The 44,171-nt window shown below is 40.2% G+C and carries 40 protein-coding genes and 1 tRNA gene (1 of these 41 only partly in view); 20 read left to right on the plus strand and 21 right to left on the minus strand.

Features of this window, described 5'->3' with window-relative positions:
- A protein-coding gene (gene secA / locus VB620_RS10320; RefSeq protein ID WP_323196059.1) for a preprotein translocase subunit SecA crosses the window boundary here: on the plus strand, window positions 1–1,859 show its 3' portion. It extends 934 nt beyond the left edge of the window; only the last 1,859 of its 2,793 coding nucleotides appear in the window; the start codon falls outside the window, past its left edge; it ends in the stop codon at window positions 1,857–1,859.
- Between the two features lie 77 nt (window positions 1,860–1,936).
- Here secA and VB620_RS10325 read toward each other — a convergent pair whose 3' ends face one another.
- Together VB620_RS10325 and VB620_RS10330 are read right to left on the minus strand one after the other, a co-directional pair.
- The gene (locus VB620_RS10325; protein WP_323196060.1) at window positions 1,937–2,260 is read right to left on the minus strand and encodes a type II toxin-antitoxin system PemK/MazF family toxin; all 324 of its coding nucleotides are present in this window, start codon (window positions 2,258–2,260) and stop codon (window positions 1,937–1,939) included.
- Window positions 2,254–2,514: an AbrB/MazE/SpoVT family DNA-binding domain-containing protein gene (locus tag VB620_RS10330; protein WP_323196061.1), complete on the minus strand. Its 261-nt coding sequence runs from the start codon at window positions 2,512–2,514 to the stop codon at window positions 2,254–2,256. Before VB620_RS10330 ends, VB620_RS10325 begins: the two co-directional genes overlap by 7 nt.
- Window positions 2,515–3,021: 507 nt before the next feature.
- On the opposite strand from VB620_RS10330, the gene VB620_RS10335 reads away from it, so the two are divergent.
- On the plus strand, window positions 3,022–4,695 hold the full coding sequence (locus VB620_RS10335; RefSeq protein WP_323196062.1) for an adenylate/guanylate cyclase domain-containing protein: 1,674 nt from the start codon (window positions 3,022–3,024) through the stop codon (window positions 4,693–4,695).
- Window positions 4,696–4,964: 269 nt separating this feature from the next.
- The gene (locus tag VB620_RS10340; RefSeq protein ID WP_323196063.1) at window positions 4,965–6,584 is read left to right on the plus strand and encodes an Hsp70 family protein; all 1,620 of its coding nucleotides are present in this window, start codon (window positions 4,965–4,967) and stop codon (window positions 6,582–6,584) included.
- Between the two features lie 96 nt (window positions 6,585–6,680).
- Here VB620_RS10340 and VB620_RS10345 read toward each other — a convergent pair whose 3' ends face one another.
- Entirely contained in the window at window positions 6,681–7,604 is a 924-nt protein-coding gene (locus tag VB620_RS10345; RefSeq protein WP_323196064.1) for a S66 peptidase family protein, read from the minus strand.
- Between the two features lie 370 nt (window positions 7,605–7,974).
- Between VB620_RS10345 and VB620_RS10350 the strand changes: the two genes are divergently transcribed.
- Together VB620_RS10350 and VB620_RS10355 are read left to right on the plus strand one after the other, a co-directional pair.
- Complete coding sequence (locus VB620_RS10350) at window positions 7,975–9,342, plus strand: ATP-binding protein (protein ID WP_323196065.1); 1,368 nt, start codon at window positions 7,975–7,977, stop codon at window positions 9,340–9,342.
- An 82-nt stretch (window positions 9,343–9,424) separates the two neighbouring features.
- The gene (locus tag VB620_RS10355) at window positions 9,425–9,880 is read left to right on the plus strand and encodes a DUF2141 domain-containing protein (RefSeq protein ID WP_323196066.1); all 456 of its coding nucleotides are present in this window, start codon (window positions 9,425–9,427) and stop codon (window positions 9,878–9,880) included.
- Here VB620_RS10355 and VB620_RS10360 read toward each other — a convergent pair.
- The 3 genes from VB620_RS10360 to VB620_RS10370 form a co-directional block, all read right to left on the minus strand.
- Window positions 9,875–11,071: a peptidoglycan-binding protein gene (locus VB620_RS10360; RefSeq protein ID WP_407674192.1), complete on the minus strand. Its 1,197-nt coding sequence runs from the start codon at window positions 11,069–11,071 to the stop codon at window positions 9,875–9,877. The two genes, VB620_RS10355 and VB620_RS10360, sit on opposite strands and share 6 nt — an antisense overlap.
- Before the next feature lie 609 nt (window positions 11,072–11,680).
- Window positions 11,681–12,694, minus strand: coding sequence for a DMT family transporter (locus tag VB620_RS10365; protein ID WP_323196068.1), 1,014 nt, complete (start codon window positions 12,692–12,694; stop codon window positions 11,681–11,683).
- Window positions 12,695–12,914: 220 nt separating this feature from the next.
- Window positions 12,915–13,118: a hypothetical protein gene (locus VB620_RS10370; RefSeq protein WP_323196069.1), complete on the minus strand. Its 204-nt coding sequence runs from the start codon at window positions 13,116–13,118 to the stop codon at window positions 12,915–12,917.
- Window positions 13,119–13,301: 183 nt separating this feature from the next.
- Between VB620_RS10370 and VB620_RS10375 the strand changes: the two genes are divergently transcribed.
- Window positions 13,302–13,427 carry a hypothetical protein gene (locus VB620_RS10375; RefSeq protein ID WP_323196070.1) on the plus strand — a complete coding sequence of 42 codons (126 nt, stop codon included), beginning with the start codon at window positions 13,302–13,304 and terminating at the stop codon, window positions 13,425–13,427.
- 18 nt (window positions 13,428–13,445) lie between these two features.
- Here the strand turns inward: VB620_RS10375 and VB620_RS10380 are convergent, their stop codons facing one another.
- Window positions 13,446–15,095: a Ppx/GppA phosphatase family protein gene (locus tag VB620_RS10380; protein ID WP_323196071.1), complete on the minus strand. Its 1,650-nt coding sequence runs from the start codon at window positions 15,093–15,095 to the stop codon at window positions 13,446–13,448.
- A 341-nt stretch (window positions 15,096–15,436) separates the two neighbouring features.
- Here VB620_RS10380 and VB620_RS10385 point away from each other — a divergent pair, with 341 nt between their 5' ends.
- The 10 genes from VB620_RS10385 to VB620_RS10430 all read left to right on the plus strand — a co-directional run bounded on the left by VB620_RS10385 (window position 15,437) and on the right by VB620_RS10430 (window position 23,961).
- Window positions 15,437–16,321, plus strand: a complete 885-nt coding sequence (locus tag VB620_RS10385) for a 4-hydroxybenzoate solanesyltransferase (RefSeq protein WP_323196072.1) — start codon at window positions 15,437–15,439, stop codon at window positions 16,319–16,321.
- 314 nt (window positions 16,322–16,635) lie between these two features.
- On the plus strand, window positions 16,636–17,214 hold the full coding sequence (locus tag VB620_RS10390; protein ID WP_323196098.1) for a hypothetical protein: 579 nt from the start codon (window positions 16,636–16,638) through the stop codon (window positions 17,212–17,214).
- A 257-nt stretch (window positions 17,215–17,471) separates the two neighbouring features.
- Window positions 17,472–17,675 carry a hypothetical protein gene (locus tag VB620_RS10395; protein WP_323196099.1) on the plus strand — a complete coding sequence of 68 codons (204 nt, stop codon included), beginning with the start codon at window positions 17,472–17,474 and terminating at the stop codon, window positions 17,673–17,675.
- Window positions 17,676–17,906: 231 nt separating this feature from the next.
- Window positions 17,907–19,145 (plus strand): GNAT family N-acetyltransferase, encoded by a 1,239-nt coding sequence (locus VB620_RS10400; RefSeq protein ID WP_323196073.1) that lies wholly within the window; start codon window positions 17,907–17,909, stop codon window positions 19,143–19,145.
- Between the two features lies 1 nt (window position 19,146).
- Window positions 19,147–19,614, plus strand: a complete 468-nt coding sequence (gene ruvX / locus VB620_RS10405) for a Holliday junction resolvase RuvX (RefSeq protein WP_323196074.1) — start codon at window positions 19,147–19,149, stop codon at window positions 19,612–19,614.
- 148 nt (window positions 19,615–19,762) lie between these two features.
- Window positions 19,763–20,335 carry a DUF3727 domain-containing protein gene (locus VB620_RS10410; protein WP_323196075.1) on the plus strand — a complete coding sequence of 191 codons (573 nt, stop codon included), beginning with the start codon at window positions 19,763–19,765 and terminating at the stop codon, window positions 20,333–20,335.
- A gap of 87 nt (window positions 20,336–20,422) precedes the next feature.
- Entirely contained in the window at window positions 20,423–20,962 is a 540-nt protein-coding gene (locus VB620_RS10415) for a YqeG family HAD IIIA-type phosphatase (RefSeq protein WP_323196076.1), read from the plus strand.
- Window positions 20,963–21,278: 316 nt separating this feature from the next.
- Window positions 21,279–22,388: a glutamate 5-kinase gene (gene proB / locus VB620_RS10420; RefSeq protein ID WP_323196077.1), complete on the plus strand. Its 1,110-nt coding sequence runs from the start codon at window positions 21,279–21,281 to the stop codon at window positions 22,386–22,388.
- Window positions 22,389–22,480: 92 nt separating this feature from the next.
- Window positions 22,481–22,565 (plus strand) — tRNA-Ser (locus VB620_RS10425).
- A gap of 214 nt (window positions 22,566–22,779) precedes the next feature.
- On the plus strand, window positions 22,780–23,961 hold the full coding sequence (locus tag VB620_RS10430) for a CapA family protein (protein WP_323196078.1): 1,182 nt from the start codon (window positions 22,780–22,782) through the stop codon (window positions 23,959–23,961).
- An 84-nt stretch (window positions 23,962–24,045) separates the two neighbouring features.
- Here the strand turns inward: VB620_RS10430 and VB620_RS10435 are convergent, their stop codons facing one another.
- Window positions 24,046–25,062, minus strand: coding sequence for a ribose-phosphate pyrophosphokinase (locus VB620_RS10435; RefSeq protein WP_323196079.1), 1,017 nt, complete (start codon window positions 25,060–25,062; stop codon window positions 24,046–24,048).
- A gap of 290 nt (window positions 25,063–25,352) precedes the next feature.
- Here VB620_RS10435 and VB620_RS10440 point away from each other — a divergent pair, with 290 nt between their 5' ends.
- Window positions 25,353–27,017: a serine/threonine-protein kinase gene (locus VB620_RS10440; protein WP_323196080.1), complete on the plus strand. Its 1,665-nt coding sequence runs from the start codon at window positions 25,353–25,355 to the stop codon at window positions 27,015–27,017.
- Between the two features lie 332 nt (window positions 27,018–27,349).
- Entirely contained in the window at window positions 27,350–28,138 is a 789-nt protein-coding gene (gene crtW, locus VB620_RS10445; RefSeq protein WP_323196081.1) for a beta-carotene ketolase CrtW, read from the plus strand.
- 202 nt (window positions 28,139–28,340) lie between these two features.
- Here crtW and VB620_RS10450 read toward each other — a convergent pair whose 3' ends face one another.
- The 5 genes from VB620_RS10450 to VB620_RS10470 all read right to left on the minus strand — a co-directional run bounded on the left by VB620_RS10450 (window position 28,341) and on the right by VB620_RS10470 (window position 31,807).
- Entirely contained in the window at window positions 28,341–28,712 is a 372-nt protein-coding gene (locus tag VB620_RS10450; protein ID WP_323196082.1) for an aspartyl protease, read from the minus strand.
- Window positions 28,709–29,026: a hypothetical protein gene (locus tag VB620_RS10455; protein WP_323196083.1), complete on the minus strand. Its 318-nt coding sequence runs from the start codon at window positions 29,024–29,026 to the stop codon at window positions 28,709–28,711. The genes VB620_RS10450 and VB620_RS10455 overlap by 4 nt, the downstream gene beginning before the upstream one ends.
- Window positions 29,027–29,203: 177 nt before the next feature.
- Window positions 29,204–29,881 (minus strand): DUF2834 domain-containing protein, encoded by a 678-nt coding sequence (locus VB620_RS10460; protein ID WP_323196084.1) that lies wholly within the window; start codon window positions 29,879–29,881, stop codon window positions 29,204–29,206.
- A 12-nt stretch (window positions 29,882–29,893) separates the two neighbouring features.
- On the minus strand, window positions 29,894–30,991 hold the full coding sequence (gene hrcA, locus VB620_RS10465) for a heat-inducible transcriptional repressor HrcA (protein ID WP_323196085.1): 1,098 nt from the start codon (window positions 30,989–30,991) through the stop codon (window positions 29,894–29,896).
- A gap of 456 nt (window positions 30,992–31,447) precedes the next feature.
- A complete protein-coding gene (locus VB620_RS10470) occupies window positions 31,448–31,807 on the minus strand; it encodes a rhodanese-like domain-containing protein (RefSeq protein ID WP_323196100.1) in 360 nt (119 codons plus the stop codon).
- Window positions 31,808–31,978: 171 nt separating this feature from the next.
- Between VB620_RS10470 and VB620_RS10475 the strand changes: the two genes are divergently transcribed.
- Both VB620_RS10475 and cysE read left to right on the plus strand, forming a co-directional pair.
- Window positions 31,979–33,658 (plus strand): DUF3352 domain-containing protein, encoded by a 1,680-nt coding sequence (locus VB620_RS10475; RefSeq protein WP_323196086.1) that lies wholly within the window; start codon window positions 31,979–31,981, stop codon window positions 33,656–33,658.
- A gap of 126 nt (window positions 33,659–33,784) precedes the next feature.
- Window positions 33,785–34,549, plus strand: a complete 765-nt coding sequence (cysE, locus tag VB620_RS10480; protein WP_323196087.1) for a serine O-acetyltransferase — start codon at window positions 33,785–33,787, stop codon at window positions 34,547–34,549.
- A gap of 60 nt (window positions 34,550–34,609) precedes the next feature.
- Here the strand turns inward: cysE and VB620_RS10485 are convergent, their stop codons facing one another.
- The 8 genes from VB620_RS10485 to VB620_RS10520 all read right to left on the minus strand — a co-directional run.
- Window positions 34,610–35,128, minus strand: a complete 519-nt coding sequence (locus VB620_RS10485) for an SET domain-containing protein-lysine N-methyltransferase (RefSeq protein ID WP_323196088.1) — start codon at window positions 35,126–35,128, stop codon at window positions 34,610–34,612.
- Window positions 35,129–35,193: 65 nt separating this feature from the next.
- Window positions 35,194–35,778, minus strand: coding sequence for an Npun_F5749 family FMN-dependent PPOX-type flavoprotein (locus VB620_RS10490; protein ID WP_323196089.1), 585 nt, complete (start codon window positions 35,776–35,778; stop codon window positions 35,194–35,196).
- Between the two features lie 8 nt (window positions 35,779–35,786).
- Entirely contained in the window at window positions 35,787–37,949 is a 2,163-nt protein-coding gene (locus tag VB620_RS10495) for a DEAD/DEAH box helicase (RefSeq protein ID WP_323196090.1), read from the minus strand.
- A gap of 500 nt (window positions 37,950–38,449) precedes the next feature.
- Window positions 38,450–39,664: a M20 metallopeptidase family protein gene (locus tag VB620_RS10500; protein WP_323196091.1), complete on the minus strand. Its 1,215-nt coding sequence runs from the start codon at window positions 39,662–39,664 to the stop codon at window positions 38,450–38,452.
- 261 nt (window positions 39,665–39,925) lie between these two features.
- Entirely contained in the window at window positions 39,926–40,048 is a 123-nt protein-coding gene (locus tag VB620_RS10505; protein WP_323196092.1) for a hypothetical protein, read from the minus strand.
- A gap of 66 nt (window positions 40,049–40,114) precedes the next feature.
- On the minus strand, window positions 40,115–40,900 hold the full coding sequence (locus VB620_RS10510) for a coiled-coil domain-containing protein (RefSeq protein WP_323196093.1): 786 nt from the start codon (window positions 40,898–40,900) through the stop codon (window positions 40,115–40,117).
- A complete protein-coding gene (locus tag VB620_RS10515) occupies window positions 40,897–43,164 on the minus strand; it encodes a hypothetical protein (RefSeq protein WP_323196094.1) in 2,268 nt (755 codons plus the stop codon). The genes VB620_RS10510 and VB620_RS10515 overlap by 4 nt, the downstream gene beginning before the upstream one ends.
- Before the next feature lie 4 nt (window positions 43,165–43,168).
- Window positions 43,169–44,171 (minus strand): hypothetical protein (locus tag VB620_RS10520; protein ID WP_323196095.1); only part of this gene is annotated, 1,003 nt, incomplete at its 5' end.

The raw sequence follows: 44,171 nt of genomic DNA on the forward strand, positions 1-44,171 counted from the left end.
TTGTCGATGAGTTTACAGGGCGGGTGCTACCAGGTAGACGTTGGAGTGATGGTCTACACCAAGCAATTGAAGCTAAAGAACACGTAGATATTCAGCCAGAAACTCAAACTTTGGCGACAATTACCTATCAAAATTTGTTCTTGCTTTATCCTAAACTCGGTGGGATGACGGGAACGGCTAAGACTGAAGAGCCAGAATTTGAAAAAATCTACAAATTAGAAGTTACGGTAATTCCCACAAATCGCATCAGACAACGCCAAGATTGGCCGGATATGGTGTTTAAAACTGAGCCTGGGAAATGGCGGGCGATCGCCGGAGAATGTGCCGAAATGCACCAACTGGGTAGACCAGTCCTAGTAGGAACCACTAGTGTAGAAAAATCAGAATATCTCAGTCAGCTACTCAAGGAAATGGAGATTCCCCACGAACTCCTCAACGCTCGACCAGAAAACGTGGAACGGGAAGCGGAAATCGTCGCCCAAGCAGGGCGTAGAGGCTCTGTAACCATTGCCACCAACATGGCTGGTCGGGGTACAGATATTATTCTCGGTGGTAACTCCGAATACATGGCACGTCTGAAGCTGCGGGAATACTTTATGCCGCGAATTGTGATGCCAGAAAATGAAGATGTCTTTGGTGTACAAAGAGCTGCTGGTTTGCCCACAGGACACGGTAGTGGTCAAGGTTTTGTTCCTGGGAAAAAAGTCAAAACTTGGCGAGCTTCACCGGAAATTTTCCCCACCGAACTCACAAAAAAAGCCGAACAGTTATTAAAAGAAGCTGTGGAAATCGCTGTCAAAGAGTATGGTGAGCGCAGTTTACCGGAACTCGAAGCCGAGGATAAGGTAGCTGTAGCAGCTGAAAAAGCTCCTACCGATGACCCGGTAATTCAAAAGTTGCGGGCGGCTTACAACCTCGTGAAGCAGGAATATGAAGAATTTACGGAAACAGAACACAATCAAGTGATTGAATTAGGCGGTTTGCACGTCATTGGTACAGAACGCCACGAATCACGGCGGATTGATAACCAATTGCGGGGACGAGCCGGACGACAAGGAGACCCTGGTTCGACAAGATTCTTCCTCAGTTTAGAAGATAACTTACTGCGAATCTTTGGAGGCGATCGCGTCGCCGGATTAATGAATGCTTTCCAAGTAGAGGAAGATATGCCCATTGAATCCGGAATGCTGACTCGCAGTTTGGAAGGCGCACAGAAAAAAGTTGAAACTTACTACTACGACATCCGGAAACAAGTGTTTGAGTTCGACGAGGTAATGAATAACCAACGTCGTGCTATCTACGCCGAACGCCGCCGAGTTTTAGAAGGTCAAGACTTAAAAGAACAGGTGATCAAGTACGCAGAAAAAACGATGGATGAAATCGTTGATTTCTACATCAATCCAGACTTACCCTCCGAAGAGTGGGAGTTAGCAAAGTTAGTAGACAAAGTAAAAGAATTTGTCTATCTGCTAGCGGATATGGAACCAAGTCAATTAGAGGATATGACTGTTAGTGAGATTAAGGCATTTCTCCACGAACAAGTAAGAATTGCCTACGACCTCAAAGAAGCCCAAATTGACCAAATTCAGCCAGGACTCATGCGACAGGCGGAAAGATTCTTTATCTTGCAGCGCATTGATACCCTCTGGCGGGAACATTTGCAACAAATGGATGCTTTACGCGAGTCTGTAAATCTACGGGGTTATGGTCAGAAAGATCCGTTGATTGAGTACAAGAGTGAGGGTTATGAACTCTTCTTGGATATGATGGTCAACATCCGCCGTGATGTGGTTTATTCGTTGTTTATGTTCCAGCCTCAGCCGTCGGTTCCTACGGTGCAGACTTCTGAGATGGTGTAAGAAAGTTTTTTCACGCAGAGACGCAGAGGCGCAGAGAGTTTTTTCTGCGTCTTTGTTTTTTGGAGAGTTGAGATTAATTATTCTGCAAACATTTCAGCTAGGATATCAAGGACTGTTTTTTGTGCTTCTGCACTAATTTGACCAAGCAATTTGACTAATCGAGTTTTATCCACTGTGCGAATTTGATCAAGTATAATTTGTCTATTTTGTCCTTGAAATTGACAAGTTACCCTTGTTGGATATGTTTGTCCTTTTGTAGTCATTGGTGCAACAATGACGGTGGCAATATGGTGGTTAATCTCGTTTGGGGAAATTACTAAACAGGGGCGTGTTTTTTGAATTTCACTCCCGATAGTAGGATCAAGGTTAACTAGGAAAACATCAAAGCGATTGACTACCATTCCCATTCAAGCTGATCCCATTCTGTTGTATTGAGATCATCTAAGAGGATATCATCGTGGTTTTCTGCCATTGCTGCAAATTCTTTGTCCCAATTCGCTCTTGCTTGTGCAACTGGGCGAATAATCAGATGATTTCCATCAACTTCAATTTCTACTTCTGAGTTAATACCGCTTTGTTCTAATAGGGTTTTGGGTATACGAAGTCCTTGGGAATTGCCGATTTTTACTATTCGGGTTTTAATGGCTTTACCCATTTTATTTTATGGAGAATAGGCTAGTATCTACATTGTAATTACATACAGAAAAATAGTCAAGTCTAAAGCCTCAAGCAACGGTGCAAACTCCTGAGATTCACGCAGAGGCTTAGAGAGGTACTTTCTTCATCTTTTTTTATTTATTATTAATAGTTTTTAATCGCCGATAGACGCAGATAAATTATTATTGAGGATGAGTAAATTTGTGAGCATAATATTTAGTAATACTATTTAGATAGAAATGAGCTAAAATACGCGATAGCGGTTTTTACTATAGGATTTTCAGCAAACTTACCTCAGTATATTTTAAGCGATCGCGTCGCAATTACAGCCCAAATACCATACTTGGGAAATCCAGCTATATTTAAATCATATTTGTGATATTTTAGACAAGCATTTGTCTTAATGTTATCAAAATTTTGATCAGGATATGCTCAGGGGTTCAGTCTGGGTATCCTTAATGTTAAAGATGCTTGTGTTCGCAAGTTGCAGGAGCAGTACATACCCATGAATGAAATCACATTACGGCTACAACAGGGAGAGACAGAAAGAATCTTAACAGTGAATCAAGATGAATTCATAATTGGCCGTTTGCCAGAATGTGATTTGTACTTACCTCATGGAGGAGTTTCCCGGAGACACGCCAGACTGCTCAAAAGTGCGAATGATATCTGGACTATTGAAGATTTAGGCAGTAAAAACGGAACTAAAGTCAACCAAAGTCAGATTAATCAGATTCAAGAGTTGCATCACGGTGATCTAATTTTGGTGGGAAATGTGAACTTAGAAGTGCTGTTTGCCAATTCTGATGAAAATGCTATGAATCAGGAAACTCTAGCAGTGTTTGGTTCTCAGTCAAAAACTATTTTTCGTAATGTCAAACAACTCCAACAGCAATGGATTAAAGCTGACAGTCAAGATGGTCAAACCAGCAATAAAGATCAAGCTATTGCTCGCCTCAAAGACTTAGTAAATATAGCAAAAAATCTTTGTGCAGCAGCATCCATTCAAGAAATTTTCTCTCAAGTAGAACAAGTAGTTTTTCGTTACCTCGATAGTATTGACCGCTTGGCATTATTAATTGATGTCAATGGCGGCGGTCATCTAGAATTAATAAATGCTGCTTCTAGAGATATCGACCAACAGAAATATTTAGCACGTGATGGCGACTGGATTAGTCACACTATCTGCCAAAAGGTATTTGAAGAAAAAGTTGCCATTCAAACTGCTGATACCAGTAAAGATGAACGCTTTTCTGATGAACAGAGTATTTTAGTTAAAGGTATCCGGAGCGCAATGGCTGTACCTTTGTGGGATGAAAATAAAGTTGTCGGAGTTCTTTATGCTGATGCTCATCTTTCTTCTTCTCATTGGGAAAATGAAGGAGAGGAAGAACTCAGCTTTTTTTCCGCTTTAGCTAACCTTGTGGCTTCTAGTGTGCAACGTTGGTTATTGGTAGAGAAATTAAAAACTGAAGAGGTGATTCGTCATCGACTAGAACGCTATCATTCTCCAGCCGTGGTACAGCAATTAATTGCTGTAGGTGGTTTACCTGATGGTCGTTTACCTCCCGCAGAAAGTGAAATCAGTGTTTTGTTTGCAGATTTAGTAGGCTTTACGGCTATTTCGGAACGATTAAAACCCACGGCGATCGCTCAATTATTGAATAATTTATTTGAGGAAATGTTGCAAGAAGTGTTTGCCTATGGTGGCACTTTAGATAAATATATTGGTGATTGCATCATGGCATTTTTTGGCGCGCCAGAACCCCAAACTGATCATGCCGATCTCGCTACTGCTGCGGCTAAGGGAATGTTGGCTCGTCTAGAACGTCTCAACGTCACTGGTTTTTGGCAAGAACCTCTACAGTTACGCATTGCGATTAACAGTGGTAAAGCTGTTGTGGGTGATGTTGGTAGTTTTCAACGGGTGGACTATACGGCATTAGGATCAGCAATTAATCTTGCAGCTCGCATGGAAGCGGTTTGTCCCCCCAGTGAATGCATTATCACTGAAGCTACTTATTTGATGCTTTCACAATCCTCAGATTTTCACGAAATGGGGGATTATCGTTTCAAAGGTATTGAACGATTAGTCAAGGTTTATCAGACAAAATCAATCAATAACAATATTGCTGCACGGAACACTTCGACAAGCTCAGTAAATCGCAGTGAAATCTGAAAAGCAAGAGTTCATTTTTGCAAATCTCCAAAACGCCTATTTTGATTCATCCAGATAGCAGATTAATTTTCGATAATTTTCAGACAAAATAATCATTAGTGGCAGCTAGACATAAAAAATAGGCGATCGCTTGCTTTCTGCGTGGCTTATGGGAAAATAATCTTACTGCAAAAAATACTTTGCGCCTAACGGACTGCTTTCTTTGTTTCGCTGGTGCGCCTGACTTACTTCCTAATTCCCTTCGCTAATGGGCGAAATAATGAAACAATATGGCGAATTTTCAAATCAGCGCTGGCGCGATCGCTATAGATTTTGGTACTAGCAACACAGTGATTGCTCGTTGGAATCCTGTAACCCAGGAACCAGAAACCCTAAGTATCCCCGCTATATCAGTTCAGCAAAGCGGAAATCCCCCCATAATTCCCAGCCTAGTCTATATACAAGAGGCAACCCAAGGTAAAGTTTTAGTAGGTCAGGAAGTACGCGATCGCGGTTTTGACCTCAAAAATGACGCACGATTTTTCCGCAGCTTCAAACGGGGAATAGGTGCGGATATTCCAGGCTTTTTACCAGAAATAGATGGAGAACTTGTCAACTTTGAGCAAGTCGGAAAATTATTCCTCACACAGATAATTGAAAAACTAGCACCCATGCAGGGAGGTGTAGATTCTCTAGTATTAACAGTCCCGGTGGATAGCTTTGAAGCATATCGTCACTGGTTAGGGCAAGTTTGTCAAGCCCTGCCGGTGGAAAGGGTGCAGATGATCGATGAACCTACCGCAGCAGCGTTGGGTTACGGTCTAGCAGATCAAGAAATTCTCTTGGTGATTGACTTTGGTGGTGGTACATTAGACCTTTCCCTAGTACGCTTAGATCAAAGTGTACAAACTAAAAAGCCTGTGGGTTTTCTCCTTAAGTGGGGGAATAAATCCCTGGCTGAAAATTCCCGCCAAAAACCCAAAACAGCCCGTGTACTGGCTAAAGCTGGGCTGAATCTCGGTGGTACTGATATTGATAATTGGTTAATAGATTACTTTGCCAAAACTCAAGGAATAGCGGTAACTCCTTTGACGACAAGATTAGCTGAACGAGTCAAAATTCAACTATCAACCCAAAAACAAGCTAGTGAAGTTTATTTTGACGATGAGAACTTTGAAAGCTATGAACTACAACTAAACCGCGAAGTTTTTGATCATATCCTGGAAGAACAGAGATTTTTTACCCAGTTAGATGATGCGATGACAAGTCTATTACAGCAAGCTCGACGACAGGGTGTAGAAGTTGCAGATATTAACGCTGTGTTGTTGGTGGGTGGGACTGTGCAATTACCCGCAGTGCAGACATGGGTGAAACGGTATTTTCAGCCAGAACAAATCCGGTGTGAACGTCCTTTTGAGGCGATCGCCCAAGGTGCGTTACAGCTAGCCCAAGGGATGGAAATTAAGGACTTTCTCTATCATAGTTATGGTGTCCGCTATTGGGATCGTCGTCACCAGCGTCACAGTTGGCATTCTATTATTAAAACTGGACAGGCTTACCCGATGAGTCAGTCAGTAGAATTAGTTTTAGGCGCATCGTTAGAAAATCAACCCAGCATTGAATTAATTATTGGGGAATTGGGTTCTGAAGCAGCTAGCACCGAAGTTTATTTTGATGGCGATCGCCTAATTACTCGCCGCATTGCAGAAGGCGTAACCAGCGTTAAACCCCTCAATGATCAAGCCGGTGCGAGAACTATCGCCCAACTGACACCACCCGGATATCCGGGGAGCGATCGCATTAAAGTTTTGTTTCAAGTAGATGAACAACGTTTTTTGCGAATTACAGTTGAGGATTTGTTAACCAATGACACCCTATTAGAAAATCAACTCGTCGCCCAGTTGAGTTAGATCGGGGAGTGTGGGAGGTGTGGGGAGTGTGGGAAGTGTGGGAGGTGTGGGGAGTGTGGGGAGTAAAGAATTTTGGATTGCAGTCTAATCCAAAATCTAAAATCTAAAATCTAAAATTGATTGACTAATGATTAATTTACCTTGATCTGCGTCTAAAGTTGCGAATACACCCACTGGTAAAGCAGCATTAGGACTTTCATGACCAAAGGGTAAATTAGATACAATAGGAATACCTAAATCACCCAGGCGATCGCGTAGGACTTCTTCCACACTGAAGCTAGTTACATTTGGCCGTGGTTCACATTCAGTAAAGCTACCCAAAGCAATACCCCGGACTTTTGACAGCAAACCACTTAAACGCCACTGGGTTAGCATTCTGTCAATGCGATAGGGTGCTTCTCCAACATCCTCCCAAGCCAAAATTACATTATCCATTTCTGGGATTATGGATGTAGCTAAAAGATGTGTTGCTACTGTCAGATTACCTGGTAATAACAAACCATTAGCAATTCCACCGCCCCACCCACAACCCACGAGAGGAGAGATAGGGCGACCTTCTACAAAATCGAATAATCGTTGAATTGACCAATCTGTTTCGTTAGCTAAAGTGGTCAGTACAGGAGCATGAACACTGGAAATACCTGCGTTATAAAGACTCCATAACAAAGCTGTAATATCAGAAAACCCTATCAGCCATTTTGGTGGTGCTGAGTTGAGAGTATTCCAAGTCCAATTTTCTAAAATCCGGGTACTACCAAATCCGCCTCTGGTGCAGAGGATACCTCGACAATTTGGATCTTCCCAAGCTGTGGCTAGTTGCTGGCGACGGAGTTCATCTGTTTGAGCTAAGTAACCCCATTTATCAGCTAAGTTTGGCATAATATCAACTGTATAACCACGCGATCGCCAAATTTCTACACTCCTTTCAAAAGCCTCAAATTCTCGCAAAGCACCGCTAGGCGCAATTACTCGTAATAAATCACCAGGTTTTAGGGATGGGGGTAATATCTTAGATACCATAAATAATTTACTAGGATTTTAAAGTAGAGATACAGCAAAAGCAACAAATTAATTAGTTAGAAGTTAGATCAAAAAAAGAACTCATAACTAATATAAATTCTCTGTCAGTATAATGCATACTTGACTTTTTTGGGATTTAGTGAATACTTAACCTGGATGATATTTATTTAAAAGGTTTATAGTCACAAATTTTCATCCCGATTCCCCAAGCTACTTGAGAAAAATAATACATATATAGACTTCTCAATTAATTTGGGGAATAATAAGAATGATAAGATTGCTGAAAATAGCAATTTACTCAACAACTGTTTTATAGTTGTTCGGAACCAGGATCAGAATAGTATCACCTAAAGGCCAAAGGATTGCGATTATGCTGGCTATGCGTAGGATGACAAATGCCAAAGAGCTAAATCTGAGATTAGAGTCAACCTTGCAAGAGTTACCCCTGTGGAAGATTCAGATTTCTATAGAACGCCCAGTACGTGAATTGGCTAAACTTTTTGAAAAAGAGCCTTTACTACCAGGAGTCGTTTTAACGAAAAATAATTCCTACGAGGGCATGATATCGCGTCCGAAATTTTTTGAACACATGAGTCGTCCCTATAGTTTTGGGCTGTTTTCCAAGCGACCTGTCCAAAATCTTTATAATTTTCTCCGTCCAGAGTTATTTGTATTAATGGAGAATACACTCATTGTGGACGCTACTCATAAAGCCTTAGAGCGATCGCCGGAACTTGTCTATGAGCCAGTTATTGTCGCCACTGAATCGGGAAATTATGGGTTAATTGACTTTCATCAATTACTATTAGCTAACTCGCAGATTCACGCCTTAACACTATCTCAATTAAAGTATGTAGAGGAACAATCAAGAATAGCTAAGGCAGGTTTTCATGACCTTCAACACAACTATAGCCGATTGCTACAGAATGACAAAATGGCTGCTTTAGGTCAGTTAGTTGCTGGGGTAGCACATGAAATTAACAACCCAGTTAACTTTATTACGGGTAATCTGGTTTATGCAAAAGACTATAGTGAAAAACTACTGAACCTGATCAGTCTCTACCAAAAATCATATCCTGAACCAGTGACAGAGATTCAAACTGAAGCTGATAAAATTGAATTGGATTTTTTAAATACAGACTTTCCTCATCTCCTCAATTCTATGCAAATGGGTTGCGATCGCATTCAGCAGATCGTACTATCGTTAAAAAACTTTTCCCGCCTTGATGAAGCTGATAAAAAAATAGTTGATATCCATCAAGGTATTGATAGTACCCTGCTAATTTTAGAAAGTCGCCTATTTAAAAAGCATAAACCCGTTGAAAATATTACTATATTGAAAGAATACGGCAATATTCCTTTAGTGGAGTGCTACCCTGGTTTACTGAATCAGGTATTTATGAATATTTTAAATAATGCCATAGATGCTTTAGAAGAGTTGATACTTCAGAGAAAAATAACTTATGACCCGGTAATTAAAATTTCTACTCAACTCATTGGTGGTAACTGGATAGAAATTCACATTACTGATAATGGTACTGGCATACCAGAAAATGTCAAAAACCAATTATTTGATCCATTTTTCACCACTAAACCCGTTGGTAAAGGCACTGGTTTAGGACTATCCATCAGTTATCAAATAGTGGTAGAAAGACATGGTGGCCAACTTAACTGTGTATCTACATTTGGAGAAGGAACTGAGTTCATTATAAAAATACCAGTCGCCAAGAGTAAGTAATATCAGCTTCCGTAGAATAAATTACTATTTAGATGTATGTCATGATAAATTAATATCAAACTTTTGATATCAGTGACAAATTATGATTAAGATATTAGGACTTAGTGTGCTGCTATTTGCAGCTATGGGAAATTTTACCTCGACATCAATCGCTAGAGCCAGTTTTCAGGGTAAACTCACCGTGGAAATTGATGGATTTCCCAACAAAAAGGGACAGGCCTGTGTCAGCATATTCGCTAATAGTCAAGGATTTCCCAGCAAGAGCGATCGCGTCATCAAAAAGCAGTGTACCCAGATTACCGACACATTCCTAACGGTTACTTTTCATAACCTACAAGCCGGTAGTTATGCTGTTGCGGTTATCCATGATCAAAACCAAGACCAAATCCTCAATCGTAATAACCTCGGTATGCCCATAGAAGGTTTTGGGTTTTCTAGAAACCCACAAGTTCGCACCAGTCCTCCTAAATTTAAGGATGCAGCTTTTGTATTAGCGGGCCCAAATACAGTCATCCCAATCCAGTTGAAATATTTATAACTTCCTCTGTTTTGACTGTTGATTATTATCTTCTGGGAGACTTTGTTTATTAGGTGGAAGCCGCATTTGATTCATCTGAGTCAGAGCATATTTGGCAGTAGTTTGCACATCAACATCTGGATCTTCCGCAGCATGGGCTAACATCTGACTCATTTGAGTCATCATGTCATAAACCCGAGTCAGGTCACGGATAGCATTTTGCCTTACTTGTGGACTTTCATCTTGCAATGAAATAGCCAAAGCACGATTCATTGGTCTGAGGGCGCGAGCGTTAATTTCTGCCAAAGCTGCCAAAATCAAACTCCGTTGTTGTGAATCAGCATTAATCATCAAGTCTACCAGTGGCTGAATAGCCCGTGAGTCCCCCTGCTGACCCAAACGCCAAATAGCTTTACGCCGCTTTGAGCGATCATTACTGCGCAAGTCCTGAATAAGTTGATCCACAACACTAAGTTTACTCAAACGCGAAGTTGTGTCTGGTGGTAATACTGCTGTGGGAAGTGATGTTTTTGGTGTTTGAGGACTAACTACAGATACTTGATTTTCTTGGGGTCTAGACACATTTTCAGACTCTGGCTTTCTAGGGTCTGGCTCACCACGTCTCGAAGTTGTGGCTTCTTTGCTTGGGGATTCTGACCGATTTTTGAGTTGAGCAAACAATCGCAGCAAAAACAGCAGTGCGCCAAGACTACCTAAAATTCCCAAACCCAATACTGACCACCAAATAAACTCCTGCCGACTTGATTTGGGCTGGTCAGTTGTGGCGATAGTTGAACTAGATTGCACCTGATTAGTTGTGGAAATAGAGGAAGCAGATGCGGCTAAAACCGGATTTTTTCCTAGCCAAGCTGTTTGCAAAATGTCTCTAGTTGCCATATCCGCAACACCATCTGTTCTTCTTAAATCTCGAAATTTCTGAAATTTAACTACAGCATCTTGGGTATCTTTCCCATACATTCCATCTATATCACCGTTGTAGTATCCTAAATCTTTTAATTTGCTTTGCAGTCCCTTGACATCTTGTCCTTGACTACCTGGTATGAGAACAGTCTCTACCGGAGATATTGTCGAACTTGCTTGTGAAATTTCTAGGGACATTAGGTTGGATGTTGCTATACTTGCCCGATGTGGGTAAAAACCCAGACAAGTAAAACAGGTAAAAATCAGAATTGAGGAATGGCATGGCCTCATATTGTCAGTTTCAGCCTGAATTTACTATTGAAGTGATCGATTCCAGAATAACTTTAAGATGTCTAAATTTGAAATTGTACAGTAACAAAAAAAATAATAAACTTGCAAGTTTATTGTTCAGAAGATAGTTTTCAAACTGTGAACAGTTACACTACCGGAAGTAGTGGTTGCTGAAGACACGTGGTTTTTATCTCCAAATTATTTGGGTTCTCAGATACATCCCGTTTGCCAAAAAAGGCGGAGTTTTGTTTCTTCTAACCCCATCAACTACAAGGATAGTCTTTGAGTTTCCCGGATTATACGGGTTGTTTTAAGTTCTTTGCTGACCGAGTAATTGTACCACATTTTACCGACAAAATGGGTTGAAAGCCTTGTCCACTTCGGCAAGTGTCACAGTGAGTTTGCCGAACTGCTTAGTGCATCGCTTAGAGGACGGCTTTTTGATAAATCTGTTGGGCTAGATAGTGTAAGACTTGCTATGCCAGCAACTGTTGTTTGAACCCAGAATCTCCGAACTTCAGAGCGGGGAGTATGTCAAGGACACTCAAGTTTCTGATAGCTGACTGTACCTTTTCCGGATTTTGAGAGCAGAAAATGTTTGGAGTTTATCTAGTGAACTTCCGCCTTTAATCGTTGTGAGGGCTGTGTATCTTCTGCTTCCACACTCACTGACTGATTTCTTCCTGCCAAGCGATCGCGCTGGTTAATCAGGTAGATGCTAATTAAAGTTAGTCCTACTCCCACCCACTGTAAAGGGCTGAGAACTTCCGAGAGAAAGAGATAGCCAAATAATAGGGCAAACACGGGAGTGAGAAAGGTGAGAGAACTGAGACTGGTTAAACTACCGCTAGAAGCAAAGTAGAAAAATAAAGCGTAGGCGATCGCACTGCCAAAAACTGTCGCATAACCCAACGCTATCCATTCAGATGCCACAAGATGCTGCCACTGTTCAGATTCTGTTACAGATGAAATCCCCCACAACGGCAGTCCTCCCAAAACCATGTGCCATCCTGTGGCCATTACTGGGTCTGCATATCTACACACAAACCGAATCATTACGGTTCCCGCAGCCATTGAAAGTGCAGCTAATAGCATTAACCATTCACCACTGGCAAACAAATCTTGCCAATTGCCAAAAGTAACACTGATGTTGGCATCAAAAAACTGCAAAATCCAGGCATCTGGTAAACCAATTAAACTAATGCCAACTACTCCCAGTCCTAATCCCAGCCATCCCCACAAACCAATATGTTCTTGGAATAGCCACAAGGACAACAAAGCCACCGCCAAAGGTTGAGAGTCAATCATTACAGACCCTAAACCAGCACTAGTTCTGACTAAGCCCTCTGCCAAAAAACCTTGAAATAAAGCGCCATCTATCAAGGCGAATAAAATAATCCACAGCCATGCTGACCAACCCTGGGGCTGGGGTTTACCCATAAGTACTGCGGCAATTAAAATTAACACCCCAGCAGGTAGCAATCGCACACCTGCCATAAATAGGGGCGTAGTATGGGGTATGACTCCTTTCATCGCTACCATTGCGGTTCCCCACAGGAAAAAAGGGGCGATTAACAATAACGGAGCGAAAGAAAATTGAGATGCACTGAGTTTCAGTTGCATGGGTTTACTGATGCCCTTGTTTAACAAATGCAAAAATTAGTTTACCCAATTTTACCGAATTATGACTTTTTGTGAAGGGTATCAGATTATTGACCCTGGGCAGTAACAAAGAGAAAATGAAACCTCTTTAATTTCTGATGTGTGCAGATTTATCTAGTTTAGGTTCTAGTTGCAGATGAATAACGTTATTTTATGGGGAATTTTGAATTGTTGGATTTGATTATTTTGCTTCAATCCCGACATCAATTGGCTGAGAATATTCTTCATCTGTGCCAAGTTCACGACGTTCTACAAGTTCCGTCTTCATTGTGAACAGGAGTTCATCGTATCTCTCAATTTCTGCATATATTTTTTGATCATAGTCTTCGATTTCAGCTTGTGGATAAGCTAGCACTTCTTCGACATTTGGTTTATTTTTATACATACCAGCAATTTTCAGTTAGGGCTGTTCCAGAGGCTTAATTGCCCACTAAACTCTTTTGGCTTGCTGCCAATGCAGTAGCGGAAACTCATCTTAACCTCTGTGACATGGTAATTGTCAAATTAAGTAAGTAAATCGGCGAAAAAATTGAATGTTTATCCAGGAGTCACAAAGGAATGAACCACGTTGGCGATCGCCTCTCTATTTGGGAGAAGGAACGAAGGACACGTAAAGTCTTCTCTTCGAGAGGCTTTTCTGCGACACGCGATCGCCAACGGCATTACGCTTACCGAAGCGAGAGTTTTTGCATAAGTTCCATTTTGTGGGAAACTATATCCTGGTAACTGGAGAAGCTTTTAAGTTAATCCCCAATTTGACTTTAAATTCATCCTCAAACACTGGTTTTTTATAATCTAAACTCCAGAGTTCTAAGGCGCAGTCATCATCTGGTTGTGAGGGGAAAAGCAACATTTGCAATTGCTGATTATCAGGATTATATTCACACTCTACATGAGCGATCGCCCCAATTTGTCGCCGATCTAATGCTACTGCTAATCTCAACAGCGCACTCAATTGGCTGACGATTTGTCGGTGGCTTTTACTCAGCAAATTCCGGTAATTTTCGTGTTTTTTCTTGGGCTGAGATTTACGGTGATAACGGGCTAAATTAGCAATGATTTCAATTTCATTTTCGGTGTAGCCAAGTAATTCACCATTGCGAATTAGATAGTAGGAATGCTTATGATGAGCGGAATGGCTGATGTAATGGCCGCAATTGTGTAGGATAGCCGCCGCCCATAGCAGTTGTCGCTCATTTATCCCCCAGTTATGTAATTTCCCTTGGGTTTGATCAAATAAACTTAAGGCAAATAAAGCCACGCGATCGCTATGTTCTAAATCAATATGGTACTTGTCAGCCTGTTTCAATACACTGCGTTGACGTACTGAACCTTGATAGCGCAGTCTATCTTCAATCAAACCGTGTGCCAGCATCCAATCAACAATCACCCCTTCCCGCAGGGCGCGTCCGCACACTGTCACTGATTCCACACCTAACAAACTCATGGCTTCCTGTAAAATTACAGCGCCCGCCAATATTACTTCTGACCGCTTATCTGGCATACCGGGTATATTAGAAATCTCTGAGTTAGTCATTTTCCGCAAGCGATACACCCAGTTTTGCAAGTCCTTCAGACTGAATTCGTAGCCATTCAGAGTAGAAGGTGCAACTTCTAAATTTTCCCGTGCATGAATCATGGCTAGGGTTTCAATCGTACCGGAGGTTCCCACTAACCGGGGAGTTTCTCCCAATTGGATATTTCCTAGCACATCTTCAACAGAACGTTCCAGCATTCCCCGTGTATAGGCTTGCAGGTACTGAAACTCAGTATCACTGATGGGGTCGTTGTTGATAAACTCGCTGGTTAGTCGGACTGCGCCAACTTTCGTACTAGTGAGACTCCGGGCTTCCTGACTGTCACCCAAAATTAATTCTGTGGAACCACCACCAATATCAACCACAATGTGGGGTTTGTTGTCAAATTCCATTCCCGAAAGTACACCCAGATAGATGCGTCGGGCTTCTTCTTGACCGGAAATTAAATCAACGCTTAAACCTAATTCGTCTTCTACTCTTTGCAGAAAATCGTGACCATTGGGCGATTCTCGCACAGCACTGGTGGCTACGGCAATGATGGTTTCAGCATTAGCTGTTTTAGCCACTTCTTGAAAGCGTCTGAGGGCGGTAATCGCCTTATCAATAATTTCTGGTTTTAGTTCCCCAGTCGCCAGATCACGATTACCTAATCTGACTGTTTCTTTTTCTTTGGCAATAATCCGAAAGGATGGTAGCGTGGGATCGATTTTGACTACTACCATGTGCAGGGAATTAGTTCCCATATCAATGGCAGCAATAATCCGGTTTTGCTGAACTGGTTGTGTAGTAACACTTTCCCAGCTAGCTGAAACTAAATTCAGCATCTAGTTTTCTCTCTTTGAAGGAAGGACTGTAAACAGTTCGTGCGTCGGAGTATCTAGCACTGGTAGATGCTTAATTAACGTCTTTTAGTCTGACTACGTGCAGAGGCTATCTGCTTTCAGAATATTTACTTACCTAACACCGATAAATTCGGCGAATCACTGGTAAAAGTGCGGCTTTACTAGTAAAAATACTAGTTTAGAGCAAATTTTTGATGACCAGTTTTTAACTTAAGATCGGCGATCGCCAGTTAAAGGTTGTACTTTTACAAATATCAAATAACGTTATTCTATAGATATAAAGATGTGTAAATTCATCGATCTACGATTATTACTTGATTTTTATGCTGAATTTTGACGAAGGCAAACACGAACCTGTATTCCTGACTATTATCCGACTTTTGCGGTGGCATAAACCAGAAGGAAGGCTAATTTTAATGATTCCAGCGCTGTGGGCTGTATTTTTAGCAGCTTCTGGCAAACCACCTTTACCTTTAGTCGGTATAATTGTGTTAGGTACTTTAGCAACAAGTGCTGCTGGCTGTGTAGTTAACGATTTGTGGGATCGAAACATTGATCCAGAAGTAGAAAGAACACGCGATCGCCCTCTCGCAGCTCGCACCCTCTCCATAAAAGTCGGAATTGTCGTGGCGATTGTTTCCCTAGTATGTGCCGCCGCCCTCGCTTTTTATCTTAACCCATTAAGTTTCTGGTTATCTGTGGCAGCTGTACCAGTAATTTTACTGTATCCCGGTGCAAAGCGGGTATTTCCAGTACCGCAGCTAGTGCTTTCCATAGCTTGGGGTTTTGCGGTTTTAATTAGTTGGAGTGCAGTTACAGCAAGCATATCTCCCGCCACTTGGATATTGTGGGGCGCAACTATTGTGTGGACTTTGGGATTTGATACAGTTTATGCCATGAGCGATCGGGAAGATGATCGAAGCATTGGCGTGAATTCCAGCGCCTTATTTTTTGGTAATTATGCCCCGCTAGCTATCGGCATTTGCTTCGTCAGTACAGTGATTTTACTGGCTTACTTAGGTATATTAACACAGCTTACCTTGTCTTTTTGGATTAGCCTAGCAATTGCTACTCTGGGCTGGACTTGGCAGTATTTACGTTTAACAAAGCAAAATCTACCCCACCAGGAGTATGGCATCATGTTCCGCCAGAATGTCTGGATTGGTTTTATTTTACTGGCAGGGATGATTGCTGGCTCTTTATTCTAAGAATGACGCAAACGATACCTCAGAAAAAAGCGACCTAGCCCACTCAGCCAGATTGTCCCTGAAATTTAAAAGTCGTTCATCTACCCCAAATCATAGTGGGGAAAATGTACATTTACTTGATATTTATTATGCAATAGTTATCTATTTTTTTACGTAAATAAACTGGGGAAGTGATGTTTTCCAGATCCCCTTCTTTTACAAGAATTTTATAATTTCCTGTTGTTTACGGTGATTACGCAAAGTTTTGCTCAATCCCTCGGTTAGCAGTGTTTATGAGTTGGGTATATGTCTATATCATAGATTTACCCAATTCAATGAAGCGATTAAATCTTGTCGAAATACCCATGATAGCCTTACTTTCCCTACTTAGTTTTGGTATTCTGGGAGGAAGTTTTTTTCTGAAAACAGCTTTTAAGAATAGCGACGAAATTCAAATAATCACTGATACATCTCACTATCAACAACTTCGTCAGGAACTATGGTCTAATAACGAATATATTCAACATTTTCCTCAGCAAATACCTGATGACGCAGAAAACATTCGGATCGCCTATTACTCTGGAGTTCCACCACAAGGAACTTTTGTTCAACTCAGGCTCAAACATTCACCCGAAAAAATCCAAACATTACTTTCACAATATCAAAATATGGCGAAACACGAGTATAAAGGTGGTAATACCAACGACCATGTTAACCTAGAAAATGGTGTGCCGACGACGTTCTTTTACACCAGTAATGATGCTGAAGAATCATTTCCAGCTACATATAAAATATTAGTATTAGATGCCGAAGACAGAGGTAAACCCGGCTTCAAGTGGCATCATGGATATAGCTACGGAGTAGCCATTGATATCTCAGCCTCAGAAATTGTCTATTGGGCGGAAAAATGGTAATAAAAATGCCTAATTAACCATTTTCTCTGACTCCTAAACCTAAACTGTGTTGCAAATCAGCGATCGCATCTTCCCAGTGTTCTTCAAAACGATATCTCAACATAAACTCCGCATTATCGCGCCTACTAAAGCAATTTTATACAACCCATTGATAAAAACATTAAACTTCATTGCGAATTAAGAAGTTAAGCAAAACAATGTGATAGGTTCTGATGATGTGAAGACAGATTATGAAAGACAAGGAGAATACAGTGGCAATGGAATCAAATATTTTACCGGGCGCATCTGTAGGTAATGAAGACTTCAGCGAATATGTTGCCCACCTACAACTTCACATGACTCTACAAGCCCGTAATCTGGTTCCAACCTTAAAGCAGAAACTCGTGGAAGATAGCCGAGAGCAAATGCTGCACCAAACTCAAGCCAACTTTGAGAAATTAATTTCCCGACAAGGGGTCTAAGATATATAAATTTTCATCAAAATTCTCATAAAATGAAAGCAGATATGTTGCGTCAACACCAAAGTTGTGATCATCAGGTCTGCTTTTTTTAGTGGATTTAAAACAGTATTTGAGTATCTAGTTACAAAAATCACCCTTTGGGAACAAGACTCAGGAGCGAAAAGCCGTTAAAATTATTGCAACATTTCCTCTATCCCAGTAAGTTAAGGCTAAATCATAGCTGGAATTAAAATGACTTCATTACTCCCTCGCAACCTCAGTGTTGTCATCCGGCCGGCCCAATACCGGGATCTGGACGGAATTGAACAAATAACTAAAGACTCATTTTCTACCCTCACACCCAAAGAAACTGAACTGGCTATCAGCCAGATGCAATGGTTACGCCGTTGGTATGGATTTTTAAAATTTTTGAGTTGGTTTCCTAACCCTCTTAAATATCGCTTCTGTGCTTACGTAGCAGAGCAAGGGCGATCGCTTTTAGGAATAATTCAAGTTTCCCCTTTCAACCGCACACGCAGTACATGGCGAATTGATCAGGTGATGCTCGCCAAATCATTGGAAAAGCAAGCTGTCGGCTCACAACTTTTGCGCCATTGCTTTGAGTCCATTTTAGAAGCTCGAACTTGGCTATTAGAAGTTAGTGTAAATGATAAAGACGGGCTAGCACTGTATCGCCAAAATGGATTTCAGCGTCTAGCAGAAATGACCTACTGGGAAATTGAACCAGAATTACTAGCAGAATTGGCGCAAGCAGAACCTGACTTACCCAACCTTCTGCCTGTAAGTAATGCTGATGCTCAGTTACTCTATCAGCTAGACACAGCATCAATGCCTCCTTTGGTGCGTCAAGTTTTTGATCGCAATATTCGTGACTTTAAAACCAGTTTATTTGGCGTTTTAACCGATGCTGTCAAACAGTGGTTAACCAAAACCGAAGTAGTCAGTGGCTACGTGTTTGAACCCCAACGGAAAGCAGCCATCGGCTATTTTCAAGTCAACCTTGACCGCAAAGGTGAAACTCCTCATATCGCCACCCTGACAGTTCACCCCGCTTATACCTGGCTGTACCCAGAGTTGCTTTCTCAACTAGCCCGAATTACCCAAGATTTTCCCCAGCAAGGTTTACAACTAGCATCCTCAGACTATCAAGCAGAACGAGAAGAGTATTTAGAGCGCATTGGGGCAAAACGGATAGAACATACCTTATTCATGTCTCGCTCCGTATGGCATAAACTACGGGAGTCTAAATTTGTCTCCTTAGAAGGCATTCAGTGGACTGGAGTGCTGCAAGGTTTGCAACCAGTTCGTAAACCCATACCCGGAGGGATGTCATGGGTTAAACCAACTCCTCAACCACCTTCAGACAGACCAGCGCCAACTAAATCAGAACCTGTGGCCTTTAAATGCGAAAATTTGAGTATGGAGGCATTACAGATGCCTGAGTCCACAGACAAAACACAGGAGAATTAGTTTGACATTTCCAGAGCAGCCACAACCGTTAATTTCAGCCTTGGGATTAGATTTTGGTCGCAAGCGGATTGGTGTCGCTGGTTGTGATGGCACGGGTTTGATTGCTACTGGACTCACCACTATTGAGCGGACATCTTTTGAACGAGATGTGGCGCAAATCCGTAATTTAGTGGATGAGCGTCAGGTACAAGTTCTGGTGATGGGTTTGCCTTACTCAATGGATGGGACTATTGGATTTCAAGCTCGTCAAGTCCAGAAATTTACTAAAAAACTGGCCAAGGCGCTGCAATTACCTGTGGAATATGTCGATGAGCGACTAACTTCTTTTCAAGCAGAGCAACTGTTAATTGCAGAAAATCGCTCTCCGTCACAGCATAAAGGTTTGATTGACAGGAAAGCCGCCTGTTTAATTTTGCAACAATGGTTAGATACTAGGCGAGCCAACTTCCATAAATCGGTGCTAGCCTGAGAGTAATGATGGTTTTGACATGATATTCTGAATTGGGTCAGTAAAACTTGTATTTAGTTCTGAAGCTATTTGTTTGACTTACTTGGTCAGTAAACAGCCCAGAAATTTGTACATCTGCTGGTATATTATAATTTTTTACACCTCGGCTATGTTTTCCTCTCCGTTTCCTGAAGAAAATGATCATGCTCATGCAAGTTCCATCACCCTTAGCGATGATGCAGGGCGCACTCTCGAATGTTATGTTGAACGTTCGTTCTCGGTAGATGGACAAGAATATGTTTTACTGCTTCCTGTAGACTCCCCTATAGAAATTTTTGCCTGGGAAGGTGAAGATGATGAAGAGGAGGCGGTTTTGGTAGAGGATGATGCTGTAATTAACCAAATTTTTGGCACTGCTCAAGCTGTCTTAGCTGAACAAAATCTGATAGTTAAGCATACTGCTTATGCTCTGACTGTGGCTGGTGATTTACCACCGGTGGATGAGTCGGATATTTTTACTTTGGAAATCGAAGACGAAGAGGCTGATTTGGAGCCTGAACAATTACAGCTACTGGCTAATTTCTATGATGAAGAGCAAGAGTACGCAATTTATACGCCACTAGATCCTCTGCTGTTTTTTGCCCGGATTAACAACACAGGTAAGGCTGAATTACTTTCCCCAGAAGAAATTAAAAAGGTACAGCCTCTGTTAGAGGAATATCTGTTTAACGAAGTCGAATAATTGCCCAATTTCTCTGCATTTTTCAGGGAGAATTTGGGAGGCTGGGGATAATAAAATACTGTTTAATGACTGCTATTTGGCAATCTTATGATCTGGAATAAGCTCTTACAGCCTGATTTGATTTTAGAAGGTTCTGTATTAAACCTGACACCCGAAATTATTCAACAATCCGGGCTAAAGGGGCTGGTGTTAGATGTGGATGAAACTCTAGTACCGTTTACAGTGGGAGCAGCTTCACCAGAACTACAACAATGGATACAGGAAGTCCGAGCTTGTACAGAGTTATGTTTGGTGAGTAATAATCTCAGTGAGGCGCGAATTGGGGGGATTGCGCGATCGCTCAATTTGCCCTATTACCTGGGCGCAGCCAAGCCATCACGACGGAAAATTAGAGCCGCACTCCTGGGGATGAATCTACCTCCAGAGCAAGTAGGAATGGTGGGCGATCGCTTATTTACAGATGTAATCGCAGGTAATCGTCTCGGAATGTTCACGGTTTTGGTAGAACCCATCGTTCATCCTGATGCAGCTTTCCGCTCTCATCCCATCCGTAATTTTGAAGTCTGGTTATCAGAATTATTGGGAGCATCAATTAGTCCTAAATCCACAAAGATTTACAAAAATTGATCAATTGATACAAAAGTAAATCTAAAAAAATGATTAAGAACTGACAGTAAAATTTAAATATCGGGGATTATTGATACTAATAATATGGGGTCAACAAAATAAAGACCCTAGCGTATAATAGATAAAAATAAACCCATAAAGCGTCGGTCTTCACCTATAGAAGGATCGGCGCTTTAGAAGTTTTACCCAAAATTATTCATAACTAATGACCGAAGACCCAGGGATAAAGAGGCAGGGGGGCAGGGAGCAGGGAGCAGGGGGGAGAAGACGGTAACTTCCCAAGGACAAATGACAAATGACAAATGACAAATGACAAATGACCAAGACAATTGTTGTCAAAATTGGCACTTCTAGCCTTACCCAACCAGAAACTTCACAGCTAGCACTTTCCACCATTGCGACCTTAGCAGAAACGCTGTGCAATTTAAGGCAGCAAGGACATCGAGTGATTTTAGTTTCTTCCGGTGCAGTGGGTGTGGGTTGTGCCAGGTTGGGTTTAAAGGAACGTCCCAATGCGATCGCTCTCAAACAAGCAGTAGCCGCAGTGGGACAAGGACGGTTAATGCGGATATACGATGATTTATTTAGCACCTTAGATCAGCCCATTGCTCAAGTCTTGCTCACTCGTAGCGACTTGGTAGAGCGTAGCCGCTATCTCAACGCTTACAACACCTTTCACGAACTATTGGCACTAGGTGTCATTCCTGTCGTCAATGAAAATGACACAGTAGTAGTGGACGAACTAAACTTTGGGGATAATGACACCCTTTCTGCTTTGGTGGCAAGTTTAGTGGAAGCAGATTGGTTATTTATACTCACCGATGTTGATAAGTTATATTCCGCCGATCCCCGTTCCGTACCCGATGCACAGCCGATATCTTTAGTCGCTAACCTGCAAGAATTGACAGAATTACAGGTAAAAACAGGCTCTAAAGGTTCTCAATGGGGTACTGGAGGCATGGCCACGAAAATTTCCGCCGCCAGAATTGCTGTTGCAGCTGGAGTGCGTACCGTGATTACTCAAGGTAGATTTCCTCGCAATATCGAGAAAATTATCCAAGGGGAACCCCTGGGGACTCATTTTCAGCCCCAGCCAGAACCAACTTCCGCCCGCAAACGTTGGATAGCTTATGGTTTAGTACCTACAGGGAAATTATACTTAGATACAGGTGCGATCGCAGCTATATCCGAGGCAGGAAAATCATTATTACCAGCTGGCATTAAATCAGTAATCGGAGAGTTTGAAGCTCAAGAAGCGGTGCAGTTGTGCGACAACCAAGGAACCGAAATTGCCAGAGGATTGGTTAACTACAGCAGCGAGGAATTACAAAAGATTCGCGGCTGCCATTCTCGAGAAATTTTCACCATTTTGGGCTATGTCAGTGCAGAAACTGTAGTTCATCGGGATAATTTAGTTTTAACTTAACCATGAAATTGCCGTAGATGCTATAATATCCTTTCGTATATAATCAACTTTATGCCAAACTATTGGCAGTAAAGAAAATTGAATACATACAGGGAGAGGTGTCCGAGTGGTTGATGGTGACGCACTCGAAATGCGTTTTGGGGAAACCCAACGGGGGTTCGAATCCCCCCCTCTCCGTTTTTTATCTCTGGTTGTATTTGTCTGGGTTCGGGTTTATGTAGTTAAATTTGTTCCCAGATTTTTTTAATATAGCAATCGCCAAGGAGGTTAGGACACAAACGGATCATAAAACCATTGTAATTAAAGAGTTTCAAGGCTTCTCCCTGCTCCATACTATACTTACAATACTGAGATTTGGGCTAAACTAATGCCATTGTGTGTGGAGTAGACAATGGCTAATCAAAGATTAGTGCAATTACTGTCACTGAGTTTTATTAGTGGCTGTTTTTGTATAGGTATTGGGATGGGAGTTTCGATTCGCCGGGGACAATGGCAAGTATCAGAAACAACTACTGTAGCTAGTGAAGCTGAGTTATATTTTGTGACTGAATCAGAACCTACGGTACTTCCAGAGACAGAAAAAACTGTTTTAAACACTGTGAGTATTAAAGCCGTTGGCGATATTATCCCCGGAACTAACTTCCCTGATTATAGATTGCCCCAGTCCCCAGATCAATTGTTACCCAAGGCTGTGAGAGGCTATTTGCAAGGTGCTGATATTGTCCTGGGTAACTTAGAAACCACCTTGACTAACCATCCCCAGACAGCAAAAAATATCAGTCGGGGACAAGTTTTTGCTTTTCGCTCTCCACCTAGCTACAGAAGTTTATTTGCTGAGGTGGGATTTAATGTGTTTCATATAGCAAACAACCATGCAATGGATTTTGGCGGGGTGGGTTTTGCTGATACAGTTAAAAATTTGACGGATGTTGGGATTGCGACATTAGGTCATAAAGATCAAATTTTGTATTTAGAAGCTAATGATATAGCGATCGCCATGATCGGATTTGCTCCTTATGAAATGTATAATTCTATTCATAATTTAGCAGCAGCCCAAGCACTAGTAACTGAAGCTCAAAAAAATGCTGATATTGTCATTGTATCTATGCACGCTGGAGCCGAAGGAACAGCAGCCTTACACGTCAAAAATAACACCGAGTTTTTCTATGGCGAAAACCGGGGTAATTCTATCCAGTTTGCGCGGAAAGTCATAGATGCAGGAGCCGACTTAGTACTAGGACATGGACCTCATGTTCCCAGAGCCATAGAAATGTATCAGGGTAAATTAATCGCTTATTCCTTGGGTAACTTTCTGGGATATCGGACTTTATCGACAAAAGCTCAGACTGCATACTCAATGATTTTAGAAGTAAAACTAAATTCCCAGGGAGATTTAGTCGGCGGTCGAATTATTCCCGTACATTTAAATCAACAGGGAATACCAGAAATTGACCAGTATTTTCGGACTGTGGGATTATTGCGCTATTTAAATCAAAATGATCACCTTGTGGAGCCGATAGAAATTAACCAGCGAGGAGAAATTATCTTGGTCAAGCAAAATTCAGATAATTAATAGCAACCATAAAAAAACCCACCTTTAAGCTCCCGTTAGAGATACGCCAGAGGTGGGGATTTTCTAGATTATAGCCAAGTTGTTTTAACGGAACATACTACTTACTGAAGTATCTTCGTGAATGCGCCAAATGGTTTCCCCTAAGACATTAGCCACGGAGAGTACCACTAATTCGGGAAAGTGATTACCTTCGGCTATGGGAATTGTATTGGTAACAATGACTTCCTCAAACAAGCCACCAGACAAACGATCCTTTGCAGGGGGCGAAAAGACAGCATGAGTGGCACAGGCGTATACTTGACTTGCTCCTTGTTTACGGAGCAACCGTGCGCCTTCGCTAATTGTGCCACCAGTATCGATCATATCATCCACCAAAATGGCTGTTTTGCCCTTAACATCACCGATGACATTCATCACTTCAGCCACATTATGAGCTTGACGACGTTTATCGATAATTGCCAGGGGCGCATCATTCAGCTTTTTCGCAAATGCTCTAGCTCTTGCTACACCGCCGACATCAGGAGAAACAACCACAATATCGGATAGTTGTTTACTAGCCAAATAATCAAAAATTACTGGTGAACCGTAAACATGATCAAAAGGTATATCAAAATAACCTTGAATTTGCGCCGAGTGCAAATCCATTGCTAAAACACGACTAGCTCCTGCTTTAGTAATTAGATTAGCGACTAATTTAGCAGTAATTGATTCTCGTCCTGCCGTTTTGCGGTCAGCGCGAGCGTAGCCATAATAGGGAACAACTGCGGTTATCTGTCGTGCAGAGGCGCGACGACAAGCATCAACCATAATCAGCAATTCCATCAAGTTGTCGTTAACAGGTTGACAGGTTGGCTGGATTAAATAAACATCACAACCCCGAATTGATTCTTGGATTTGAACGTATAGCTCTCCATCCGCGAACCGTTTGCGAATCATTGGCCCCAAGTCCATCCCCAGATAACGGGCGACTTCTTGAGACAGTGGAACATTGGCAGAACCAGAAAATAGCCGCAGGCGATGGTTTTCAGGCAATCCTGTGGCTACTGGTTGCACCTTTAAACTTGCAGAACTTAGCACAGCAGATCCTCGATGTGCATTCATGGCAATATTATCATTAGATATTTAGTAGGTTTAACTGGAATAGCCTAAAAAACTCACATATGTTTTTTAAAGCTTTCATAAAAATTTAAACATTTCTCAATATAATTATCTCTATTATATTGTAGTGCTTTTGGTGAAAAAACTATTCTTGGGAAAGAGAAATTCGCAAAACTCGTGGATAGATTTTTCCAAAAAATTTAAAGATTGATTTAATACTCTGTGATCATATCTGTAAAATTATCAACTAGCATAAATTGCTTCTGTCCTCGCTGCTATTACTTTAATTCATCATGCAAGCACCCATTACAGTTGGTTCTATTCTGCAAAATCGTTATTGGATTGTGGAAACTCTCGCAGAAGGAGAATTTGACAGAACCTATTTGGCAGAAGATCAGCGACGTTTTAACGAGCTGTGTATTATCAAAGAATTGATTTCAGTCCCTGGCTCTGATGCTGGGGAAAAAGCACAAGCAGTTTTCCAGGAAGAGGCTGAGATTTTATATCAAATTAACCATCCACAAGTGCCGGAATTTCGGGAAAGATTTCAGGAGGATCAACGTTTATTTTTAGTAGAGGATTACATTCCAGGTCAGAGTTACCGGACTTTGCTGAGTCAGCGCCTGGGGGTTGGTGAAACTTTCACTGAGCCAGAGGTATTGCAGCTAATTCGGTGGTTGCTGCCAGTTTTAGACCATATTCATAGTCAAGGGATTATTCATCGGGATATCTCGCCGGATAATATTATTTTGCCAGATGGCGATCGCCCACCAGTATTAATTAACTTCGCCATTGGCAAAGAACTCACAACCCGGTTACAGTTTCCAGATAGCACAACCCCAGTCGCTACGGTGAATAATTTAGGTTTTGCTCCCAGTGAACAGATAGAATCAGGGTTGGCTTACCCTCATAGTGATTTGTATGCGCTGGCTGTGACAGCTATAGTTTTGTTGACTGGTAAGGAACCCAGTGATTTATTTAATTCGTCTCAACTGAGTTGGAATTGGCAACAATGGGTGAAGGTAAATCCACAATTTGCCCAAGTTATTAATCGAATGTTAAATCATCTTCCTGGCGATCGCTTTGCCAGTGCAACTGATGTCATGAAAGCACTAGAGACACCAGAAAAACGCCGTATTCCCACTCCCGAAGTATCCCAACTGCAAACCATCGCTATCAGTCATCCCCCGGAACCAGTCACCACCCCAGTTTCATCGGACCAATCTGAGCCAGTAATCCCACTTAGTCAGTCTCGCTCTATTTTAGACAATCCATTAGCGCTGGGGGCTATTAGTGCAGCCGTGATTATATTAACTGGCGTTGGTTCTTGGATATTGGTGAGTTTCATTCGCACTAATTCTATTGAATCACCACAGGTAATTCCACCCCAAACTTTCCCCTCACCGATTGTAACTGGAGAGGAAACACCCACACCAGAACCTACACCGGAACCCACACCCACTGTTGAACCTGTGATCTTGAGTAAGCGTCTGAATTTAAATCCACCTGAAACCACCACAGTGGAAGACACGATCACAGAAAATCAAATCGTTCAGTATAGATTACCTGGGGAAGCAGGAGAGAAATTAACAGTATCAATTGAGCCAGGAAGTGGCATTTTGTTGACCATCTTAGATGAAAATCAACAACTAATTGAGACTAATGCCGAAGAAGTAATAACATATACAGGAATATTGCCGGTTACAGGGATATACATTATTCAGTTAACTCCTCAACCAGAAATAGCCGCCAGTGAATACAGTCTGAATGTGACATTAGAAATCCCTGTCATTCCCACACCCACAGAAACACCCACAGAAACACCTACAGAGGAAACACCTGTAGAGGAAACACCCACGGAAGAAACGCCCTTTTTCAACCCCACAGTACCCCCAATACCCGTACCAGACTTTGGCGGGGAAAATAACACCCCCACAGAGGAACCCCCAAGGTTGTAAAGCAGGTTACAGTGCTTCCCCAGATTTATTAGGTAAAATCTGAAATTCTGATTACCCAGCAATCTCAACTGAGTAATGTAGGGTAATGGGTGACTGAACTATGGTTTACAAATCAATAAAATCAGCCCTGCTACCCAATTTTTGAATGGAAACTGTGATGATGTGTGTAATAATATGTAAAGTATTTTAATATTTCAACATATTTGCCAAATTATTAATACTGTTTGAGTACAGAATACTAGCCCAGATAAAGTTGTTTCGTTTGTGGTTAGTATTGTTAATTATGGCTAAATTTTGAGAATTTTCACCTGAATCCTACGCGGAGTAAAAGCGTGTTCCAGTTAGAACAACCACCATTACCTCAATTAAAAGTTAATAGCACCCCAGCAGTAAAAAGTCAATTTCTGTTTAGGGGCGTTTTTATGGCGATCGCCATTATTACTATCTGGGCTATAAGCCTGGGTTTTTTGCTTTATCTTGATATATCCCAATACAAATTCTGGATGTTATTGCCGATTATCGGTTGGCAAACATTCTTATATACAGGATTATTTATCACAGCTCATGATGCCATGCATGGGGTGGTTTTTCCCAAAAATCCCCAAATCAACCATTTTATTGGCTCATTATGCTTATTTCTTTATGGTCTTTTATCCTATCCCAAACTTTTAAAAAAGCATTGGTTACATCACCACCATCCAGCCAGTGAAAACGATCCAGATTTTCATAATGGTAAGCATAAAAACTTTTTTGCTTGGTATTTATATTTCATGAAGAATTACTGGAATTGGGGGCAAATTATCACATTAGTCACTCTTTTTCATGTAGTAAAAAATCTTTTCCATCTTCCCGAAGATAATCTCACTTATTTTTGGGTATTTCCCTCAATTTTAAGTTCCTTACAATTATTTTATTTTGGAACTTTTCTACCCCACACTGAACCAGCAGAAGGTTATCAAGATTCTCATCGTTCCCAAACTATTAACCGTCCAATTTGGTGGTCATTTATCACTTGTTACCATTTTGGTTATCATCATGAACACCATGAATACCCCCATATTCCTTGGTGGCAATTACCAGAAGTTTATCGGATGTCTCAGAGGATGTCTGAAAAGTGTTGATGAAGTAAACGAATCATAGCTACATAAATAAAAATCGGTGGCTTTTATTTATGTAGCGGCGCAAAATTGTATTTTTTCACTAAAACCATGCACTATGTTCCAAATTTAAAATATTTAATGCGATCACTTTTTATGTTATTTCTGTCAGAAATCATACCCTTAATAAAAGCAAGATTTATAACTCTCTTTTATAACTCTCTTATTATTCAATTAACTCTAATTTAACTATGTCTTTACCATAATTAGCGACTAATATAAATAATTTTAGCCATCGAGATCCGAGTAAAAGTTCCTGTATTTCATCTCCAGCAAACACAGGAACTTCCCACTCTTGACTATCTATAATTACCCTACCGCTATAAACATCAAATTCAGTTTCTCCTTGAGCAGTTCTCAATTTATCTTGACCTAAAAAATTCCAATCCAGACTTTCTATATCCTGTTTATTCATAGCTAAATATTCAGTAAATCCTGTATCTAACATTGTCTCTACAGGAAAACTAAAATTGTCTCCACCAATTAAATCAATTTCAAAATAAATTTGGCTATTTTCTCCAAATCTTCCTTCAATCATATTCTGCCACTAACTCCTGTTTCATTAATGCCAAAAATATGATGAATCACATTAGGGTATTTTTCTCTTGCCATTTTACTTGCCACTTCTTTATCCTGATCAATGAAATAATCACCGCTATCAGGTTCAATAGCAATGTACGAACCATAGTATTTATCTAGTATTTCTGGCTTTAAACGCTCAAAAATTACCCAGCAACGCTCATAAAATGCCTGTCTTCTAGCTCTATCTTGAGATTTTTTTTCTTCTGTCCATTGAATTTCAGGAAATACTCTGCCACGTCTGACAATTCTTTCGGATGGAGTTTGTGTCATACTTTTACCTCCATAAAATTTACTTTCAATATCTTATTATAAAATATCTGAATGATTTTAGAAGGATAGCTTTTCATGTTTTTATTATCAAAAATGATCTGTCTAGTAAAACCAAAAAATATTATCTCGAATGTGTTTACAGCATATTTCATGTATGTGAGGTACATAACCTTGCTGCTAACTGGATAGTGGATCTAAATTTGTTTCTGGTGAGGGCGATTCTTGGGGAGTGCTTGGCGATCGCACAGATAGATAAATCAAGGGGCCAAATAAAGGAATTAACCCAATTAACCAGAATAATTGCTGATTTTTTTGACCTCTACGCGCCATATCGTCCCCCAATAACGCGGGAAATAATAAAGAAAGTAAGCAGAAATCTAAACTCATCACATGAATGAAGCGGCTAGTTTGCCACTGCTGCACAAAATCACCCCAGTCTCCTTGTAAACCATAGGTGACCAAAATCACTGCGCCTATAGTCAAAATAAAACCAGTGACACGAGAATCTAGTAATTTTAACCAGAGATTCTTTTTACCCGAAAACTCCTGATTTGGTTCCCGTAAAGCTAAATAAGGCAATAAAGCAAAAGCACCGAGGGCAAAAGAAGCCGTAGCAAAAGGCCAAGCGGGGATTTTTTGTCCTCTACCATCAATAAACAAAACTGCGCTGTAAATCACAGGCCAGATGCCCATGATGTTAAATAATGCAATTACTAAGGGATTAATCCCCTCCCATTCTCCCAGGGAAAGTTTTTTAATTAACTCCAACGTATCAGGTTGGTCTGGGGGAGCAAAAACAAAAGCATAGGTGATAAATCCTAGCCATAGCACCCCGAAAAAGATTTTTTTGAGCATGATTGAAATAAATTAACTTAAAGCTTCCGAAAGGTAATCAGCCGCAGCTGCGACAACGGCGATCGCACTTTCATAATCTAACCGTGTCGGACCCAAAACTCCCACACTTCCTACAGGTAACAAACCTCGCCGATAAGTAGAACTAATTAAGGTGCAGCTGCGTATCGGCTCCAGGGGGTTTTCCGTACCAATGCGAACCGTTACCCTAGACTTACCCACCTCCTCCGCTTCCGGTTCTGCAAAAATTAATCGCCACAATTGTTCTTGTTCTTCTTCCAGCAGTTGGATAATTGTCTTGACTTGATGTAGCTGAGAAAATTCCGGCTGACGTAAAACTTCTGCGACACCGCGAACCATAATTTGGGTTGTAGTCGGTGCGAGATGACGACGAGTTAATTCTGTGACGGAACCTTTCAAAAATTCGCCATAGCGTTGAAACTCCTGATCTAATTCACTCCAATCCAGAGTGGCTAATTCCAATAAACTACGCCCCCGCAAGTGACTATTCAAAAAATTAGAGACAATCTGTAATTCATGATCTATTCCCTCTGGATCGATTTTTGTTTCTGCCTCTTCTGGCGACAAATTCATCAGCTTAGAATGGGTTTCATAACCATCTGTAACCACAATCAGCATAATTTTATTAGCTTCAATTTGCACTAATTGCAGATGTCGCAAAATTGCTGTAGTGGTTTGTGGCATAGTAATTAAGCTAATGCAGCCACTGACCGTAGCTAAAATTTGGGCTGCACCTTGTAGAACACTTTCCATACTCCAATCTTCCCACTGGAGGCGATTTTGCAGCGCCAGTTCTACCTCTTTCGCTAAAACATCCGTTCGCGTCGCATCTCGCAGACCGGGTGTAATTAACTGGTCAACATAAATACGATAGCCTGAGTCTGAAGGTATTCTGCCAGCAGAGACGTGTGGTTGGTAAAGGAACCCAGATTTTTCTAACATCCCCATCACATTCCGAATTGTGGCTGAACTCACACCCAAGTCATACTCATCAACCAAAGCTTTAGAACCAACAGGCTCTGCTGTAGCGATGTAGTGTCTGACTGTGGCCCAAAGTATATGCTGTTGTCGGTTGGTTAACTGGACTTCCATAGGGTCTGTTTTGCTGAAGGCAAATTCTAATTAAACTGGGAGAAAATTTGGTATTCGAAAGCAAAAAATTGGAATAATAGTAAATTAAGTTAGCAAAATATTTATGTTTGTCGCAATCACTGGTATTTAATTTGGGAGATGGCGATTTTGCCGAATTTAACTGTGACGAGCCAATATTTAATTTTTCAGTATTTTCGCAGCTATTTGAGAATAAAGCTGTATGTAAAGATACTTATTTTGCAACAGGATTCATATATAGCAGGGAACAGGGAACAGGGAACAGAGAATAGGCTGGAAACTCGCTAATTGTGAGGATTTCATTATCTGTTTCTTTCCGAACCTCCTTGGCGGTTGCTATATGTGCATCACTACTTATAATCTGTTGACCAGAATAGCATTGCTAGGATGGGAAGATCAGCCACATCTTCGCAATGCCATGTTTCAGGGGATGATCAACTAATATTGGGGAATAGAGGAATCAACTAATAGAGAATAGGCATCAATGCCACCTGTAATATTTTTAACATTTACGAACCCTTGAACCATTAGCCACTGGCACATCTGGGCGGAGCGAATACCGTGGTGACATAATACAAGGGTTTCAGCTTGGGGATTGAACATAGTGGGGACTTGATCGCCCCATTCTACAAATTCGCTCAGGGGGAGGTTGACAAAGCCCGTTATTCTAGCCGTTGCTATTTCTTGGGGTTCGCGCACATCTATTAACTGAATGGTTCCATCACCAGAAGACAGACGTTGCGCCAGTTCCTCTACACTAATCTGAGTAATGAGTTGACCAGAAGGATTCCCTGTCATGAGATTTTTGTAAACAACCTTATCCCCTTTATGGTGACAGATAATCTGTCTGCTAGCATCAGCATCTATTCCCCAGGGAGTAGTTATTAGTTTTTCCCTATTACCCATTTAGCATTTTTCGGCGGTGGGCTTGCACATCCAACAACTATAAAATTTATTGCTGATTTAGTTATGTCTAATGTCAATAGTCAACGCTCATTAAAAAGTTTCTTGGTAGCTGGGGCGATACCTTTGGTCGCCGCAGGCATCGCACTCCTCATTCTCGTAGGCGGTTTTTACTGGTTTTTCAACAAGAATCCGGTTAACTTCATTACCTCTCACTCCCAGCCCAATGCGACTATATTCGTGTCCAAACTGTCGCCGGTGACGGTTTCTTTATTGACAAATCCCCAACGTTTACAGTCTTTGGAACGTCAAGGAGAATTATCTCAACTCAAAACTAGTCTATTCGCTAAAAGTGGCATAGATTACAAACAAGATATTCAACCCTGGCTGGGAGATGAAATTACTCTCTCGGTGACGACTGTAGATATTGACCGCGATCCAGAAAACGGACAACAACCAGGGTATCTGATGGCGCTAGCAACCCAGAAACCAGAAAAAAGCCGTGAGTTTTTAGATGTGTTATTTTCTCAACGGGTATTGGCTGGGGGAAATTTGGCTGTTGAGGAATATGAAGGAGTAAAGCTGCTTTCTGACTCCCAACTGGAAAAAGATCCTTTGGCTGGTGCAGTTATTGATGGCTTTGTCTTATTTGCTAATGATTTGAAGGTGCTGCGAGACGCAATTAATAATGTTCAGGCTCCTGATTTAAATTTGTCTAGTTCCTCCCAGTATCAAAAAGCCGTCCAACAATTGCCTAAATCGTCCCTCGCTACCGCTTTTCTCAATCTTCCCGCCGTGGCAGAATGGCAAGGTTTAGAGTTACCAGCAGCGACTTTCCAGAGTGAAATTATTTCTTTGTCTTTGAACCCCCAGGGACTGCTAGCAGAAACTAGCTTTTTGACTGATTCGGAAATTATCCCGGTTTCTGCTGCACTAACTAAAACTTTAGGGGCTTTAGAATATATCCCAGATACGGCTGGTTTGGTAATTTCCAGTGCTGATTTAGCTAATTTGGGTGACGGTGGTTTAGCCCAACTGTGGACACAAGTGAAAACGGCTTTTTCTGATTCTGGAACAGATACAATTTCTAACTTGGTAAAACCTTGGGTAGAAGTGGAGAATAGCCAGGGGATAAATTTGGTAGAGGATATTTTCAGTTGGGTGAAGGGTGAATATGCTTTAGCTGTGTTAACTAATGGGGGAGAAAAGGCTGCTGATTGGGTGTTTGTTGTGGAAAATTTAGAGGATGTTTCTGCCGGAATTTCTGGTTTGGATGCGATCGCCTCATCCCGTGGACTGAGTATGAGTTCTTTTACCTTAAATCAACAAAAAATCTCCGCTTGGACAGAGTTAAATGCGGTGACTAAACAAAATGAAACTGACAAATTGCCCACATTCGCCATTGAAGCTGAAGTTCAGGGAGTACATACCACTCTAGGAAATTACGAAATTTTTGCCTCGAATTTAGAAACCTTGAACGAAGTTATCACCATGAAGAAGAGTTCATTGATAGGTGATAGCAATTTTTCCGATAGTATTGCAGCCTTTCCTCGCCCCAATCAAGGGTATGTTTATGTGGATTGGACAAAAAGCCATAATCTCATAGAGCGTCAATTACCGATTTTGAAATTAGTGGAAGTAGTGGGGAAACCGTTTTTTGAAAATTTGCGATCGCTCACCATCAGTAGTTACGGTAACGATCAAGGATTGCTCAAAAGCGGAGTATTATTCCGATTCCTAGACTGATATAGCTGGAAATAGAAAATGAGAAAGTACAGCACAAATAACTCCCCAGTCACCAACTTTCCGACTTGACACCAGGAACGATACTATGGGAAAGTAGCTCGTTTTGCTTTCCGAGGGTACTATATCGTGCTATCTAGACTAAGTGCTGATTTTCGCATTATCTTTGAGCGTGACCCAGCAGCCCGTAACTGGTTAGAGGTCTTGTTTTGCTACCCAGGTTTGCAAGCCCTGCTATTCCACCGTCTCGCTCACTGGCTCTATCATTTTGGTCTCCCCTTTTTCCCCCGCTTAATTTCTCACACAGCGAGATTTTTAACAGGAATCGAAATTCATCCCGGCGCAACCATTGGCCAAGGTGTATTTATTGACCACGGCATGGGCGTAGTCATCGGGGAAACTGCCATAGTGGGTGATTATAGCCTGATTTATCAAGGTGTCACCCTGGGGGGAACTGGTAAACAAACCGGCAAACGCCATCCCACAGTGGGAGAAAATGTTGTAGTTGGAGCCGGTGCAAAAGTACTGGGTAATATTCAAATTGGTAATAATGTCCGCATTGGCGCAGGATCAGTTGTTCTCAGGGATGTACCTACTGATTGCACAGTCGTAGGTATACCTGGTCGCATTGTCTATCGTTCCGGTGCGCGAGTTTCACCCCTAGAACACAACAACTTACCAGATTCAGAAGCTGAAGCAATTCGCGCTTTAGTGGATCGGATTGAATCCTTAGAACAACAAATCGAAAATCTCCAAAACAATCAGACTTCTGAAAAAACTCATGTTTTAGCTGTTTCTGTAGTTTCTCCCGACAATGATTTGTTAACACAAGCTCCCTTGTGTAGCCTCCGAGATAAAGCAATTCAGCAATTTCTCGATGGTGCAGGGATTTAGTCATGACGGTTGACAAGAATATAAAAACATTCCATGAACCTATCTCATTCATACCGCAATTTAGTGAAATAGGTTCATTGCCTTTTTTATATCTTCTTGGCGACACAAGGTACTTTGTATATATTCAGATAGTTTGTATTTTGTGAGAATATCTAGGGGTAAATAAGCTGACCCTTGAATTTTATTCAGGCATTTTTCTGAACCACAACAACAATCAAAACTTTGTGACATTGACCATTCTGTAGATGGATAGAAAAACATCATTTCTTCGCCAATCTCAATTTTTTTTAAACACACAATTTTCATCTCTGCCATGTTAAAAAAAACATTAGGATCACAACTATGGTTTAGATATTGCAGAAATTCAGGCGCAAGCATGATGTGTTGTTCATCGTCAATTTGAACTGATAAGTAATTTGGCTTTTTTAGATATTCCTTAACTTCTATTTGATGGATAATGTCACCAGGAAGAAATTCAATCGTTGCATGAAGAGATTTTGCTTCAGTTTTTCGACATTCCCATATTTCAGCAAAAGAAGAGACAGCTATTTTTCTCAATGTTGGGATTTCAGTAGCCATAACCTAGAATTTATTTCCTCAAATAATTACGGGTACAAACTAGCATATTTTGCGACTTTAACTGATTAAGGATTAATTTCCTGAATACACCACTCTTTTTCCTCATCCCAAGAGTAAATGCGCCGATTTTGTGGTTCACCCCGCAATTCTAAATGGTCTATCTCCACGGGTTCCAGTAAAAGTAAGCAAAAATTTGGCACTGGCTGGATGGGATTAGGTGGTGATGGTTCAAAGGCTGCTGGTTCATTTACTCTGGGTTTACCAGGATCAGGCCAAGCAAATTGTAACCGCGCTGCATCACTTAATTCTTGCCAAGTTTTTATCCTGGCTGGTTGGATGCTAGATTCTGAATCATCGTCTCCTATTAAAGTTAAGCAGCCAGAAATACGGAACTGTTCTCGCGTTTTGGGAAAGTACCAGCAAATTTCCGCCCAAGGTTGTTTTTTGATTTGGTCAACTTTATGACTACGGGCATCAGTAATAAATTTTAACTGGTTGCTATCTTCTAGAAAACCGCGAAATACTACAGTACGATTAGCGGGACGATTATTTTCCCCCACTGTTGCTAGTTGTAGATAACGAGCATAGACTAGGCTACGATTACGATGGAGCGCATGGGCGATCGCACTACGCCAAGGAGCAATGGACATAATTTAACCTACCAATGTAAAATTTCTTCCTTAAGTTCTTTAATATCTAAATAATCTTCCATAAACCCTTTTCGTAAAAGCGAATGGGGGATAAATTGATCATATTTTTGCAGTTCTGGGGCTTCTGCGGAACTCACTAAATCTTCCGCCGTAATTCTTTGTTCACACAATGACACCAGTTCTGTTTGCAGATAATTAAATTTATCTTTACCTAATTTAATTGTCAAATAATAAGGATTTACCCCACCAATACTATTAATTTCTAATGATTCTCGACAACAGGAATTAAGCAACCTTTCCAAAGTTCGGTAAGCCACTGTACCCATCCAAGGAAAGATGCAACATTTACCTGGTTCTAATTGTAAAATATTTCCTTTATCCAATCCAGCATTACGGCTCAATTCTCGAACTAATTTCAACCGTTCTTGAGCATTCTTTTGTAAATAACTATAGTCTATATCTTCTAGTAAGACTTGCCGCATTCTTTGCAAAACTCTGGTATGAATATTACCACTACCGCCCCGCCAATAAATAGTAGCTTTCCCCGCCACTGGCTTGACTAAAATTACCTTTTTTTTAAAGTCAACCTCTAAAACTTCCCAAGTTCTACCAGCTAAGGCGAATTGATTCCCTACAGGAGTGGGTATAGCAATACTACCAATTTCCGTTTTTCCTTCCTTAACGGCATATTCTTGATTGTCAGCAAACACAGCATAAAACTGAAATTTTCCAACTATCTTTTCTCCCGCCAAGCCAATAATTAATTTACCTTTTTCTGTGTGATGAATGTGGTCTATATCAATTAAATATCGGAGTAATAACTTAAATTCTGCTGAGGAAATCGCTGCAAAGGGAGATAAATTTAAAATCTGTTTAGCTAAAGCCCCCGGTGTCATTTCTCCTGTAGCTGCTAAAATACTCATCGTCTGATGATATAGCAAACTCCAGGGATATTTAATCGGTGCTATTGGTTCAATCCAACGTTCCTCTAAATAAAGTTGAATAATCGCAATAGATTGTAAAAGTTGCCAAGGAATTTGTTCTGGTAAAAGTGCTTCAGATAATGGTTGATTTTCTCCACAGATAAAACGCATATCAGCAGCTTCACCTCTCCTCCCACTGCGTCCTAAACGTTGTAAGAAACTAGCGACAGACAAAGGTGATTCTAACTGAATGACTCGTTCTAAATGACCAATATCAATACCTAATTCTAAAGTTAAAGTAGCCGCAGTTACCGCCGGCTTTTGGGGTTCACGCATAGCATTTTCGGCAGCTTGGCGTAAACTAGCAGATATACTGCCATGATGTACGTGATAAATGTCTGGTAATGCTTGTTTTCTAGCGATTTGGCGTAAGGATGCAATAACTGATTCAGTTTGGGTGCGATTATTGGCAAAAATCAGACATTTACGAGATTTACTGAGGTTAAAAATATATTTTTCGTAAGCTGTGAAATCTGATTGATCTATTTCACTATTGAGATAAAAGTGTTCTAACGCTAGTTTAATTTGGCGTTTTTCGGCTGTGATATTGGGGGTAATTACTGGCTGGTCAGTTCCAGAACTCAACCACTCTTCAGCCATTGCATAATTGCCCAGGGTTGCTGATAAACCAATGCGGCGGGGTGGGGTTTTTGTGACCTTAGCTAAACGCTGTAATTGGCAAATAATTTGACAACCACGTTGAGAACCCATAAAGGAATGGATTTCATCAATGATTACAAAGCGTAAATCACCAAATAAACGGATTAAATCATGATGTTTATTAATTAACAGGCTTTCTAAAGATTCTGGTGTAATTTGCAGGATACCTTGGGGATTTTTAATCAGTTGCTTTTTCCGACTTTGGGCTACATCACCATGCCAGTGATAGACTGGTATATCTGCTGTTTTTAGTAAGTCGTTGAGGCGTTCAAATTGGTCGTTAATTAAGGCTTTGATGGGACCAATATATAATACACCGATGCTATTAGCGGGTTTTTCATGTAGGAGACTTAGGACTGGTAAAAAGGCTGCTTCTGTTTTTCCCGCAGCAGTTGCAGCTGCAATCAGTAAATGAGTATCGGTGTTAAATATAACTTCACAGGCGGCTATTTGTGCTGGTCTTAATTCTGTCCAGTTTTGATGGTAGATGTATTCCTGGATAAAGGGTGCGAGTTTAGAGAAGGTCATTAGGTGTCAGGACTGTCTTGATTTTCCAGTGCGATCGCAGTTCAACCCAACTGAGAACATGGATAATCGCACTTAGACAGATATTTTTAATTTAAAATAGATCAATGGTGCATTACATTTCATTAACGCACACTATAATATTGGCGATCGCACTGACAGGAGTGTTAACCATATTTGACGATTAAGCGAAACAATGCCCCTGGATTTTTCACCCATGATCGTACCATAAATATTCGAGAAGTCAAAACCCTAATAAATGCGTGAAATTATTGACAAGATTCTCAATATTATTGAGAAATACCTAGTCATATTCTCAATAGTCATTGAGGCCTACCTTTTTTGATAAAAAATCTAAATTTAAATAAAAATATAGAATTTAGCGACAGCGTAGCGCACCGAATATGGTGATGGTGGGTTAAGGTTCCCATTTTCCAACAAATACCCATAAATCAGGTGCGTTACATTTCATTAACGCACCCTACAAGAAATATGAATCACCATCAGTTCAAAAATTTCTCCACAGTCCGCACAAATATTTCCACACCCATTGCTAAGGCCGTTTCATCAAAATCAAATCGGGGGTGATGATGGGGATAGGCTAAATTTTTCTCAGGGTTGGCAGATCCGAGGAAGAAGTAACAACCAGGAACTGCTTGTAAGAATAATGACATATCCTCAGCGGCCATAGTTTGGCATTCTGGGACTATACCTAACGGTGTTTCTACTACTTGTTCGGCGACTGATTTGACTAGTTCTGCTATCCCTGCATCATTAATAACTGGGGGATAAAGACTCCAGTATTCTAGGTCATATTCTGCGCCATGACTCTGGCAAACTCCGGCGATGATTTGCTCAATTCGCTGGTTAAAGAATCCTGTGAAATTAGGGTTAAAGTATCTGATAGTACCACTGATGCGGGCTTTATCGGCAATGATATTAAGCTTTGTGCCGGCATGAAATTCACCCACTGTTACTACTGCGGAATCAATGGGGTTGATGTTACGGGCGACAATTGTTTGCAAGGCATTGACAATTTGGGCAGCAACGACGATGGAATCAATGGTTTGGTGAGGCATTGCACCGTGTCCACCTTTGCCAGAAATGGTGCAGTTAAAGCATTCGACAGATGCCATTAATGCCCCAGGACGGACACCGACTGTCCCCAAGGGTAAGTTATTCCATAAATGTAAACCGATGATGGCATCTACATCTGGGTTTTTCAGCACTCCGGCTGCAATCATGGGTTTTGCACCGCCTGGCCCTTCTTCGGCTGGCTGAAAGATGATTTTCACAGTACCGCTAAAGTTGTCTCGATGCTGGTGAAGATAGTAAGCTGTACCCAGTGCGATCGCAGTATGTCCATCATGTCCACAAGCGTGCATGACTCCATCATGTTGCGATTTATAGGGAACGTCATTCAGTTCTTGAATTGGCAAAGCATCCATATCAGCCCGAATCGCCAAAACTTTCTCACAACCGGGTTTATTTCCCTTGATAGTAGCCACAATACCAGTCTGGGCTACACCAGTTTCATGCTCAATTCCCCATGCTTGCAACTGGCTAGAGACTAACTCAGCTGTGAGTTTTTCTTTAAACCCCAACTCTGGTTTTTGATGCAGTCGCCGCCGCCATTCTACTAATTGCGGTTGTAATGAGCGAATTTCCAGACGAATGCGAGATAAATCTACGGAAGAGTTGGGAAAAGTGGAAACCATGATTAAAATAAGTTCTTTTTATGAAAGCTAACTGAGAATATTTTCCCAGTGTAATCCATCTCATCTAAGTGGAGATATGAAATATAGGTTGTATCACTTGCGATTACCTCGAAGATAAATAGTATATTTTTGCATCATTCCCATAACTGAGTTACTGATTACCTGAATCACTTCCCTGAATATTATCCTGCTATTAATACTTTTTCAAGGAGGATATATCCAAAAACTTTTGATTATTAACTTGAGTGCATAAATATAGATTCATTGATGCCAGTAATAATTAGCTAATCCGGCAAAAGCTACACCTAATAATTCCGATGATTTTAAATTTTTGGCAAGATTCATAGCTATTTGAAGATGCTCGAATGCTTCCGGCTGTTTCAAACAACTATAATAATAGTGAATAAAGCACACCCTCACATAAAATTGGTATAAATACAGAATATTTCATTAGCGAATATTCCACTCTTCCAACGAATCTAACCGCACCTTAATTAAATCTATTTGCGATTCTAACTTTATTTTTTCTTCCTGAGACTGCTTTAACTGAAACCTCAAATCATCCAACTGTTTAGATAATTTTTGGATTTTTAATTCAGAATCTTCCCGATCTCCCTGAAAATCAGGTAATTTTTCTATAGTCGCTTCTAATTCCAATGGAAGTTGCAAAAAAGGATCACTAAATTCTAAAACTCCCTTTTCTTCTAGTTTCCAATTCTTCCCACTAGGAGAACTAGAAACCCTAGCAGGATTAATCAATATAAAATGACTATCTGCCGACGAAAAATCACCCCGAAAATAAAACAACTTTTGTACAGTTTTTAACTTATGAATATTTAATTTAATATTTATGCTTGGTACAAGCCAGAACTCATCTTTATCAGTTGTAATCACCCAATATTTACCATTTTCATCATTTTCCAAAAAACTTGCTTCATCCTCTTTAAGTTGACGATAACTTTTGGCAGTTAATTCAACAACAACAGAATTTTTAAATAAAACATTAGGAACATCATTATAAACTTGCACCAATTCAGATAGAGAAATATTAACAGGGCTAATTTTCTCTATTTTAAAATTACCAGTAACTATAACTTCTCCATTCTGAACTCGCTCAGTTAGAGAAGATAAATAATGTTCTATCTCAGTTATTCTGAATGCAAAATTTTGATAACAAAGCTGTCTCAATTCATCAACCTTACGGACAATTTCATCTAAGCTTGATTTAGAAATCATTTACCAGTCCACTCCTTAGCTATAACCCTGAGCAATGCTTTTAATTCTAATATGAAAATAGGCTCCATACTTGTATCCTTACTCTTCAGACATAACAAAGAGTTTTTTAGCTCCCTTTCAGTATTTTGCCATAACTTCTGCTGAGATAGAGTTTCTAGATTTAAGTTATATCCTGGTAATGGTTTAACACCCTCAATTTTTAAATCCTTCAAGGATACATGAAAATCATTAAAGAACTTTTTTAAATGACTCAACTTGTAAATTTTAATTTGGTTAATATTACTCTGCGAGTCTAAGCGAGATGTACTATTAAAATATTTACCATTAATTTCATACTCTTCACCAGAAATCAAATAGTCAGGTTCATCAATATTTAATTCTTGCAATTTAGTCTGATTTAAAACCAAACCACAAGTAACTTCATCTTGTGGGTTTTGACTAATGCGTGTTAGTTCTTGTGTGTCAAGAAAACCAGAACCTTTACTCATCATCCGACTGAGTAAAACATTAATTTCCGAATAACGGTTAAACTCTCCCCCTGTTGCTAACCAATGCAAGAGACGAGAACCAATTCCACCAATGTAAACCGGAGTAATTTCATTACTAATATATTTACCTTCTTTGTGTAAAGCTGAGAGAATATTACCAACATAGAAATATAAACCAGCTAAACCAATAGACATTAACCTTATTAGTCCCTGAAAATCAGAATCATCTAAAAATAACTCGCGTTTCTTCTGTAACCAGTTAGCAGACTCTAGACGCAACCATAGATCTAATTTGTCATAAAAAACATATTCATATTCTTTTGTTAGATTTATCCATCCTGTTGGAACATCAAATATTTTTACAATACGAGGATTGATTTTAATAAACTGTGATAATAAATGTCTTTTACCAAAATTAAGTGAACATTGATGAATAAGCTGGTTATCTTGCCAAATAGATATATTAGAAACTGTCTCCCCGATATCAATACAAGTTGTATTCACTAAATCATATTGTTCAAAATCAGTAAAATATTGAGCAAAAGCTAAACTTTGTGAACGGAAATGTTTTGTATCATTTATATTCGGGCAAAGATGTTTAATACCTGTCTTAGCTTGCAAAGCTTCAGTTATTTCTTGCCACATTTGAGCATATTCATACTTATCTCGACGAGAAAAATCAGGAGGGTATGAAATACACCATTGAATCTCTTTAACTTGGTTTTTAACTGCGTGTGCGGTAAGGTGTAAAGTTAAATGTTTGAGAAATAGCCGAATATATCTCAAATTCCCACTTGACCAATTTAAATCTTTTATAAACCAGCTTTCTTGACTATCTAATTCCAAGCTGGAATAGTTAGGAATATAAATTCTACCATCAAAAATTGGACGTTCTTGATTTATATCTGCACTTCCTTGAGTGGTTAGTATAGTCCTCATAGGGAATGGCTTATCTATAGGAATAAAACTTTCGCAAATAAAGTGTTCAAACAAAACTGCAAACCTAGTATCTGTCGGACCATCTGCTATTTGATAATGTAGATTTTCTAAATAAAAAGATTCGATAATTTTATTATCTTTATTAACATAAACGCTAGTATAGTCATCTCTACAATCTATACTAATTTTCCAGAAAAATAAAAGGTCTATTTTCTGTGGAGTTGACAGTAAGATTATACCAATTGTATTGTCTTGGCTATTTTTACATTCAATAAATTTAGGAAAATCATGACAACGAACTATCTGATAATCTCCTAGACCTCCTTTAAACTTTTGAACTTCCTCTACATTAGGAAAAGCGACCTGAAAAGTTTCTTCCCCATATTCAGCATCATAATAAAAACCGTAATATTCGTTCCATCCTTCTGCTTGAAAATTAGGCCATATTTCTAAAACCGGAACTCCGTAAATAATATTTTCTTCTTTAACTATATAATCTTTAAATAATTGTAGTTCACTAATTGGTAAATCTAAAATTAGCCTTACCTGTAATAAATCAGTTTCATCAACAAGTTCAAATTTAAGTTGTTTATTCAATTCTTCTGGAGTGAAAAAATCTAATAAAATATGATTAATAGGTAAAATAGGAGTTATTTGCCTATTAGCCAATAATAAATTTAGGCTTCCTTGTGGTAGTAAAGCACCTGGTAAAATACCCTCTGCGCCAATAAATACCAGCTTTGACAAAAATACATCTTGTAGCTGAAGTCTAAGTTCCTTGAGTTTATCTAAAAGCTTTTCTGTTTTCAGTTTTAAATTTTGCAAATAATAATCCATATACTTATTCAAACTCAATAATTCCCCTTTCAGTTAATTGCCAACTTTGTGAAGTTACTATCACAGCTACCTTAGCAGGTTTTATTAATTTAAACTTACTTTGGCTTGTTACTTTACTTCCTTGAAAATCAAATAAAGCTTCAAGACTTTCCACAGTTGCACGATTTATCTTTAAACCATTTTTAGGCATCAAATAGAATTGTTCTCTACCAATTAACCAATAGTAACCCTGAGCTTGCTTTTCTAAAACTATAGCTTCACTATTTCCTTGACGACGTTTATCAATACTGGCAGTTGTTTCAGAAACCTGCTTTGCTGTTTGTGATATGATTGCAGGATTAGAATTATAAGCCTCCACAATTCGTACTTCTTGAGAATTAAGATTAACAATTGTAGATGTCTTCATCGGAGTATCTTGGTCAGATATTGTTTTTTGTTGATGAGCTTCCACCTGATGATTTATAGAAGTTTTTGGTTCTTCTGCCTGTTGAAACTTAGTTTCTAAGCTACTAGAAAATTCTTTAACTTTCTGAATTTCAACTTGCAACTTTTGTTGCATCTCTTTTAATTGTTGAATTTGTAACTTTAATTGTCCAATTTCCCCTTCAGATTGGTGAATATAATCATCAAATTCATCTCTTGATACTGCTGAAAATGAATTTTGCTGCTCAACTTTGTGACTGAGTTCTAACTGAAGTTGGTTCTGTGCAATTCTGCCATTTACAGGCTTAATTTCTAGAAAAGATGAACTACTAAAGTCAAGAACTCCCTGTTCTTCTAAAATCCATCCGTCTCCACTTCTAGCAGGAGATACCTTAGCTGGCTTTTTAAGAATAAATTCACAGGTATCTGAATTTTCATAATCTTGACAATCAAAAAGTATTTGAACTATTTCACTAATACGAGGATTAATTCTGCGATTTTGTCTAGAAACAGGAAACAACCAGTAAATATCATCATCAGTGACAAGAACCCAATAGTCTCCTCGATTATTTTCTGTAAGTAAT

Origin of the sequence: Nodularia harveyana UHCC-0300 (genome assembly GCF_034931085.1) — a bacterium.
In the GTDB taxonomy this organism is placed as follows: Bacteria; Cyanobacteriota; Cyanobacteriia; order Cyanobacteriales; family Nostocaceae; genus Nodularia; species Nodularia harveyana.

Coding starts and splice junctions, on each gene's coding strand:
- VB620_RS10440 (WP_323196080.1), top strand. CDS start 25,353: ATGCAAGCACCCATTACAGTTGGTTCTATTCTGCAAAATCGTTATTGG.
- VB620_RS10400 (WP_323196073.1), top strand. CDS start 17,907: ATGACTTCATTACTCCCTCGCAACCTCAGTGTTGTCATCCGGCCGGCC.
- VB620_RS10475 (WP_323196086.1), top strand. CDS start 31,979: ATGTCTAATGTCAATAGTCAACGCTCATTAAAAAGTTTCTTGGTAGCT.
- proB (WP_323196077.1), top strand. CDS start 21,279: ATGACCAAGACAATTGTTGTCAAAATTGGCACTTCTAGCCTTACCCAA.
- VB620_RS10345 (WP_323196064.1), bottom strand. CDS start 7,604: ATGGTATCTAAGATATTACCCCCATCCCTAAAACCTGGTGATTTATTA.
- VB620_RS10340 (WP_323196063.1), top strand. CDS start 4,965: ATGGCGAATTTTCAAATCAGCGCTGGCGCGATCGCTATAGATTTTGGT.
- VB620_RS10365 (WP_323196068.1), bottom strand. CDS start 12,694: ATGCAACTGAAACTCAGTGCATCTCAATTTTCTTTCGCTCCGTTATTG.
- VB620_RS10490 (WP_323196089.1), bottom strand. CDS start 35,778: ATGTCCATTGCTCCTTGGCGTAGTGCGATCGCCCATGCGCTCCATCGT.
- VB620_RS10450 (WP_323196082.1), bottom strand. CDS start 28,712: ATGATTGAAGGAAGATTTGGAGAAAATAGCCAAATTTATTTTGAAATT.
- VB620_RS10360 (WP_407674192.1), bottom strand. CDS start 11,071: ATGAGGCCATGCCATTCCTCAATTCTGATTTTTACCTGTTTTACTTGT.
- VB620_RS10430 (WP_323196078.1), top strand. CDS start 22,780: ATGGCTAATCAAAGATTAGTGCAATTACTGTCACTGAGTTTTATTAGT.
- VB620_RS10330 (WP_323196061.1), bottom strand. CDS start 2,514: ATGGGTAAAGCCATTAAAACCCGAATAGTAAAAATCGGCAATTCCCAA.
- VB620_RS10390 (WP_323196098.1), top strand. CDS start 16,636: ATGAAGCGATTAAATCTTGTCGAAATACCCATGATAGCCTTACTTTCC.
- VB620_RS10485 (WP_323196088.1), bottom strand. CDS start 35,128: ATGGCTACTGAAATCCCAACATTGAGAAAAATAGCTGTCTCTTCTTTT.
- VB620_RS10495 (WP_323196090.1), bottom strand. CDS start 37,949: ATGACCTTCTCTAAACTCGCACCCTTTATCCAGGAATACATCTACCAT.
- VB620_RS10370 (WP_323196069.1), bottom strand. CDS start 13,118: ATGTATAAAAATAAACCAAATGTCGAAGAAGTGCTAGCTTATCCACAA.
- VB620_RS10385 (WP_323196072.1), top strand. CDS start 15,437: ATGCTGAATTTTGACGAAGGCAAACACGAACCTGTATTCCTGACTATT.
- VB620_RS10395 (WP_323196099.1), top strand. CDS start 17,472: ATGGAATCAAATATTTTACCGGGCGCATCTGTAGGTAATGAAGACTTC.
- VB620_RS10435 (WP_323196079.1), bottom strand. CDS start 25,062: ATGAATGCACATCGAGGATCTGCTGTGCTAAGTTCTGCAAGTTTAAAG.
- VB620_RS10510 (WP_323196093.1), bottom strand. CDS start 40,900: ATGATTTCTAAATCAAGCTTAGATGAAATTGTCCGTAAGGTTGATGAA.
- hrcA (WP_323196085.1), bottom strand. CDS start 30,991: ATGGAAGTCCAGTTAACCAACCGACAACAGCATATACTTTGGGCCACA.
- VB620_RS10455 (WP_323196083.1), bottom strand. CDS start 29,026: ATGACACAAACTCCATCCGAAAGAATTGTCAGACGTGGCAGAGTATTT.
- VB620_RS10410 (WP_323196075.1), top strand. CDS start 19,763: ATGTTTTCCTCTCCGTTTCCTGAAGAAAATGATCATGCTCATGCAAGT.
- VB620_RS10515 (WP_323196094.1), bottom strand. CDS start 43,164: ATGGATTATTATTTGCAAAATTTAAAACTGAAAACAGAAAAGCTTTTA.
- VB620_RS10350 (WP_323196065.1), top strand. CDS start 7,975: ATGCTGGCTATGCGTAGGATGACAAATGCCAAAGAGCTAAATCTGAGA.
- VB620_RS10500 (WP_323196091.1), bottom strand. CDS start 39,664: ATGGTTTCCACTTTTCCCAACTCTTCCGTAGATTTATCTCGCATTCGT.
- VB620_RS10325 (WP_323196060.1), bottom strand. CDS start 2,260: ATGGTAGTCAATCGCTTTGATGTTTTCCTAGTTAACCTTGATCCTACT.
- VB620_RS10380 (WP_323196071.1), bottom strand. CDS start 15,095: ATGCTGAATTTAGTTTCAGCTAGCTGGGAAAGTGTTACTACACAACCA.
- VB620_RS10335 (WP_323196062.1), top strand. CDS start 3,022: ATGAATGAAATCACATTACGGCTACAACAGGGAGAGACAGAAAGAATC.
- VB620_RS10470 (WP_323196100.1), bottom strand. CDS start 31,807: ATGACAGGGAATCCTTCTGGTCAACTCATTACTCAGATTAGTGTAGAG.
- VB620_RS10460 (WP_323196084.1), bottom strand. CDS start 29,881: ATGCTCAAAAAAATCTTTTTCGGGGTGCTATGGCTAGGATTTATCACC.
- VB620_RS10415 (WP_323196076.1), top strand. CDS start 20,423: ATGATCTGGAATAAGCTCTTACAGCCTGATTTGATTTTAGAAGGTTCT.
- VB620_RS10355 (WP_323196066.1), top strand. CDS start 9,425: ATGATTAAGATATTAGGACTTAGTGTGCTGCTATTTGCAGCTATGGGA.